Source organism: Chryseomicrobium aureum (assembly GCF_016909155.1).
Classification (GTDB): domain Bacteria; phylum Bacillota; class Bacilli; order Bacillales_A; family Planococcaceae; genus Chryseomicrobium; species Chryseomicrobium aureum.
The window spans coordinates 1-57,671 of record NZ_JAFBFG010000011.1 but is presented as its reverse complement, the minus strand read 5'-3'; the positions used below and the strand labels follow the sequence as shown (position 1 = coordinate 57,671).

Annotated in this window: 54 protein-coding genes and 2 other annotated features (1 of these 56 running past the window's edge); of the genes, 42 read left to right on the top strand and 12 right to left on the bottom strand. The window is 42.7% G+C overall.

Annotation, left to right across the window (positions count from 1 at the left end):
* The 7 genes from JOD03_RS08970 to leuS all read left to right on the top strand — a co-directional run.
* Positions 1-165: the final stretch of an MDR family MFS transporter gene (locus JOD03_RS08970; RefSeq protein ID WP_204590510.1), read on the top strand. It extends 1,008 nt beyond the left edge of the window; only the last 165 of its 1,173 coding nucleotides appear in the window; the start codon falls outside the window, past its left edge; its stop codon occupies positions 163-165.
* Entirely contained in the window at positions 162-1,457 is a 1,296-nt protein-coding gene (locus JOD03_RS08965) for a sigma-54 interaction domain-containing protein (RefSeq protein ID WP_204590509.1), read from the top strand. Before JOD03_RS08970 ends, JOD03_RS08965 begins: the two co-directional genes overlap by 4 nt.
* Before the next feature lie 225 nt (positions 1,458-1,682).
* Positions 1,683-2,372 (top strand): CoA transferase subunit A, encoded by a 690-nt coding sequence (locus tag JOD03_RS08960; RefSeq protein WP_204590508.1) that lies wholly within the window; start codon positions 1,683-1,685, stop codon positions 2,370-2,372.
* Between the two features lie 17 nt (positions 2,373-2,389).
* Entirely contained in the window at positions 2,390-3,049 is a 660-nt protein-coding gene (locus JOD03_RS08955; RefSeq protein ID WP_204590507.1) for a 3-oxoacid CoA-transferase subunit B, read from the top strand.
* A 40-nt stretch (positions 3,050-3,089) separates the two neighbouring features.
* Entirely contained in the window at positions 3,090-4,412 is a 1,323-nt protein-coding gene (locus JOD03_RS08950; RefSeq protein WP_204590530.1) for a GntP family permease, read from the top strand.
* Positions 4,413-4,477: 65 nt separating this feature from the next.
* Positions 4,478-5,245: a 3-hydroxybutyrate dehydrogenase gene (locus JOD03_RS08945; protein ID WP_204590506.1), complete on the top strand. Its 768-nt coding sequence runs from the start codon at positions 4,478-4,480 to the stop codon at positions 5,243-5,245.
* A 43-nt stretch (positions 5,246-5,288) separates the two neighbouring features.
* Positions 5,289-5,503: a binding site (T-box leader), on the top strand.
* A gap of 56 nt (positions 5,504-5,559) precedes the next feature.
* On the top strand, positions 5,560-7,974 hold the full coding sequence (gene leuS / locus JOD03_RS08940) for a leucine--tRNA ligase (RefSeq protein ID WP_204590505.1): 2,415 nt from the start codon (positions 5,560-5,562) through the stop codon (positions 7,972-7,974).
* Between the two features lie 1,088 nt (positions 7,975-9,062).
* Here the strand turns inward: leuS and JOD03_RS08935 are convergent.
* On the bottom strand, positions 9,063-10,316 hold the full coding sequence (locus JOD03_RS08935) for a BaiN/RdsA family NAD(P)/FAD-dependent oxidoreductase (protein WP_204590504.1): 1,254 nt from the start codon (positions 10,314-10,316) through the stop codon (positions 9,063-9,065).
* A gap of 103 nt (positions 10,317-10,419) precedes the next feature.
* Between JOD03_RS08935 and JOD03_RS08930 the strand changes: the two genes are divergently transcribed.
* A complete protein-coding gene (locus JOD03_RS08930; RefSeq protein WP_204590503.1) occupies positions 10,420-12,060 on the top strand; it encodes a putative polysaccharide biosynthesis protein in 1,641 nt (546 codons plus the stop codon).
* Complete coding sequence (locus JOD03_RS08925; protein WP_204590529.1) at positions 12,060-12,764, top strand: pseudouridine synthase; 705 nt, start codon at positions 12,060-12,062, stop codon at positions 12,762-12,764. The genes JOD03_RS08930 and JOD03_RS08925 overlap by 1 nt, the downstream gene beginning before the upstream one ends.
* A gap of 54 nt (positions 12,765-12,818) precedes the next feature.
* On the opposite strand, the gene JOD03_RS08920 is transcribed toward JOD03_RS08925, so the two are convergent.
* Complete coding sequence (locus JOD03_RS08920; protein ID WP_204590502.1) at positions 12,819-13,040, bottom strand: DeoR family transcriptional regulator; 222 nt, start codon at positions 13,038-13,040, stop codon at positions 12,819-12,821.
* 226 nt (positions 13,041-13,266) lie between these two features.
* On the opposite strand from JOD03_RS08920, the gene pepV reads away from it, so the two are divergent.
* The 6 genes from pepV to JOD03_RS08890 are packed head-to-tail and all read left to right on the top strand — an operon-like array spanning position 13,267 to position 18,483.
* Positions 13,267-14,661: a dipeptidase PepV gene (pepV, locus tag JOD03_RS08915; RefSeq protein WP_204590501.1), complete on the top strand. Its 1,395-nt coding sequence runs from the start codon at positions 13,267-13,269 to the stop codon at positions 14,659-14,661.
* A 3-nt stretch (positions 14,662-14,664) separates the two neighbouring features.
* Positions 14,665-15,516 (top strand): D-amino-acid transaminase, encoded by an 852-nt coding sequence (gene dat / locus JOD03_RS08910; protein ID WP_204590500.1) that lies wholly within the window; start codon positions 14,665-14,667, stop codon positions 15,514-15,516.
* The gene (thpR, locus tag JOD03_RS08905) at positions 15,509-16,054 is read left to right on the top strand and encodes an RNA 2',3'-cyclic phosphodiesterase (protein ID WP_204590499.1); all 546 of its coding nucleotides are present in this window, start codon (positions 15,509-15,511) and stop codon (positions 16,052-16,054) included. The genes dat and thpR overlap by 8 nt, the downstream gene beginning before the upstream one ends.
* Positions 16,051-16,968 carry a diacylglycerol/lipid kinase family protein gene (locus JOD03_RS08900; RefSeq protein WP_204590498.1) on the top strand — a complete coding sequence of 306 codons (918 nt, stop codon included), beginning with the start codon at positions 16,051-16,053 and terminating at the stop codon, positions 16,966-16,968. The genes thpR and JOD03_RS08900 overlap by 4 nt, the downstream gene beginning before the upstream one ends.
* 14 nt (positions 16,969-16,982) lie before the next feature.
* On the top strand, positions 16,983-17,624 hold the full coding sequence (gene trmB / locus JOD03_RS08895) for a tRNA (guanosine(46)-N7)-methyltransferase TrmB (RefSeq protein WP_204590497.1): 642 nt from the start codon (positions 16,983-16,985) through the stop codon (positions 17,622-17,624).
* A gap of 10 nt (positions 17,625-17,634) precedes the next feature.
* Positions 17,635-18,483, top strand: a complete 849-nt coding sequence (locus JOD03_RS08890) for a YtnP family quorum-quenching lactonase (RefSeq protein WP_204590496.1) — start codon at positions 17,635-17,637, stop codon at positions 18,481-18,483.
* 236 nt (positions 18,484-18,719) lie between these two features.
* On the opposite strand, the gene JOD03_RS08885 is transcribed toward JOD03_RS08890, so the two are convergent.
* Positions 18,720-19,037 (bottom strand): PepSY domain-containing protein, encoded by a 318-nt coding sequence (locus JOD03_RS08885; protein WP_204590495.1) that lies wholly within the window; start codon positions 19,035-19,037, stop codon positions 18,720-18,722.
* 166 nt (positions 19,038-19,203) lie between these two features.
* Here JOD03_RS08885 and JOD03_RS08880 point away from each other — a divergent pair, with 166 nt between their 5' ends.
* From JOD03_RS08880 to ccpA, 12 genes are all read left to right on the top strand, one after another.
* Positions 19,204-20,277 carry a M42 family metallopeptidase gene (locus JOD03_RS08880; protein WP_204590494.1) on the top strand — a complete coding sequence of 358 codons (1,074 nt, stop codon included), beginning with the start codon at positions 19,204-19,206 and terminating at the stop codon, positions 20,275-20,277.
* Positions 20,278-20,317: 40 nt separating this feature from the next.
* Positions 20,318-20,839: a DUF84 family protein gene (locus JOD03_RS08875; RefSeq protein WP_204590493.1), complete on the top strand. Its 522-nt coding sequence runs from the start codon at positions 20,318-20,320 to the stop codon at positions 20,837-20,839.
* Between the two features lie 57 nt (positions 20,840-20,896).
* The gene (locus JOD03_RS08870; RefSeq protein ID WP_204590492.1) at positions 20,897-21,424 is read left to right on the top strand and encodes a hypothetical protein; all 528 of its coding nucleotides are present in this window, start codon (positions 20,897-20,899) and stop codon (positions 21,422-21,424) included.
* Complete coding sequence (locus tag JOD03_RS08865; protein WP_204590491.1) at positions 21,421-21,735, top strand: thioredoxin family protein; 315 nt, start codon at positions 21,421-21,423, stop codon at positions 21,733-21,735. The genes JOD03_RS08870 and JOD03_RS08865 overlap by 4 nt, the downstream gene beginning before the upstream one ends.
* Before the next feature lie 37 nt (positions 21,736-21,772).
* A complete protein-coding gene (locus JOD03_RS08860) occupies positions 21,773-22,582 on the top strand; it encodes a DUF1444 family protein (protein ID WP_204590490.1) in 810 nt (269 codons plus the stop codon).
* A complete protein-coding gene (gene ytpR, locus JOD03_RS08855) occupies positions 22,583-23,200 on the top strand; it encodes a YtpR family tRNA-binding protein (RefSeq protein WP_204590489.1) in 618 nt (205 codons plus the stop codon).
* A 130-nt stretch (positions 23,201-23,330) separates the two neighbouring features.
* Entirely contained in the window at positions 23,331-25,601 is a 2,271-nt protein-coding gene (locus JOD03_RS08850) for a DNA translocase FtsK (protein ID WP_204590488.1), read from the top strand.
* 12 nt (positions 25,602-25,613) lie between these two features.
* The gene (murC, locus tag JOD03_RS08845; protein ID WP_204590487.1) at positions 25,614-26,909 is read left to right on the top strand and encodes a UDP-N-acetylmuramate--L-alanine ligase; all 1,296 of its coding nucleotides are present in this window, start codon (positions 25,614-25,616) and stop codon (positions 26,907-26,909) included.
* Between the two features lie 158 nt (positions 26,910-27,067).
* Positions 27,068-27,556 carry a DUF948 domain-containing protein gene (locus tag JOD03_RS08840; protein ID WP_204590486.1) on the top strand — a complete coding sequence of 163 codons (489 nt, stop codon included), beginning with the start codon at positions 27,068-27,070 and terminating at the stop codon, positions 27,554-27,556.
* Positions 27,557-27,567: 11 nt separating this feature from the next.
* On the top strand, positions 27,568-28,113 hold the full coding sequence (locus JOD03_RS08835; RefSeq protein WP_204590485.1) for a YtxH domain-containing protein: 546 nt from the start codon (positions 27,568-27,570) through the stop codon (positions 28,111-28,113).
* Between the two features lie 178 nt (positions 28,114-28,291).
* The gene (locus JOD03_RS08830; protein ID WP_204590484.1) at positions 28,292-29,377 is read left to right on the top strand and encodes a bifunctional 3-deoxy-7-phosphoheptulonate synthase/chorismate mutase; all 1,086 of its coding nucleotides are present in this window, start codon (positions 28,292-28,294) and stop codon (positions 29,375-29,377) included.
* A gap of 140 nt (positions 29,378-29,517) precedes the next feature.
* A complete protein-coding gene (ccpA, locus tag JOD03_RS08825; protein ID WP_204590483.1) occupies positions 29,518-30,516 on the top strand; it encodes a catabolite control protein A in 999 nt (332 codons plus the stop codon).
* Between the two features lie 678 nt (positions 30,517-31,194).
* On the opposite strand, the gene JOD03_RS08820 is transcribed toward ccpA, so the two are convergent.
* From JOD03_RS08820 to JOD03_RS08810, 3 genes are read right to left on the bottom strand one after another with little or no spacing between them, the layout of a single operon-like run.
* Positions 31,195-32,382, bottom strand: a complete 1,188-nt coding sequence (locus tag JOD03_RS08820; protein ID WP_204590482.1) for an acetoin utilization protein AcuC — start codon at positions 32,380-32,382, stop codon at positions 31,195-31,197.
* The gene (locus tag JOD03_RS08815) at positions 32,358-32,999 is read right to left on the bottom strand and encodes an acetoin utilization AcuB family protein (protein ID WP_204590481.1); all 642 of its coding nucleotides are present in this window, start codon (positions 32,997-32,999) and stop codon (positions 32,358-32,360) included. The genes JOD03_RS08820 and JOD03_RS08815 overlap by 25 nt, the downstream gene beginning before the upstream one ends.
* Positions 33,000-33,010: 11 nt before the next feature.
* Entirely contained in the window at positions 33,011-33,643 is a 633-nt protein-coding gene (locus tag JOD03_RS08810) for a GNAT family N-acetyltransferase (RefSeq protein ID WP_204590480.1), read from the bottom strand.
* A gap of 145 nt (positions 33,644-33,788) precedes the next feature.
* Here JOD03_RS08810 and acsA point away from each other — a divergent pair, with 145 nt between their 5' ends.
* Positions 33,789-35,507, top strand: coding sequence for an acetate--CoA ligase (acsA, locus tag JOD03_RS08805; RefSeq protein ID WP_204590479.1), 1,719 nt, complete (start codon positions 33,789-33,791; stop codon positions 35,505-35,507).
* A gap of 86 nt (positions 35,508-35,593) precedes the next feature.
* Here acsA and JOD03_RS08800 read toward each other — a convergent pair whose 3' ends face one another.
* Positions 35,594-38,551, bottom strand: a complete 2,958-nt coding sequence (locus tag JOD03_RS08800) for a transglycosylase domain-containing protein (protein WP_204590478.1) — start codon at positions 38,549-38,551, stop codon at positions 35,594-35,596.
* Positions 38,552-38,651: 100 nt separating this feature from the next.
* Positions 38,652-38,845, top strand: a binding site (T-box leader).
* A gap of 54 nt (positions 38,846-38,899) precedes the next feature.
* Here JOD03_RS08800 and tyrS point away from each other — a divergent pair.
* Positions 38,900-40,168 carry a tyrosine--tRNA ligase gene (gene tyrS, locus JOD03_RS08795; RefSeq protein ID WP_204590477.1) on the top strand — a complete coding sequence of 423 codons (1,269 nt, stop codon included), beginning with the start codon at positions 38,900-38,902 and terminating at the stop codon, positions 40,166-40,168.
* Between the two features lie 102 nt (positions 40,169-40,270).
* On the top strand, positions 40,271-40,459 hold the full coding sequence (locus JOD03_RS08790) for a hypothetical protein (protein WP_204590476.1): 189 nt from the start codon (positions 40,271-40,273) through the stop codon (positions 40,457-40,459).
* A 277-nt stretch (positions 40,460-40,736) separates the two neighbouring features.
* Here the strand turns inward: JOD03_RS08790 and rpsD are convergent, their stop codons facing one another.
* A complete protein-coding gene (rpsD, locus tag JOD03_RS08785) occupies positions 40,737-41,339 on the bottom strand; it encodes a 30S ribosomal protein S4 (RefSeq protein ID WP_204590475.1) in 603 nt (200 codons plus the stop codon).
* Positions 41,340-41,642: 303 nt separating this feature from the next.
* Here rpsD and megL point away from each other — a divergent pair, with 303 nt between their 5' ends.
* Entirely contained in the window at positions 41,643-42,875 is a 1,233-nt protein-coding gene (gene megL, locus JOD03_RS08780; protein WP_239584917.1) for a methionine gamma-lyase, read from the top strand.
* A gap of 254 nt (positions 42,876-43,129) precedes the next feature.
* Here megL and JOD03_RS08775 read toward each other — a convergent pair whose 3' ends face one another.
* A complete protein-coding gene (locus JOD03_RS08775) occupies positions 43,130-43,609 on the bottom strand; it encodes a GAF domain-containing protein (RefSeq protein WP_204590474.1) in 480 nt (159 codons plus the stop codon).
* 9 nt (positions 43,610-43,618) lie between these two features.
* A complete protein-coding gene (gene hisJ / locus JOD03_RS08770) occupies positions 43,619-44,422 on the bottom strand; it encodes a histidinol-phosphatase HisJ (protein WP_204590473.1) in 804 nt (267 codons plus the stop codon).
* A 109-nt stretch (positions 44,423-44,531) separates the two neighbouring features.
* On the opposite strand from hisJ, the gene ezrA reads away from it, so the two are divergent.
* From ezrA to rarD, 5 genes are all read left to right on the top strand, one after another.
* Complete coding sequence (gene ezrA, locus JOD03_RS08765) at positions 44,532-46,232, top strand: septation ring formation regulator EzrA (protein WP_204590472.1); 1,701 nt, start codon at positions 44,532-44,534, stop codon at positions 46,230-46,232.
* Positions 46,233-46,275: 43 nt separating this feature from the next.
* The gene (locus JOD03_RS08760; RefSeq protein WP_204590471.1) at positions 46,276-47,418 is read left to right on the top strand and encodes a cysteine desulfurase family protein; all 1,143 of its coding nucleotides are present in this window, start codon (positions 46,276-46,278) and stop codon (positions 47,416-47,418) included.
* Positions 47,415-48,620, top strand: a complete 1,206-nt coding sequence (gene thiI / locus JOD03_RS08755; RefSeq protein ID WP_204590470.1) for a tRNA uracil 4-sulfurtransferase ThiI — start codon at positions 47,415-47,417, stop codon at positions 48,618-48,620. The genes JOD03_RS08760 and thiI overlap by 4 nt, the downstream gene beginning before the upstream one ends.
* A 79-nt stretch (positions 48,621-48,699) precedes the next feature.
* Positions 48,700-48,903, top strand: coding sequence for an alpha/beta-type small acid-soluble spore protein (locus JOD03_RS08750; protein ID WP_204590469.1), 204 nt, complete (start codon positions 48,700-48,702; stop codon positions 48,901-48,903).
* A 613-nt stretch (positions 48,904-49,516) separates the two neighbouring features.
* Positions 49,517-50,410 carry an EamA family transporter RarD gene (rarD, locus tag JOD03_RS08745; protein ID WP_204590468.1) on the top strand — a complete coding sequence of 298 codons (894 nt, stop codon included), beginning with the start codon at positions 49,517-49,519 and terminating at the stop codon, positions 50,408-50,410.
* On the opposite strand, the gene JOD03_RS08740 is transcribed toward rarD, so the two are convergent.
* Positions 50,405-51,211, bottom strand: a complete 807-nt coding sequence (locus JOD03_RS08740; RefSeq protein WP_338032457.1) for an NAD kinase — start codon at positions 51,209-51,211, stop codon at positions 50,405-50,407. The genes rarD and JOD03_RS08740 overlap by 6 nt on opposite strands.
* 108 nt (positions 51,212-51,319) lie before the next feature.
* On the opposite strand from JOD03_RS08740, the gene sppA reads away from it, so the two are divergent.
* The 5 genes from sppA to JOD03_RS08715 are packed head-to-tail and all read left to right on the top strand — an operon-like array spanning position 51,320 to position 55,597.
* Entirely contained in the window at positions 51,320-52,333 is a 1,014-nt protein-coding gene (gene sppA / locus JOD03_RS08735) for a signal peptide peptidase SppA (protein WP_204590466.1), read from the top strand.
* Between the two features lie 11 nt (positions 52,334-52,344).
* Positions 52,345-52,854 carry an RDD family protein gene (locus JOD03_RS08730; protein WP_204590465.1) on the top strand — a complete coding sequence of 170 codons (510 nt, stop codon included), beginning with the start codon at positions 52,345-52,347 and terminating at the stop codon, positions 52,852-52,854.
* Positions 52,855-52,889: 35 nt separating this feature from the next.
* Positions 52,890-53,399: a thiol peroxidase gene (gene tpx, locus JOD03_RS08725; RefSeq protein WP_204590464.1), complete on the top strand. Its 510-nt coding sequence runs from the start codon at positions 52,890-52,892 to the stop codon at positions 53,397-53,399.
* Positions 53,400-53,456: 57 nt separating this feature from the next.
* Positions 53,457-54,371 (top strand): class I SAM-dependent methyltransferase, encoded by a 915-nt coding sequence (locus tag JOD03_RS08720; RefSeq protein WP_204590463.1) that lies wholly within the window; start codon positions 53,457-53,459, stop codon positions 54,369-54,371.
* Between the two features lie 32 nt (positions 54,372-54,403).
* Positions 54,404-55,597, top strand: coding sequence for an acetate kinase (locus tag JOD03_RS08715; RefSeq protein ID WP_204590462.1), 1,194 nt, complete (start codon positions 54,404-54,406; stop codon positions 55,595-55,597).
* A 219-nt stretch (positions 55,598-55,816) separates the two neighbouring features.
* Here JOD03_RS08715 and JOD03_RS08710 read toward each other — a convergent pair whose 3' ends face one another.
* On the bottom strand, positions 55,817-56,278 hold the full coding sequence (locus tag JOD03_RS08710; protein ID WP_204590461.1) for a universal stress protein: 462 nt from the start codon (positions 56,276-56,278) through the stop codon (positions 55,817-55,819).
* 168 nt (positions 56,279-56,446) lie between these two features.
* Between JOD03_RS08710 and ald the strand changes: the two genes are divergently transcribed.
* On the top strand, positions 56,447-57,568 hold the full coding sequence (gene ald / locus JOD03_RS08705; RefSeq protein WP_204590460.1) for an alanine dehydrogenase: 1,122 nt from the start codon (positions 56,447-56,449) through the stop codon (positions 57,566-57,568).
* Positions 57,569-57,671: the final 103 nt, after the last annotated feature.

Below are 57,671 nucleotides of genomic sequence, written 5' to 3'. Positions count from 1 at the left end.
AGTACGGCTACGGTAGGCCGCATGATTGGGCCTGTCATAGGAGGAGTCATTGCAGACCTCCAAGGAATGAGTGTGATGCTACTATTCATTACTGTTTTCATGGCAGCAGCGATCATACCCGCTGTTTTATATGACAGCCCCCTTCGAAAGGAGACGGAACAATGAAAGACTGGATCGGGTTATTATCAACAGAAGTATTGGATCAAATTCTCGAAAATGCATTTCAATGGTTCGTGGTAGTCGACCGGGAGGCAAAGATTTTATACATCAATGAAGAGTACTGTCATTTTCTTGAGGTCAAGCGTAAAGACGCCATTGGGCAACATGTCGCAGATGTCATTGAAAATACGGAGATGCACAAAGTAATGGAAAAGGGAGAGGCAGACATTGCCGCGCCTCATTACATTAAAGGGACCTATATGCTCGCAAACCGAGTACCTCTAGTTGTAGAGGGAGAAATCGTCGGCGCCTTCGGAAGTGTAATATTTCGAGATATGACGGACTGGAAACGACTGAGCGCCCATGTTAAGACGACAATGGAACGAATCGATCAACGGTTTAGTGGTACTGCAGATCACTTGACGGATCTTGAAGACATTATTGGTGAATCACCGGGCATTCGAAAAGTGAAAGAGGCAATCCGCATGATTGCGCCAACGAAACTTCCAGTGGTCATCGAAGGGGAAACCGGCACTGGAAAAGAAATGTTTGCAGAAAGCATTCACAAGCTATCCGACCGTTCCGATAAACCGTTGCTCAAATTAAATTGTGCGGTGATTCCTCAAGAGCTTGCAGAAAAGGAGCTGTTTGATCTACAGGAAGGTAAGGTGTATCAAGCTGCCAGTGGAACGCTTGTGCTAGAAGAAGTTCATGCGTTAGCAATACCGGTCCAAGCGAAACTGTTACGATTTTTGACTGAAAATGAACAGTCGACAACCGACGTGCGTCTTCTGTTCTCATCGAATCGAAATCTTGCAGAACTCGTATCTACAGGGAGCTTCCGTGAAGATTTGTATTACCGGATTCAATCAGTGTATCTAAAGATTCCACCATTACGAGAGCGTATGGAAGATTTTTCACTTCTAACGAGATATTTCATCCACCGAATCGAACAACAAGAGGGAAGAAGAGGTTTGAAAGTCGATCCGAAAACGTTGCGTCATTTAGTGGAGTATCAATGGCCAGGAAATGTACGTGAACTATACAACACTTTGCGTGCGATGGTCTATATGACAGAAGGGAATCGACTCACGACGGCTTCTATTCCCATGCATGTGTTCCAATCCTCAAAAACAAATCATGCAACATCGGGAAAGCTGGAAGATATTTTAGCGCAAACGGAAGTCCAAGTGCTCGAAAATGCTCTTGCCGCATTTCCAGACAAAACAGAGGCGGCCAAGGCACTTGGCATCAGTAGATCGACATTGTATGAAAAATTAAAAAAATATAACTTATGACCTAAAATCCGGATTTTAAGACAAAGTGTCTTATTTTCCGGATTTTTTAAATAGCTTTTATACAGTGCCCATACCTGTTTTTGAATGAATGTGTACGGAAAATCGGACAAGTTTCGAAGTTGAGATTGTCACAGTTTCGTCACAGTCTATTGCGATGTCTCGGTCCTTCTGTTTTAATACTTATGAAAGCGCTTTTTTACACACAACTCGAGGAGGAAGTTTCCTATGAAGCCAATCTATTCTTCTGCAGAAGAAGCAGTAAGCCAAATTCAGGACGGAGCAACACTTATGGTAGGTGGCTTTGGTCTTGTCGGTATACCGGAGCAACTGATCATCGCTCTTGTAAACAAAGGTGTTAAAGATTTAACAGTCATCTCCAATAACTGTGGAGTCGACGACTGGGGATTAGGTTTATTACTAAAAAATAAGCAAATCAAAAAAATGATCGGTTCGTATGTTGGAGAGAACAAAGAATTTGAACGCCAAGTTCTGTCTGGCGAAATCGAAGTTGAATTAACGCCACAAGGGACGCTCGCTGAAAAATGTCGTGCAGGTGGGGCAGGGATTCCTGCATTCTTCACACCAGCCGGAGTCGGCACTGTTGTTGCTGATGGCAAAGAAGTCCGTGAATTTGACGGCAAAGAATATGTCTTAGAAGAAGCACTTGTTGCGGATTTCGCACTCGTACGTGCATCAACAGCAGATAAATTCGGAAACCTCATCTACAATAAAACAGCTCAAAACTTCAATCCAATGATGGCGGCAGCTGGTAAAGTGACGATCGCTGAAGTGGAAGAAATCGTGGAGACAGGTACTCTAGATCCAGCGATGATCCATACACCGAGCGTATATGTGCAAGGTCTATTCCAAGCGAAGCAAGAAAAGCGGATTGAACGTTTAACGACACGAGACTAATTAGAGGAGGGATTTTCATGACTTTATCAACACGCGAATTTATTGCAAAACGTGCAGAGATGGAAATTGAAGATGGCAACTATGTGAATCTCGGTATTGGGATTCCGACACTTGTTGCAAACTTTATTGCACCGAACAAAACGGTTGTCTTACAATCTGAAAACGGTCTACTTGGAATAGGGCCCTACCCTACAAAAGACCAAGTTGATCCAGACTTAATCAACGCAGGGAAAGAAACTGTGACAACTATTCCAGGTTCTGCATTCTTCACAAGCGCAGAGTCTTTTGCCATGATCCGTGGAGGCCACATTGACGTTGCCATCCTTGGTGGTATGGAAGTATCTGAAAAGGGTGACCTTGCCAACTGGATGATTCCAGGAAAGATGATCAAAGGTATGGGTGGCGCGATGGACTTGGTGCACGGCGCAAAGAAAATTATTGTCATCATGGATCACGTGGCAAAGGACGGATCTCCGAAGATTAAAAAAGAATGTACGCTTCCTTTGACAGGTAAAGGTGTTGTGAATTTAATTATCACAGACCGTGCTGTCATTGAAGTGACAGAACATGGACTCGTCCTCAAAGAAGTATTTGAAGGACATACAATTCAGGGCGTCGTAGAAGCAACAGAAGCGGACCTGAATGTGGATAACGTGAAGGAGAACGTTTCGTTCTAATACGACCCCATGACTAGATGGGGGAAATAAAATGGAAACAATTTTTAGTATGATCGGTCTGCTAGGAGGACTCTTTCTATTAATCTTTTTGACGATGAAAGGTGTTAATATCATCGTCGTTGGGCCAATTTCCGCAATTTTTGTTGCTGTATTATCAGGGATGCCACTATTTCCGCAACTTGCGGCTGAAGGCGTACCAAACTTTGTAACGAGTTACATGACTGGGTTCACAGGTTTCATCATGTCTTGGTATTTGATGTTCTTACTTGGTGCGATTTTCGGGAAAGTGATGGAAGATAGCGGAGCAGCGGATGCTGTTGCAAAGTTTGTAACTGACAAACTAGGTTTGAAATATGCAGTATTAGCTATTGTTATCGCCTGTGCTATCTTGACGTACGGTGGAGTTTCTTTATTTGTAGTTGCATTTGCCGTCTATCCAATGGCAATTTCACTATTCAAACAAGCGAACTTACCAAGACGCTTTATTCCGGCAACATTAGGTCTTGGTTCTGTGACGTTCACGATGACATCAGCAGGTTCACCAGAAATTCAAAACTGGATTCCGATTCCTTTCCTTGGCACGAATGCCTATGCAGGGTGGGAAGTTAGTATCATTGTCGCCATCTTCATGGCTGTATTTGGTTATATGTGGTTAAAAAAGCTAATTGTGAAAGCAGTAAACAAAGGAGAAGTGTTTGAGGCACGTCCAAATGATCCAACGTTTGACACGACACGACCATTACCAAACCCATTCCTTTCTTTTGTACCTCTCGTTGTCGTATTGATCATTGCATTCATCTTCCATGATTCACTGCAGCAGTCGGCTTTAATCATTGCCTTGTTGTCTGGTATTTTGGCAACATTCATTGTTAGCTGGAGATACTTTAAAAATCCATGGGAAGCTGTCTCACAAGGGACTCTTGGAGCAATTATTGCAATCGGGAACACGGCAGCAGTAGTAGGTTTCGGTGGAGTGGCAAAAGAAACAGAAGCCTTTTCAATTGCAGTCAATGCAATGACGAGCATTCCAGGTTCTCCGCTTATAGGAGCAGCAGTTGCTGTCTCTGTTATTGCGGGTATGACGGGCTCTGCTTCGGGTGGTCAACAAATCGCTTTACCACTAATTGCACCGGGCTATTTAGATGCTGGTGTGAACGCGGAAGCACTTCACCGTGTAGTTGCGATTTCATCAGGTGCACTGGATTCACTTCCGCACAATGGGTATGTTGTTACGACAATTCAATCGATTTGTGGCGAGAAGCATAGTGCAGCCTACTGGCCAATGGCGGCAGTAACTGTAGCAATTCCAGTGATCGGTGTAATTATTGCGATTGCTCTATTCTCATTAGGCTTTGGTATTTAACAGTAAAGTGATTAAGCCGCCTCGTGCGGCTTTTTCTATTCAGAATAGCAACAGGAGGGACATCGATGGTACAAGATAAAGTTGTATTAATTACAGGAGCAGCTCAAGGGATCGGTTTTGAAATTGCAGAAGAGTTTTTCAAAAATGGAGCCAAAGTTGTGCTTACAGACATTAACGAAGAAAAAGTAAAAGAATCCGCTGCAGCGCTTGGTGGCGACAGCCTTGGTATTAAATGTGACGTGACAAACGAAGAGGAATTGAAAGCTTCGATTGATCAGACAGTTGCAACATTTGGTCGACTAGATATCTTAATTAACAATGCTGGGATGCAACACGTGGCAATGCTTGAAGATTTTCCGACAGAGCGTTTTGAACTTCTAATTAAAATCATGCTGACAGCACCGTTTGTCGCAACGAAACACGCACTTCCGCATATGCGTAAACAAGGTTTCGGCCGCATTATTAATATGGCGTCTATCAATGGTCTTGTCGGGTTTGCAGGGAAAGCTGCATACAACTCAGCGAAACACGGCGTGATTGGATTAACAAAAGTGGCTGCACTTGAAACGGCAGCAGACGGCATCACAGTCAATGCGATTTGCCCAGGTTATGTGGATACACCACTCGTGCGCAATCAGATGCAAGACTTAGCGACAACACGCAACGTGCCACTTGAAAGTGTACTTGAAGAAGTCATCTATCCATTAGTTCCTCAAAAGCGTCTACTAGACGTAAAAGAAATTGCAGACCTTGCGATGTTTATCTCGAGCGAGCAAGCAAAAGGGATGACAGGTCAGGCAGTCGTATTAGACGGCGGCTACACAGTTCAATAAAGCACTTGAACAACGGCGCGTCTTCCGGTACAATTACAATCAATAACAGACTGTGATAAGGATCAGTAGGAACTGTAGATTTCTTTAGAGAGCTGGTGGGTGGTGCAAACCAGTGAAATCCGATTCTGAACTCCCCTTTGAGTCAAACAGGCGAACATTTAGTAGTCTGTTTCGTATTCCGCGTTAAGGAATCAAGTTGAGCAGAATTCTGCTAATTTGGGTGGTACCGCGTGAGACTAAATTTCTCTCGTCCCTTTTTTAAGGGGCGAGTTTTTTTATTGTCTAAAATGCGCCACCAACAAGGAGGAACTACAATGAGTTTTCCGCATCAGGAAATCGAGAAGAAGTGGCAACAATTTTGGGATGACAACATAACATTCCGCACAGAGAACGACAACTCAAAGCAAAAGTTTTACGCACTAGACATGTTCCCATATCCATCAGGAGCTGGCCTACACGTAGGACACCCAGAAGGATACACGGCTACAGATATTTTGAGCCGTATGAAGCGTATGCAAGGGTACAACGTATTACATCCAATGGGGTGGGACGCGTTTGGTCTTCCTGCAGAGCAATACGCACTAGATACAGGAAACGACCCGGCTGAATTCACTGCGCAAAACGTAGCGACGTTCAAGCGTCAGATGAAAGATCTTGGCTTCTCCTATGATTGGGACCGTGAAGTTAATACGACGGATCCGAACTACTACAAGTGGACGCAGTGGATTTTTATTCAGCTGTATAACAAAGGCTTGGCGTATGTGGATGAAGTGGCTGTGAACTGGTGTCCAGCTCTTGGTACTGTTCTTGCTAACGAAGAAATTGTCGACGGCGTTTCAGAGCGCGGCGGCCACCCAGTCGAGCGACGTCCGATGCGTCAATGGGTGTTACGTATCACTGAATATGCAGAGCGTTTACTGGATGATTTAGAAGAACTGGACTGGCCGGAAAGCATTAAAGATATGCAGCGCAACTGGATTGGCAAATCTGAAGGTGCTGAAATCACGTTTGCAATCGATGGAACAGATAAGAGCTTCCGTGCGTTTACGACGCGTCCAGATACTTTGTTTGGTGCAACGTATGCCGTGCTTGCTCCTGAACATGCTTTAGTGTCGGACATCACAACAGCTTATCAAAAAGAAGCGGTGGAAGCTTACTTAGATAAAGTGAAGTTAAAGAGTGATTTAGAACGTACGGATCTTGCGAAAGAAAAGACAGGCGTATTCACAGGTGCTTATGCCGTTAATCCTGTATCTGGTGAAAAAATGCCGATTTGGATTGCAGACTATGTACTTGCTACTTACGGAACAGGTGCTATCATGGCGGTTCCGGCACACGACGAGCGTGATTATGAGTTCGCTACTGAATTCAACTTACCAATCAAGGAAGTCGTGGCTGGAGGAGACATTACAAAAGAAGCATACGTTGGGGACGGCGAGCATGTGAACTCGGAATTCCTTGATGGTTTAGGAAAAGAAGATGCTATCGCAAAAATGATTGACTGGTTAGCGGACAAAGGTGTCGGCGAAAAGAAAATCACGTACCGCTTGCGCGACTGGCTATTCAGCCGTCAACGTTACTGGGGTGAGCCGATTCCAATCATTCACTGGGAAGATGGCACAATGACGACAGTTCCGGAAGATGAGCTTCCTCTAGAACTTCCAAAAACGACAGACATCAAACCAAGCGGCACTGGCGAGTCACCACTTGCGAACATTGAAGAATGGGTGAACGTGGTACATCCTGAAACCGGAATGAAAGGTCGTCGTGAAACTAACACCATGCCACAATGGGCAGGTAGCTGCTGGTACTATATCCGCTACATCGATCCAGACAATTCGGATGCAATCGCAGATCCAGAGCTATTGAAACGTTGGCTGCCTGTAGATATTTATATCGGTGGAGTCGAGCACGCTGTTCTTCACTTGCTATACGCGCGTTTTTGGCACAAAGTGTTGTACGATGTAGGCGTCGTCCACACAAAAGAGCCATTCCAGAAGTTATTTAACCAAGGAATGATTCTTGGGGAAGGTAACGAGAAGATGTCAAAATCAAAAGGCAATGTTGTAAATCCGGACGATATCGTTCTTTCACATGGTGCCGACACATTACGTATGTATGAAATGTTCATGGGACCACTTGAAGCAGCTGTTACATGGTCAACAAACGGATTAGACGGCTCTCGTCGTTTCCTAGACCGCATCTGGCGTTTGATGATGACAGAAGAAGGGACGCTTGCTGCAAAAGTTCAAGAGTCATCGGACACAACACTTGAGAAGGTCTACCATCAAACAGTGAAAAAAGTGACAGAAGACTACGAAGGCATTCGTTTCAATACAGCCATTTCGCAATTGATGGTGTTCATTAACGAATGTTACAAAGCCGATGTTGTGCCAACGCATTATGCAGAAGGTTTTGTGAAGATGTTGTCCCCAATTGCACCGCACGTAGCGGAAGAGTTGTGGCAGCACTTAGGTCACACAGAGTCCATCACATATGCAGAATGGCCAACGTATGACGAGAGCAAATTGGTCGATAACGAAATCGAAATTCCGGTTCAAGTGAACGGAAAACTTCGTGCGAAAGTCGTTGTGGCGAAAGATGCTTCTCGTGAAGAGATGGAGAAAATTGCGTTTGAAAACGAAGTAGTAAAAGAGTGGACAGACGGCAAGGAAATCCGCAAAGTGATTGCAATCCCTGGCAAGATGGTCAATATTGTCGTTGGATAATAGATCAACCCCCTTCATCTATTTTGGTGGAGGGGGCTTTTGATTGAGTTCATTAAAAGTGGAAATCCCTACAGCCAGGTTGCCATTTCCTGGGTGAGTTTCCCTGAGCCTCCCCACGTAAGCTGAAAGAAGAGCACTTTCATCTTCGTTGCCGGGTCTCAGGAAAACTCAGATGGCCCGGGAAATGACAACCTGGCTTCCGGGATTTGATACCAACTTTAATCGCAAAAAAAGAACTTCCAAGTTAATGGAGTTCTTTATTTGAATTATTAACTGTTATTTATGTACCTTCTCATCTACGAACTTTTACACTATTTTTGTAAGACCCAGCAATTATTACGTAGCAAAATAGTAATGTGGCAACTATTAATATCGTAACCGAGATGAAACTAGGATCACCCAGAAGAGCCTGAAAGATATTTTCCAATGAAATTCCTTTATCTATCCATCTTAAAATACCTGATAAGATGAAACCAGTCAGTATACCAGAAAACATAAGTATCCAAAATTTAGATTTACTCATATCAGCCTCCAAAATTTTAAATATGTTGAATTAGTACTTCACTTAACATAATAATATCATAATATTCTATATTTGGAATTTTATTTCCTTTTTTTGATGGGTGACAGGCACCGATTTCTCTCTTTAATTGCGACGAATCCCTATATAACACCATTTTTATTTCCAACAGTTCCCATTTGGTGCCTGTCACTTATTTTCAAAACCTCAGCGACACAAGCCCTTGCTAGGAAAGATCTTAGGAAATTAGGGTCTGGTTATTGAATTAGTTTCCATAAAACGACTTCGGTAGAATAAATTCGATTTGGGTAGATTAAATCCCACTTTGGGTAGAATAAATTTCACTTTCGGTAGAAGAACGGTCGCTCAGTTTTCGAGTGACCGATTTTTCATGGATTCTCTTTATTAATTTTCCTTAACTCAACGCCTTGGAGTCTGCTACACATCTAGAGTAATCGAGTTGCGCCTCCTAGAAATCCCGCAAGATGCCAACGCATCCCATGAAGCAAAGAGCGCTTCACGCGCTCCGCTGTCATCTTGCACAATTTCTGAACAGTCGGCTCCACATCTAAAGTGACGCCGCACTCATCCCCGCAACTCTGCCTGTAACAAGGGCCGCTGTGATATTATAACCACCCGTGTAGCCGTGGATATCCAAAATTTCCCCGCAGAAATAAAGCCCGTGCTTTTTCTTCGACGCCATCGTCTTTGGCTCGATTTCTTTAATTGAAACACCGCCACCCGTCACATAAGCTTTTTCAAGTGGCTGCGTACCATCGACTAGCATCGAAAACGACTTCAACAATGTAGAGAAAGTACGTACGCGTTCAGCTGACAACTCTTCACCACGCAAGTCCTCACTGATTTCCGCACGCTTCAGCAAAAATAACAGCCATCTTTCCGGGACAAGGCCTTTCAATGAATTCTTCACTGCTTTTTTTGGTTCGTCTTTTAAAATGCCGTACACATGTTGGAACGTTTCTTCACCGTTCATTTCCGGCAATGAATCGATGCGCAGTTCGACGGGTTTTCCACCATTTTTCTTACGTTCTTTTACAACAAATTGACTGCAACGCAAGATAGCGGGACCGCTGACGCCAAAGTGCGTGAATAGCATATCCATCTGATGCGTTACTAGTGTTTTGCCTTTAGCGTTGTGCACGCTCACGGCAACATCGCGAAGAGCAAGGCCTTGCAATTCTTTTGTGCGAATAAATGCTTCAGAAGATAAAACGGGTACTTCTGTCGGGAAAAGTTCCGTTACCGTGTGGCCAGCTTTTTCTGCCCACGGGTAGCCATCTCCCGTTGAGCCTGTTTGCGGAACTGCTTTTCCACCAACGGCAACTACAACGGCATGCGCGCGAATTTCTGTACCGTCTTCGAGGCGAACGCCAAGTACTTTTTCATCGTCCATTAATAGCTTCGCAACTTTTGTTTGTAGACGGACGTCTACATGCCAGCGTTTCATTTCGTCAATCAAAGCATTGACAACATCCATGGCTTTGTTCGAAACCGGGAACATGCGCCCGTGATCTTCTTCTTTTAAAGGAACATCCAACGCTTCAAAAAACGCAATGATGTCTTCGTTATTAAATACGGAGAATGGACTGTACAAGAAACGACCATTTCCTGGGATGTGCTTTACGATTTCTTCTTGAGGCAGCCGATTTGTTACGTTACAACGTCCGCCACCAGAAATGGCTAATTTTTTTCCGAGCTTTGTACCTTTTTCGATGAGTAAAACTTTTTTCTTTTCGGCACCTGCAGCGCACGCCGCCATAAGTCCAGACGGCCCGCCGCCGATTACGATTACATCAAACATGAATTGGTCACAATCCTTTTTTTCTTTTTAGTATACAGCATTGAGCTTTTGTGTGAGGAGTTGTAAACTGAAAGATAGACATTTTGCAGATGGGAAGATGATGATGGCAGGAAATTTGCTGAAAGGTACTATGATATTAACGCTCGGGCTCGTTTTATCACGAATTCTTGGCGTACTTTATGTAATTCCGTTTTATCAACTGATCGGGGAAGAGTATGTGGTGCTTTATCAATACGCATATGTTCCTTATACGATTATGCTAGCCATTGCGGTTTCCGGTGTTCCGGTAGCAGTCAGTAAGTTTGTTTCGAAATATAATGCAATGGGCGATTACGCGACCGGACGAAAACTTGTAAAATCTAGTGGATTGATCATGCTTGGAACTGGGTTTGTCGGATTTCTCGTTTTGTTTTTTATGGCGCAACCACTCGCAGAAATAGTGATGAATCAACAAGCATCAGGAGATGTCGATGAAAATCTACCATTCAACGTCAATGATGTGGCGACTGTAATTAAATACGTCAGCTTCGCCGTGCTAGTCGTTCCGGCGATGAGTTTAATACGTGGCTTTTTCCAAGGTTATCAACATATGACACCAACTGCAGTATCGCAATTGATTGAACAAATTGTTCGTATTGCTGTACTACTTGTAGGAGCATTTGTCGTTGTAAAACTAATTGGTGGTACTGAGAAGACGGCAGTTTCATTTGCTGTATTCGCTGCATTTATCGGTGCACTTGCGAGTATGGGCGTTCTGTTTTGGTACTGGAAGAAGCTACGACCTGAGTTCGATGAAATGATGAATTACACGGGGACAACAGAATCAACAAGATCTTTAAAAACGATTTACAAAGAAATGCTGATTTACACGGTTCCGTTCGCCCTTGTTGGGGTCATTAATCCGCTTTTCCAATTTATCGATATGATTACGTTCGTGTCGTCAATGGAAGCGATCGGTGTCGCGAAAGGAACAGCCAATACGTTGCTAGGGATGCTCAACTTCTCGAGCCACAAGCTTGTGATGATTCCGGTCATGCTTGCGATGGGATTCGCGATGACACTGATTCCCTTGATTACGACATATTATGCTAAACAAGACATCGCAGGATTGACGCGTTCACTGAATCAAACATTCCAAATTCTTGTGTTCTTAACGCTTCCTGCGGCATTGGGTATTTCTCTATTGTCGTATGAATTTTATACGGTGTTTTACGAAGCAAGCGAAACAGGTGCGAGCATCTTAGCCGCTTATGCACCGGTTGCAATCTTGTTCGCTTTATACCCGGTAACTACTGCTATTCTCCAAGGAATCGATCAGCAAAAACTCATCATATTGAACTTGATGATTGGCATACTCGTGAAAATGCTGCTGAACGTACCGTTTATTAAACTCTTTGAGACAAATGGAGCAATACTCGCAACATCTGTTGGCTACTTGACAGCCATCACATTGAATTTCCTGGTGATCCGTTACTTCCTTGCATACGAGACTAAGATGCTTTTCAGACGCTTAGTACTGATTGTGGGACTTACTGCAGTCATGCTTGTACTAGCGTTCTTCACGAAGGAACTGTTAGAGCTTTTCTTAAATCCAGATTCCAAACTGCAATCTATTGTCATTATTGCAGGAGCTGCTGGGGTAGGAGCAGCATTTTACGGGTTTGTTAGCTTGAAACTCGGTCTTGCTCAAAAGCTCTTTGGAGAGCGTTTAACTCGTTTCACTAGAAAGTTGGGAATTTCATGATGCGACTCGATAAGTTTTTAGGGAACATGGGCATTGGAACGCGAAAAGAAGTCAAACAGCTTGTGAAAGCACGAGCTGTCACTGTGAACGGAGTTCTTGTAAAGGACAGTGGTTTATCCATTGATCCAGACAAAGCGGATATCCGTGTCTATGATGAACAAGTACTATTTAAGCCGTATATATATTTAATGATGAATAAACCACCGGGAGTCATTTCTGCAACAGAAGACCACCGAGTCAAAACGGTGCTCGATTTATTGGATGCGGCTGTTCGCCATTACGATCTTCACCCAGTCGGTCGTCTAGACAAAGATACTGTCGGACTCTTGCTGCTAACGAATGACGGCGATCTAACACATCGTTTGCTTTCTCCTAAAAAGAAAGTGCCGAAAAAGTACTATGCTCATGTGGAGGGTGTTGTGACGGAAGCAGATGTTGCAGCGTTTGCGCGTGGTGTGGAAATCGGAGAAGGATACATTACGAAGCCTGGAGAACTGATTATACTCGAAAGTGATTCGGTTTCGAAGATTGAACTCATCATCACAGAAGGAAAGTTTCATCAGGTCAAGCGGATGTTTGAAGCGGTAGAGAAAAAAGTCGTCTACTTAAAACGTCTTGAAATGGCTAATCTTCGTTTAGATGAGACACTTTCTGAAGGTGACTACCGGGAACTCACAGAAGAAGAATTCAAAAACTTACAGTAAACATAAAAGAGAGGCTCCGATTGGGGCCTCTCTTCGTTCTAAGTTGTGGGTTGTCTACGATGAGATTTTAACGCGTTTGTTCGTCGTTGTCCATTTCCCTCTAACAGGGCTGATGACTAGGTCATTAAATGCTAGCACGTTCAAATCTCGTTGAATCGTGCGAGGAGTGATGCCAAATTCTTCGACTAAATCTTGTGTTGTTACTGTTCCGTTCTCACGGATGAACATATACATATCTTTAATTCGATTGAGCATCCGATCAGTAGTTGGTTTCATTCGTAACCACTCCTTCTTATCGTATCCTTGACTCGACTAGCGGACGATTGGTAAAACGGTTAACTAGTTACTTTAGACATCCCCTTTATGTTCTATTCTAAAACTATCTGACAATTTCATTATAAGCGCTTTTGCAACAATTTTCTAGAAAATTTGCTGATTTTACAAAACCTTAATGCTATTTCGGTGTAAAATAGAAGCATTATTCATCTTGAGGAGGACTACCATGAATTGGTTTGAACTAGCCACAGCACGAAAAGACGAGCTATTGAAAGAACTCCAGCAGTTAATTTCTATAGAAAGTGTGTTGGATGAATCTGCTGCTACAGAAGACGCCCCGTTTGGACCCAAACCTCTCGAAGCACTCGAATACCTTCTGCATCTTGGAGCAGAGCAGGGAATGACGACGAAGAATGTTGCAAACGTCGCAGGACATATCGAGATGGGACAAGGGGATGAACTGATTGGTGTTCTCGGTCACGTAGATGTTGTTCCAGCGGGGGATGGGTGGAGTGTGCCACCATTTGAAGGACGAATCGTCGGCTCAAAAATGATTGGGCGCGGCACGATCGACGACAAAGGACCGACTATGGCTGCTTGGATGGCAATGAAACTTGTAAAAGATTCAGGTATTCCACTAGAGCGACGCGTTCGTCTAATCATCGGAACGGATGAAGAGAGTGGATTCCGCTGTGTGCGGCGTTATTTTGAAACTGAAGAGATGCCAACACTAGGATTTGCGCCTGACGCTGATTTTCCAATTATCAATGCGGAAAAAGGAATCGCAGGGATTGAATTGTCTCAGTCGTCAACAAACGAGGCTTCTTCACTAGTATTTTTCCAGTCAGGAGAACGTACGAACATGGTGCCAGATGAAGCGAATGCGCTTCTCGAGTTGCCACTTAGCGAACTCGAGGCCTCTTTCCAGAAATTTTTACTTGCAAATAACCTAAAGGGAAAAGCGCAAAACGTGAACGGGAAAACTTCACTTATAGTCAGCGGAAAATCCTCGCATGCGATGGAGCCGGATAACGGGATCAATGCTGCAGTCAAACTTGCAGAATTTCTTGTTACGTTAAATATAGGCGGGCAAGGTGCGAAATTCGTGAAGACTTTGGTGGATGCATTCGGAAGCGATTCCCGTGGAAAAACATTTGATGGGTATTTTTCTGACGAAATGTCAGGTGAAACAACCTACAATGCGGGTGTCCTTCACTTTGTGCGTGAAGAAGGGTTCACAATCAAAGTGAGCATGCGCTACTCCGTCAGCGCACCGTTTGAAGAACTCGTTGAGAAAATTACGGACTATTTCAAACAGAACAAAGTCGACGTGCGTGTCAGTTCAAACTCAGGTCCGCATTATGTAGATGCATCCGATGAGCTGATTCAGACGTTATCTACTGTATACGAAAGACAAACTGGTGAAAAAGCAGAACTTCTCGCAATTGGTGGCGGAACCTATGCGCGTGTGCTTAAAAAGGGAGTTGCATTTGGTATGGTGTTCCCAGGAGAAGCAGACGTTGCCCACCAAGCCGATGAATTTGTCGACATTAAAAATCTACTAAAAGCGACAGCAATCTATGCAGATGCACTTGCTGAACTCGCGGGAAAGAAGGACTAACTCATGGAAAAAGTACTTTGGAATGATCAACTTGTTGCACGAGACGCTGTACATATCAGCATCGAAGACCGCGGCTATCAGTTTGGAGACGGCATTTATGAAGTTGTAAAGGTATACAACGGAGACGTATTCACTGCAACAGAACATATCGACCGATTGTATGCGAGTGCCGATAAAATCGGTATGGCAATCCCGTACACAAAAGATGTGCTGCATCACTTGATTCATCAATTAATCGAAGAAAATGAATTAGGAACAGGGATTGTGTACTTACAAGTAACTCGCGGTCATTCGCCGCGGAACCATGCATTCCCGAATCCTGCAGTGGAAGCTGTTGTGACAGGCTACACACGCGAATCAGCACGACCTGTCAACGAACTTGAAACGGGAGTTACTGTTTGTTTAGTCGAAGATGTTCGCTGGTTACGTTGTGACATAAAATCTTTAAATCTGCTTGGAAATGTCATGGCAAAACAAGAAGCCGTACAAAAAGGCTGTTTCGAAGCGGTGCAGCATCGCGGAGAAGTCATTACAGAAGGTTCGTCGTCGAACGCATACGGCATTAAAAATGGAGTTCTTTATACACACCCTGTAAACAACTTGATTTTGAATGGAATCACGCGTCAAGTTATTTTGGATTGTTGCGCAGAAATCGGTCTTCCTGTCGTAGAAGAAGCCTTTACTAAGGAACAAGCACTTCATATGGATGAATTTATTGTATCGTCGACTGGAATCGAGGTCATGCCAGTCGTGAAAATCGATGAAACCGTAATTGGAGATGGCAAGCCAGGGGAATGGACTCGAAAGCTACAGCAAGCATTCGAAGCAAAACTGCCACAACAACTTCATGTCTAATGCGCATTATTTTGTCGGGATCCCGGTCCCTTCTAAATACCATGCCTATTTTATAAATCTGCAACAAACACTTGAACTCGAGCACTATTACCGCCGTGTTACGCATGCAACTGATTTACATTGCACTTTGTCTTTTATCGGAGAGCTGTCTTCAGATCAGCTCCAACAGCTTCAACAGCTACTCTCAGAATTGAAGAGTAAACCGTTTTCGATGAGTACCACGGAGATTGCTGGGTTTGGAGAGGGCAAAATTCCTCGTGTCGTCTATACAGCGGTTGAAGGAAATCAAGCACTAGATGAGCTTGAACAAAAACTGTGGGCCGTCACGTCACGATTCGGGGCAGATAGAAAATCACCTTATGTTCCCCATGTCACGCTTGCAAAACGTACACGACAAATAGAGGACATTCGGTTTACAGGCCAAGCACAAGTAAGCTGGGAGGTAGCCGAGTTCTGTCTGTTCCGTGTCAACAAAGGTATGCGCCCCAGTTATGAACAGATTGCAAGTTTTCCACTGCAACTGGAGTTGTTTCAATGAAGCGGCTCGTTGTAGTTGTAAATCCAGCGGCTGGCAATGGTCAAGCATTAAAGAAATGGTATCAAGTAGAAAAGCAACTGGCGAAACCGTATGAAGTTTTCTTTTCCGAATACCATCGACATGCAGTCGAATTTGCGCAGAAAATCAGTCAAGATGCTCAGCCAACCCTACTTGTTGCGATTGGAGGAGACGGAACGGTTCACGAAGTGATTGAGGGATGTGCGGGAAGCACCCATGTAGAAGTCGTGGCTCTCTCTGCAGGCAGTGGCAATGATTTTGGTCGGACATTCACAACCATTAAGTCCGCTGAAGAGATTGACTTACTAATGCAATCCACAACTTCCGTTCAGATGCGTATCGGTCAATTATCAACGCCACTCAATCGTGCAATTTTTGTGAACAATGCGGGATATGGATTTGACGCAAAGGTCGTCTATGCAGCCAATCGTTCGATCTGGAAAAAAAGATTCAACCGCTATGGTGTTGGGAAAGTAGCGTATTACGGAGTCGTCGTGAAGGAGCTTCTCACGTATAAGCCGTCCTCTTTACACCTTGAAATTGACGGGCGGCCGCATCAAATACCGGATGTTTGGTTTGTTGTCGTATGCAATCAATCGTATTTTGGAGGTGGAATGAAAATTTCTCCTCAATCGAATCCGGTGGATGAAATTCTGGAAGCAACCGTCGTATCAAACATTTCAAGGTGGAAATTACTTGTTTTATTTGGTACGGTCTTTATAGGCTGGCACACAAAGTTGAAAGCAGTCCAAAGTTTTTCCGGCACTAGCTTTCGCTTTCGCTTCGCACATGCAACAATTGGGCATACCGACGGAGAATTCTGCGGTGAATTGCTGCCTCATGAATGGGCAGAGGTTTCATTGAAGCCACAAACTTGGGCAATGCCCGTGAAATAGAAAGGTGAACAACTATGCGTTTACGTCATAAACCATGGGCTGAAGACTATATTAAAGCCCATCCGGAAGTCGTTATTGCGGACCCGGAATCACGAAAAGGAAAATGGCATGAAGAGTTCGGGAACACAAACCCCGTTCATGTCGAAGTTGGAACAGGCAAAGGTGCCTTTGTCATTGGCATGGCACGTCAAAACCCGCACATCAATTACATCGGAATCGAATTGTATGATTCTGTTATCGTGGTTGCTCTTGAAAAAGTACTGGAGCAGGAATCTCTTCCAAACTTACGTCTATTGAATGTAAATGGAAAAGACCTCACGGAGTATTTTGATAAAGGCGACATTGGTCAAGTGTATTTGAACTTCTCGGATCCATGGCCAAAAACCCGTCATGCGAAACGTCGTCTAACGCATGCCAACTTCCTTACACTTTATAAAGAGTTGCTACCTGAAGGTGGAGAAGTACACTTTAAAACCGACAATCGTGGCTTATTTGAGTATTCTTTGATGAGCATGACCGATTTTGGCATGAAACTAGTATTTGTCTCGCTCGATTTGCATGCCAACGAGCCAGAAGACAATGTACGAACAGAGTATGAGGAAAAGTTTGCTGCAAAGGGGCAGCCGATTTATCGACTTGAAGCAAAATTCAACTAGGGGTGAAGAAATGGACACGTATCAATTTGGGGAATTTACGTTTACATGGTTAAAAGGTGGTACAACCAATATGGATGGAGGAGCGATGTTTGGCGTCGTTCCGAAACCGCTTTGGTCAAAAAGATATCCGGTCAATGAACAAAATCAAATCGAACTTCCGTGTGATCCACTACTCATTCAAACAGGTGACTACAAAATCTTGTTGGAATCCGGACTAAATGCGGGGAAGTTTGATGACAAGAAAAAGCGCAACTACGGCATTACGGACGAATCTCGTGTCAACGAACAATTAGCGGAACTCGGCTTAACACCCGCTGACATCACGCACATTATGATGACTCACATGCACTTTGATCACGCGTCTGGATTGACAAGTTTAGAGCAAGATGGTTCATACAGCTCCACATTCCCAAATGCCACAATCTTTGTGTCGGAAGTAGAATGGAACGAGATGCGCAATCCGAATGTTCGTTCACGCAATACATACTGGAAAGAGAACTGGCAGCCAATTGAGCAGCAGGTGCAAACTTTCTCAGAAACACACGAAGTCATTCCAGGTCTTACAATGATTCATACAGGTGGTCATAGTGATGGCCATAGTATCATCAAAATGGAACAAAACGGCGAGACAATTATTCACTTTGCAGATTTGATGCCGACACATGCGCACCAAAGTCCGTTATGGGTTTTAGCGTATGATGATTATCCGATGACGTCTGTTTTTACAAAAGAGAAGTTAGTGAAAGAAGTGCTCGACAACGGGTACTGGGTAAGTTTCTACCATGACTCGTTTTATCGTTTGTTGAAATGGTCACCGGACGGTAAAGAAATTGTCGACGCTGTGAAACGTACACCTTAATTTGGATCCGGCCTCTGGAGTGGGGGCCGGTTTTTTTGTTGGCGAATAGTTTCCATAACATGACTTCGGTAGAACAAATCTGATTTCGGTAGAATAAAAATCGATTTGGGTAGAACAAATCCCATTTAGTGTCGAACAAATCGCCGCTTCGTCCGATGAACGGCCGCTCAACCAAACTACACACCAAATTAAAAAACGAACCGCTGCTCCAGCGATTCGTTTCACTCACCATTCATTTATGAAATCTTTTTAATCTCTAACACAGAGCCTGTACGCGCATCCGCTGCAAACTCGTAGTTTTCAGTCTGCCCGTTTTTCATACGCGTAATGCCACCTTTAAAAACTTCTGTCTCGATAAAGCCAACATGAAACGGTTCAGTTTTCATATAGACCCAAGACCCGTCAATTGGCCCCTCTTGCTTAAAGGCTTCCTTCACCTGCTCTAAAACTTGATCCGCTGTCACACTTGGAATATAGCGACTAGCTGCTTGTGAAGCGACGACCCCAATCACGACACCTGTTCCTAGACCCATCATATAATCACGTAATCTCATTTACGAATTCCTCCTCTATACAAAAAATACCTTACACACAGTATATACGTTTTTAAACAGAAAACGAAACATTAGCTATTTCGAAAATCGAAAGAAAAGATGGAATTTTGCACTAGATTCTACTACACTAGAAAGTAGAGTGATTTTGTTAAGGGGGACATTACAAGTGAATCAAGAAACTTTGCAGTTGTTTAAAACATTAACAGAACTACCTGGAACGCCAGGAAATGAGCACCAAGTTCGTAACTTCGTACGATCAGAACTAGAAAAATATTCGGATGACATCATTCAAGATAATTTGGGTGGCATCTTCGGTGTCAAGAAGGGACCTGAAAATAGCCCTCGCATTCTTGTTGCCGGACACATGGATGAAGTAGGATTTATGGTTTCTAGCATCACAGAAAACGGAATGATTCGTTTCCAGCCGCTTGGTGGATGGTGGAATCAAGTCATGCTCGCGCAACGTGTAGATATCGTGACACGTGAAAAAACAATTCCTGGTGTGATTGGATCAATCCCGCCGCACTTGTTGAGCGAAGAAGTACGCAATCGTCCTATGGATATCAAGAACATGTTGATTGATGTCGGGGCAGACGATAAAGCAGACGTTCAAGCGATGGGCATCCGTCCAGGTGATCAAATCGTTCCAGTGTGTCCATTTACGCCAATGGCAAATCCGAAAAAAATCATGGCAAAAGCGTGGGACAACCGCTATGGTGTGGGTCTTGCGATTGAACTGTTAAAAGAACTAAAAGGTGAAACGTTGCCGAATCAATTGTTCTCTGGAGCAAACGTAATGGAAGAAGTTGGTCTTCGTGGAGCACAAGCATCTGCAACGATGATTCAACCTGATCTGTTCTTCGCACTAGATGCAAGTCCAGCGAATGATGCGTCTGGCGACAAAAATGAATTTGGTCAACTTGGAAAAGGAACATTATTGCGTATTTTAGACCGTTCGATGGTGACTCACCGTGGAATGCGTGAATTCATTTTGGATACGGCTGAAACAAACAAGATTCCGTACCAGTATTTCATTTCACAAGGTGGGACCGATGCAGGACGTGTCCACACGGCAAACGAAGGGGTTCCAAGTGCAGTAATCGGAATCTGCTCGCGCTATATTCATACGGCAGCTTCGATCATTCACACAGACGATTACGCGGCAGCGAAAGAACTGCTCATCAAACTTGTGAAATCAGCAGATGCTACTACATTGAAAACAATCAAAGACAACGTCTAAAGTGTCCTTCGGGGCACTTTCTTTAATAGGAGGAACTGATATGATTTGCACTATTGGAACACAAAACAAAGCGAAAATTCAAGCTGTGAAAAATGCATGTGAAAAAGCTGGAGTAATCTTTGATTTTCAACCATTCCCTGCAGAATCAGATGTGGCAGCACAGCCCATCTCAGATGAGGAAACACGACAAGGCGCGATAAACCGAGCACGTCACGCATTGCGTGAAACGGAATCAGAAATTGCCATCGGCCTAGAAGGTGGAGTCAAGTGGATCGAAGGGACTTTGTATTTGTGTAATTGGGGAGCACTTGTTACGAGAGATGGAGAGACGTTCACTGCAATGGGCGCTGGATTACCTCTTCCGGAAGAAATCGCAGAGGGGATTCGTGCGGGACAGGAACTTGGACCTTTAATGGACCTCTATACGAACAAACAAAATATTCGCCATAATGAAGGGGCTATCGGCGTGTTCACAAATGGGCTCATTGATAGAAGTGCGATGTTTGAACATATCGTGCTGCAGCTGATCGGACAATGGATGCGTCAAAAATCAGTTGTTTGATTGTTTTGGCCTAGACAGGTACAATAGAGGGCGGGGAAAAAGAAGGGAGGCCATCAAATGATAAAACGTAAATGGCGATTTTTACTTGTCCCACTGGCTCTCGTCCTTGTACTCGCAGCTTGTGCATCACCTGAAGAACAAGCAGCTGAAGGTGTGCGAAGCGCAACTAAATTACTTGAAGAGACACCTGAGCAACCAAATGAAAAAGTTGGCGAACACGGCCTATTCATTCCATCAGGCTATCAAGTAGAAACAGGGTCAGAGGCACCAAATATATTATTGAATCACTCAAACGACACGTATGTGTTATTTATAAATGAGAATGAACCGGCTACTAGCAGACTGTATTATGATTTACTCGTATCGGATCCTTCAAAAGAAATTGTGGAAGAAGAGACGAATGAATTGAGTGACCAATTTGGATTCGCAGCTGTGGTCGCGCATTCAGATGATCAATTTGAATTGATTGTTAGCCGCGGCGGCGTAAAGCTTTCTACCGTCACAAATGACAAAGCGATTGATACAAAATTACAAGATATGATGCGGATTGTGCATTCATACCAAACTGAGGAGGCGTCACAATGATTGATTTACAGTCAAAAGAACAGTTTGAAGAACTAAAACAAGGCAACACAGTATTCTTATTCACAGCTGGCTGGTGTCCGGATTGTCACTTTATCGATCCTTTCATGCCAGAAGTGGAAGAGAAGTATGCACACTATACATTTGTCTCAGTTGATCGAGATCAATTCATCGAAATCTGCCAAGAGATGGACGTCTATGGCATTCCAAGTTTCATCGTTTTTGAACAAGGGTTAGAAACGAAACGTTTTGTTAGCAAAGACCGCAAGACACAACAACAAATTGAAGAGTTTTTAGACGGTTCACTCGCGTGAACCGTTTCATTTTGAAGCTGAGAAGGGAGTGCTCTCAATGAAGCCTTTGCAGCTGATTGCACAGTTAAAAACATCATTACTCGAAGAGGATTATACGTATTCCTACAATCGTGAAACCAATATTCTTAAACTCACACATAAACGTGTGAACCGAACAATTGAATTGTCACTCGGTCCAGTGATTGCGAAGTATGGACAAAAGAAGGAAAAGGCGATCGAAGAAGTCGTCTATATGATTCACGAAACATTTGACGCGATGGAAAAAGAGCAGCAAACAGAACGCTACTTGAATCCAACAATTTATCCTGTTATTCGCGCGACTTCATTCCCAACAAAGTCGAAGCAAGGTGTACCGTTCATCACTAGACCTCACACTGCAGAGACACGTATTTTCTATGCACTGGATTTAGGGTCTACGTACCGCTTAGTCGATCAAGACCTGCTAGGGAAATTGCAAATGACTGAACAAGAAGTAACAGAGTCTGCACTATTCCAATTGCGCAATTTACCAACTGCGTATAAAGTAGATGAAGTTGCAGGAAACAAGTACTACTTTTTCAACGCGAATGATGGCTACGATGCGAGTCGCATTTTAAACGATCGGTTGATGAAGGAGATGCAAGACAAAGTCGAAGGTGAGATGACACTCGCTGTTCCTCATCAGGATGTTTTGATTATTGGAGACATTCGAAATGATGCTGGCTACGATATTTTAGCCCAAATGACGATGCATTTCTTTACAGTAGGAATTGTTCCGATCACATCATTATCATTTTTATACGAAGAAAGCGAGCTTGAACCGATTTTTATTCTCGGAAAGCATGCTAATCAAAAGGAGAACAACTAAATGCGCGTGTATTACAATACAAAAGGAATCGGTGACGTTTTATTAATTGAATTAGGTTCTACTACTAATGAACTTTCAACTGAACGCTTTGGCGACGTTACCCTCGTTACAGATGCAGTGACAAATGAAGCAGTAGCGTGTAATCTATTCTGTTTTTCAACATATGAAAAGTTACCTGGAGACGGAGTTGTTGAACTATCTCCTGAATTGGTGTCAAAACTACAACAAATTCTAGATCAGAATGACGTGCCACTTGAATTAAAAGCTGACTTCACTCCAAAATTCGTTGTCGGGCATGTGAAAGAACTAACAGCTCATCCGGATGCAGACAAACTTCGCGTTGCAACAGTGGACGTTGGAGATGAAGAATTGCAAATTGTATGTGGAGCTCCGAATATCGAACAAGGACAACACGTCGTCGTTGCAAAAGTTGGCGCCACAATGCCATCAGGTCTTGAAATCAAAGATGCTGTTCTTCGAGGCGTTCCCTCTTCTGGGATGATTTGTTCTGCAAAAGAGCTAGCAATTCCCAATGCACCACAAGAAAAAGGCATTCTCGTCATAGACTCTTCAGTCGTTCCGGGTACCCCTTTTGAATCGTTATCTATTACTTTCTAAGCATGCCATCTGGCGTGCTTTTTTTATTCCTACTAAAACATCACTTCTACCTAGACGTGTGTACGAAATTCCTACAGACGTCAGGCCTTTTTCTTGGTAAAATGGAGAGATAGAAAGGATGAAGAACACCATGGAATGGGTAAAACGATTATTCCGACAAAACCAGCAAGAAGAAATACCAGAACAATCATCCTTTGAAGAAGTGCCGGCGAAGAAGCAGCCACCATTCCGCTTCCCGCTCATTTCGGACGATGAAAAAAACTATCTAGTAAATAAACCTACGGCAGCTCCATTTGAGCCAACGCCTTCAAGTTATTCATATGAAAACCACTATACGTCTTCTGAGCCACAGGCACCGAAAAAGCCGTACGCTCCTTCAGAGCCGCGTACTCCGAAACGCCAGCAAGATCCGGTTTCAAATAAGCCTGTGCAAAAAGAAATTGTACGGTCAAAAAAGCGCTACGTGCCATCTGTCGTTCCTTCGCCAGTCTTTGGGCTGAAGACAGAGCAAGAATCAGCAGCTAGCATCACACGAACAATGCGCACATCTCACTATGATTGGACAGCTGAACAACAGGAAGAGTTACCAGTGCAAGCTGTTGAACTCGATATTCCAACTAAAGGTGAAGCCTTAAGGACAGAACCAGTTGTAGTAGATAAGATGAAGGATGAAATTCCTGCGCCTCAAGAGCAAGTGGTGGAACAGTCAGTAAATCTAAACAATGAAGAAGCAACAGCAACAATTGAGCAAGTAGCCCTTGAACAAGCGGAGAATGTAGTTGAAGAAACTGTACCCGAGCCAGAGCGCCCGAAAGAAAAAATCAAACCTTTCAATGTATTGATGCTTTCTTCGGATAAACGTAAGCTTGAACAAAAAGTATCTGTACCTACTCAGCTCAAACAAGAGCCGATTCAAGTGCCAGCGCAACCAGCTGTACCTCTTGATGAGACACGCGATATGAAGTCTGAAGTAAAAGAAGAACCTATTGTACCCAACTATGCAATGCCAGCGTCCAACTTCCTACATGCACCTGTACATAAATCGGATGATAATGAGTGGATGGATCAACAAGCCGAGCATCTTGTCGAGGCACTCGCACATTTCCAGATTCAGTCTGAAGTGATCTCTATTGTCCAAGGTCCAGCTGTCACTCAGTTTGAGTTAACGGTAGGGCAGGGGACAAAAGTAAGTAAAATCCGTAATTTAACAGATGACTTGAAATTAGCACTTGCTGCTAAAGACATTCGTATCCAAGCACCGATTCCTGGGCGCCGCTCAATCGGAATAGAAATTCCAAACCGTGTGTCACGTGCTGTGCAATTATCGGAAGTAATTGAAGCACCTGCCTTTAAAAATGCAGATTCTCCACTTGAAGTGGCAATGGGGCTCGACTTGCATGGTCAACCTGTGACAATGGACTTGCGCAAAATGCCACATGGCTTGATTGCTGGTGCCACTGGTTCTGGAAAGTCTGTCTTTATTAACTCACTGCTCATTAGCTTGTTATATAAAGCTTCACCGAGCGATGTCAAACTGTTACTGATTGATCCAAAAGTAGTGGAATTAGCGCCATTTAACCATATCCCTCATTTAATCAGCCCTGTCATAACAGATGTGAAAGCTGCTGCTGCTGCACTAAAATGGGCAGTTGAGGAAATGGAAAGACGCTACCAGTTGTTCGCACATGCAGCAGTACGTGACATTTCTCGCTTTAATCAGAATGCAATTGAAGCTCGCAAATTTTCGAAAAAACTTCCATACATCGTAATTGTCATTGATGAGCTTGCGGATATGATGATGGCCGCGCCACAGGACGTGGAGGATTCGATTTGCCGAATCGCTCAAAAAGCGCGTGCATGTGGTATCCATCTCGTTCTAGCTACGCAACGACCAAGTGTTGATGTCATCACGGGTCTCATCAAATCTAATGTTCCAACGCGTATTGCGTTCTCTGTTTCATCTCAGATCGACTCCCGGACGATTCTTGACCAACAAGGAGCTGAGCGTCTGTTAGGAAAAGGGGACATGTTATACCTCGGAAGTGGGATGGCAAGCCCAATCCGGATTCAGGGGACTTATGTTTCGGATGATGAAATCGACAGAATCATTGCGCATGCTCGTTCGCAAGGAGAACCAGACTACATTTTCAAACAAGAAGATTTAATTGTGCGCGCAGTCGAAGTGGAAGAACAGGATGAGCTATTTGAAGAAGCAAGCCGTTTTATTATTGAACATGGCGCTGCTTCGACTTCTCTATTGCAGAGAAAGTTCCACTTAGGCTATAATCGAGCAGCACGGCTAATGGATGCTATGGAAACAGCAGGCATCATCACAGGCCAAAATGGAAGTAAACCACGTGAAGTACTCGTATCCGAAGAGTTTTTACAGGAAATTTTGTAAGGAGGAACCCAAGTGACAACCTATCATTTTACAGGAATTAAAGGATCGGGGATGAGCTCGCTCGCTCAAATCCTCCATGACGTGGGCCATCACGTTCAAGGCTCAGATAAATCAGAGTTCTTTTTCACTGAAAAACCTCTTCATGAACGAGGAATCAATGTTTATGAATTCGAACAAGCAGATATTACCGCAGAGATGATTGTGATTGCAGGAAATGCGTATCCAGATTCTCATCCGGAGCTTGAAAAAGCACGAACTGCCGGTGCAGAAATTATTCGCTATCATACTTTCTTAGGGAATTATATGAGTCAGTTCACATCTGTTGCTGTAACAGGAGCACATGGGAAGACTTCAACTACTGGTTTGTTATCACACGTTTTGAACGTGTATTCACCAACCTCTTATTTAATTGGGGACGGAACGGGGAACGGCTTAGCAGATGCTGAGAACTTTGTGTTTGAAGCGTGTGAGTACCGTCGACATTTCCTAGCGTATCATCCAGATTATGCTGTGATGACAAATATTGATTTTGATCACCCAGATTATTTCACTAGTAAAGAAGACGTATTCTCTGCGTTCCAAGAGATGGCGTCTCAAGTCAAAAAAGCAATCTTTGCTTGTGGAGATGACGATGACTTACTGAAAATCACGGCTTCGGTTCCGGTTATCTATTACGGGATTAAGAGTGGCAACGATTTCCAAGCGACATCCATCGAGAAGACCCCGGATGGTACTACGTTTGATGTGATGATCCGTGATGAGTTTTATCACCGATTCCATATCCCGATGTACGGCGATCACACGATTCAAAATGCACTAGCAGTCATCGCACTTTGTCATTTTGAAGAGATTCCAGCAGAAGCGATTGCCAAAGGTCTATCAACATTCGGAGGGGTTAAACGTCGTTTCACAGAAACGTTTAAAGACGCACGTGTACTAATCGATGATTATGCACACCATCCAACTGAAATTACAGCTACAATTCAGTCTGCTCGTCAGAAGTATCCAGACAAAGAAGTGATTGCTGTCTTCCAACCGCATACGTTCTCACGTACTGCAAAATTCTTAGATGAGTTTGCAGACGCATTGAGTAAAGCAGATAAGATCTATCTCTGTGAGATTTTTGCATCTGCTCGTGAAGCACAAGGGGAGTTAACGATTCATGATCTTCAGAAATTGACGCCAAACAGTGCAATTTTATCGGAAAGTGATGTGTCACCACTTTTGGTCCACGAAGACGCAGTGTTCCTGTTCATGGGAGCAGGAGACGTCCAGAAATTCCAGCAGGCTTTTGAGAAGTTGATTTAAAACCGTGCCTCGGGGCGGTTTTTTATTTTCACTTGAAATCTAAGGAGCACTATTGCCATAATAGGAACATGGGAAAAAAGAAGCAGTGGAGTTTATCTTGGATGTCACAGGGTATACTAAAACTAGCAATTGAAAGTTAGCTAAAGGAGGAACAGTAGATGGAGAACTTATTGTACATAGCTGCCGTTATTGCAGCAGTCGGATTCCTTGTTCTCTGTGTCAGCATGGCGATTACCTTGTTTTCAGTAAAGAAAACATTGGCCAACGTTGCTGTTACAGTCGAGCACTTAGATTCCAACCTGCAAGACATGACAAAAGAAACGGCACTATTACTACACAAAACAAACGCTCTAACAGAAGATATTCAATACAAATCTTCTCAATTAAACGGTCTTGTCACATCTGTTAAAGGATTTGGGGATACTGTTAACCAGTTCAATTCATCTATGCAGCGTATTACAAGCTCTGTAACGAATGAAGTTGAAAAAAATGAAGACAAAATTGCACAAGTTGTGCAGTGGAGCAATGTAGTATTAGGGATTCGCGATCAATGGAAAGAGCGTAAATCATTAGAAGAAGCGGGTTACTATACGTATAAAGCAAAACAAACGAAGCAAGAAGATTCATCATATCAATCTACTTTATAGGAGGAATTACGATGACAAACTACTCAAATAAACCAAGTTATGGCGATAGCCGCAAAAATACAGAGTATTACGATCACGAAGCTTCTTATGCGTCACAAGGTGAGACGTTCTATGCACCACAAAATTATGTGGGTCATGATGAAATCTACCGTGAAGAATCTGCAAGCAAAGACTTTTTGTTAGGCGCATTAGTAGGAGGAATCATCGGAGCAGCTACTGCTTTGTTACTAGCACCAAAAAGTGGAACTGAACTACGTGGTACTATCTCTGAACAAGCTTTAACTATTAAAGAAAAGTCAGCTGATCTTTCTCAAAACGCTAAAACAAAAACGACAGAAATCTCTAAAAAAGTTTCGGATTCTTCTAACCAGTTATTAAGTAAAGTGAAGAAGAACCAAACTCCTCCGATGGATGATGGCACTGCTTCATCTGAAGGTGAAGAAGAAATGGACGTACTGGAAACTGTATCAAATACAGTAGAAGATGTAGATACAGAAACTTCTCCAGTGGGCGAAGCTTTCTCAGACGCATTAAAAGATTCAGAAGAAAAAAAATAGTAATAGGCACCAACACCTCGCAATGCGGGGTGTATTTTTTGCTAAATAACTTTAACGAGTTGAAGCGTTAAATTATTTTACGTGACTTTTCAACTCTACTTCCTTATAATAGACAGTATCTCGAAAATGAAGTACAATTTTCAGAAATTCAACCGCATCATAGGAGAGGAGCAACACAATGAGTCAATCAGAATTAGAAACACTACGCAGCCGTGTCGACGAGCTGAACACCGAAATTCTCAAACTTATTAATGAACGCGCAACAGTTGTTCAAGAAATCGGTAAAGTCAAAGAGAAATCAGGTGTGAATCGCTATGATCCTCTGCGTGAGCGCAATATGCTGGACCTTTTAAAAGAATCCAATCAGGGGCCTCTCCCACAATCTACAGTCGAACATATTTTCAAAGAAATCTTTAAGACTGCTTTAGAACTACAAGTGGACGACCAAAAGAAAGCCTTATTGGTATCCCGTAAAAAGAAAGCAGAAGATACAATTGTTACTGTGAACGGAGAGCCAATTGGACAAGGAAAACCATCATTCGTATTTGGACCTTGTGCAGTTGAATCCTACACACAAGTGGCAGAGGTTGCCGCATCAATTCAATCCAAAGGGTTAAAACTTATCCGTGGGGGAGCATACAAGCCACGTACGTCTCCATACGATTTCCAAGGACTTGGTCTAGATGGATTAAAAATCCTGAAACAAATTTCAGATGAGTTCGGTTTGGGCGTGGTATCTGAAATTGTTACACCTGGACATTTAGAAGAAGCACTTGATTACATCGATGTGATTCAAGTGGGTGCTCGCAACATGCAGAACTTCGAACTATTAAAAGCAGTTGGTTCAATAGATAAACCGGTTCTTCTAAAACGTGGAATCTCAGCGACACTGGACGAATTTGTTCATGCTGCAGAATACATCATGTCGCAAGGAAATGATCAAATCATTCTTTGTGAGCGTGGTATCCGTACGTATGAAAAAGCAACACGCAACACATTAGATATTTCTGCGGTGCCAATTTTGAAACAAGAAACGCACTTGCCAGTATTTGTAGATGTTACGCACTCAACAGGGCGTCGTGATATCTTGTTACCAGCAGCAAAAGCTGCTCTTGCCATTGGAGCAGATGGAGTGATGGCAGAGGTTCATCCAGATCCAGCTGTTGCTTTATCAGATCAAGCTCAACAAATGAACTTGAAGCAATTTGATGATTTCTACAGTTCATTACAAAATTTCATGAAATCTCATGAAATTCACGCATAAAACTGAGCATCCTTCGGGGTGCTTTTTTTCGTTGTTAAAAGTAAATGATTTCCTTTCATGAAATGCCATGATTTTATACGTTTTTCATACAAAAGTATTGTATACTAAGTTAAATAGTACCTGACAAAGGGGAGAAAACCATGACAGTCACGATTTATGATGTAGCACGTGAAGCAAATGTCTCAATGGCTACAGTCTCACGTGTAGTAAATGGCAACCAAAATGTAAAGCCGGCAACTCGCCAGAAAGTTCTTGCCGTCATTGAACGTCTTGATTATCGTCCAAATGCAGTAGCACGTGGATTAGCAAGTAAAAAAACAAAAACTGTTGGCGTTATTATTCCCGACATCTCGAATGTCTTTTATGCAGAACTTGTGCGTGGAATTGAAGATATCGCAACAATGTATCGCTATAACATTATTCTGACCAACTCAGACCAACAGCCTCAAAAAGAAGCGCAACTGCTCTCGACTTTATTGAGTAAACAAGTGGATGGCGTAGTGTTGATGAGTGATCAATTATCAAATGAGCTCCGTGATGAAATGAAACGTTCATCTATCCCGATGGTTCTTGCAGGGACTTTAGATCAAGCGACGGATACGCCTTCTGTGAATATCGAATATCATGAAGCGGCAGTTCAAGCTGTTGAACGACTAATTCAAAACGGTCATCAACGAATTGCTTATGTGACCGGTTCGTTGAAGTCCTCCATTAATCGTTTGCACAAGCTCACAGGATACGAGAAAGCTTTGGATGCTGCAGACCTTGAAGTAGACTCGGACTTGATTGTAGAGGTCGAGAATACATATGAGGAAGGGATTCGTGCGTTTGAACAACTCCAAAGCCTAAAGCAACCTCCAACTGCTTATTTTGCAGGAAATGATGAGATTGCAATCGGCATTTTGCAAGGCGCAAAAGATGCAAATCTAAATGTCCCAGGTGATATTGAAATCATCAGTTTTGAAGATTCAAAATTAACCCGTATGGTGCGCCCGCAATTAACAAGTATTGCAATGCCTCTATATGATATTGGTGCGGTTTCGATGCGTCTACTTACGAAGTACATGAACAATGAAAAAGTCGAAGAGGGTACAGTTATTTTGCCGTACCGTCTCGAAGAACGTCAGTCAGTGAAATAATACTTGAATTTAAGTCGCCCTCCATCCAGAACGCCATTTCCAGGGGGCTCAGTTAGTATACAAAAGTCATTTCAATTTATCTCAACATTTCTTCAAGAAGAATATCATAGAACTTTTCTTACTAGTTAATTAGCAAACAATCGCTGTCCTAAACTATATTTAATTAGACGCTAAAAAAGGCCTCCAACCAGAAATTTCTTTTCTGGTGGGGGCCTTTTTTGTAGTATTTGTTTGAAATACATTTGCAGCTGTACAATTAGTTTCCATAATATGAGCAATGTAACAATGAGCTTCGCTAACGTCATAATGGAAGCTGCTAACGTCACGATCAGCCGAATTAATGTAGTAATCACCGTAGTAGTGCACTAAAGTCAAAGAGCTTCTAAAAGATTCTGTGATAAAAACTAAAGTTGAGTGGAATGGAGGGGTTGACTCCAGTGGGATTCCAGTCTGCCGTGAGATCCCGCAGGCGCTTGCGACGAGGAAGCTCACGCAGCGCCCACGGAAAGCAGCCCCGCAGTGGAACTCAACGTTTTAGAGTGGCGTTCTCCACATCTAAATGGAATCGAGTTTCGCCTCCTAGAAATCCCGCAAGAAGCCATCGCAGCCTATGAAGCAAAAAGCGCTTCACAGTCCACGCTGTCTTCTCGCACAATTTCTAACCAGTCGGCTCCACATCTAAAGACTCATTTTTTTCTCATTCCGAATAATGTACAAAGACTTCTCTAACATCTGCTGATTCTTCTCTGTGATTTCTGCTTTACGAGGAATAGCTTCGTAAAGAGGGGACGGATCTTCCCATGTCGGTATGAGGGGGACTGGGCTTTCTTGCTCCCATCGCTCTAACCACGTTTTTGGTAACTCCCCAGTAGGTGCCGGTTGATCCGACATTTCCAACCAGATCAGCGACCATGCACGAGGGACTACGCGCCAAATATCATAACCGCCGCCGCCAACCGCAATCCATTTCCCCCCACAATATTCATGCGCAAGTTCATGCGCTAGTTTAGGAATCTCTTTGTAGGTTTCGATTGTTCCATATAAATGTGTAAGAGGATCAAAGTAATGAGCATCTGCACCATTTTGCGTCAAAATCACATCTGGCTTAAAATGCTCTACGATTTCCCGGAATGCAGCACGGTAAATCTCTAAAAACGATTCGTCTTCTGTGAAGGCATCGATTGGGAAATTGAACGAAGTCCCATAGCCTTCACCTGAACCACGCTCTGTGATATTCCCCGTTCCAGGGAAAAGGTAGCGACCTGTCTCATGAATCGAGATTGTGCATACATTTGGGTCATCGTAAAAACACCATTGTACACCGTCCCCATGATGCGCATCCGTATCGATATACAGAACGCGAGCATTGTATTTTTGCTGCATATACCGAATTGCTACAGAGCTATCGTTATAAACACAAAATCCTGAAGCTTTCCCTCGGAATCCATGATGCAGGCCACCACCCAAGTTAACCGCATGTTTCGCTTTACCTTCCATTACATAGTCGACTGCAGTCAACGTACTTCCGACAAGACGGGCACTTGCTTCGTGCATGCCAACAAATAGTGGCGTATCTTCCGTGCCAATGCCGTACGCTTCAAATTCCTCTGCATTGCAATCTGGCTCGCTCGCTTTTTTTACAGCGTCGATATAGCGCATGTCGTGTGCCAACGCGAGTTCTTCGTCAGTGGCCATACGAGGTTCGACAATATGTTGTTTTGAAAGCGCATTCATTTTTGTTAATAAATCAACCGTCAGTGTCAAACGTTTCTGGTTGAATGGATGTGTATCTGAAAACCGGTACCCCAATTGGTCTTCTGAATAGACAAATACAGCTTCGTTTACAGTGTCGGGTGACTTGGCCATATGACGTCAAACCCTTCTTTTTCAAGAGCAGAAACGAGCTTTAGGGGATTGATCGTTTTTACTCGAATTACAAGAATCTTGTAGAGCTCGTCTTTTTTATCAGGATAGACCAGTACAGACAAGACGTTTACACGGTGTTCGTAAAATACTTTAGAGACTTCAAACAATACACCTGATTTATTTGGAACACGGATTTCAATTTGAGAACCGGGTTGCGTAACGCCTGTTAACTCAATGAATTTATAAAGCATGTCGGACTCTGTAATCATTCCCACAAGTTTTCCTTTACTGACAATTGGTAAGCACCCGATACGATTGTCGTAAAAAATGGTAGCGGTTTCTTCCACAAAGTCAAGAGGATGACCAGTAATAGGGTTTGGAGTCATGATTTTTTCAATCGGTGTATCAAGCACGCTATAGTCATCTGAATCCAATAGATTTGAAGGTGTTGCTTGTTTGATATCACGATCAGTAATGACACCGAGTACTTCGCGTTCGTCATTCACAACTGCAATGTGGCGTATTTTTTTTTCTCGAAGTGTGGCAGCCGCTTCTCTCAATGTTTGCGCGGGAAGGAGCGTAGCCACATCCGTATTCATAATTTCTTCGATAATCATGAGCGAGCCTCCTAGTACATGAAACGATTCATAAATCGTAGCTGATCAAATTGTTGAATAGAATCATTATCGACGCGTGAGCCGATGCGAGCCATTAAACAGTTTGCCGGGTGCGAACTAATTTCTGGGTCATCTGTAGCGAAATATTCAAGTCCACCCGCATTCATCATTTTTTCCATTACTTTTCGGTATTCCCATACGTTTAAACCTGTTCCTTTTAAATCCCAGTGCCAATAATATTCCGTTGTGATGACAATGTAATCGTTCATCGCATCGTCCATCATCGAAACCTTTAATAGACTTTTTCCTACTCCGCTTCCTCGGTATTTCGGAATCACTTCGATTGCACCGAGTTCAATCAAATTTTCCATGTTTCCTTTCGACCAGCGTTCAAGAGGGTCTGGGTGCAAGAATGTCGCATACCCGACAATAGTTGTTTGCTCTCGAACAATAATCAAACGGCCTTCCGGTAACTTTGCAATATCGATAATTGCTTTATGTTGTTGATCGGGGACACGGAAAGAGGTCAAATCCTCGTGAAACTGCAAAGAAGCAATTTCCTCACTTGGCACAGGACCTTCTACGATCACAGTTCCGTGTTTTGTTTTCACTTCAATGGCATTGTAGGTTTTTTTATGAATCACATGCACACCACCTTCATTTTACTCTTATCCATTATACCGTATACCCTAGAAAATGTGTGCGCTTTCAAGAAACATTCAGAATAGTTGTACAAACGAAATAACTTTAGGTAAAATAAGGGGGTACTTACATAGAAGGGGTGACAGTATGAAACTTGAAACATTAGCAGCAGTTCAAGGAAACTATAATCTTACGGAGTATGAATCGTTCTCAAAAGATTTCTCATGGGATAGTGCATCTGAGGTATTTGACTGGCACAAGACGGGGAAAATGAACATTGTACATGAGGCGATTGACCGTCATGCATATTCTTCAAACAAGAATAAAGTGGCGCTCTTTTATCAAGACAATGATCGTAAGGAAAGCTATACGTTTTACGAAATGATGCGCAATGTAAACCGAGCGGCAAATACGCTTTCTAAATATTCATCTCTTGAAAAAGGGGACCGCATGTTCATCTTCATGCCACGTTCACCGGAGTTGTATTTTGCACTTTTAGGTGCATTAAAGATGGGAGTAATTGTAGGGCCTTTGTTTGAAGCATTCATGGAAGGCGCGGTGTATGACCGTTTAGATGACAGCGATGCGAAAGTATTAGTGACTACTCCAGAACTTCTCAGTCGCGTACCTGTCGACAAGCTTCCAAAACTTGAAACAATCTTCCTCGTTGGGGAGTATGATTCATTTGATGAGAAGTATGTTGATTTTACAGCAGGCCTTCAAGAAGCAAGTGACAAGTTTGAAACGGTGTGGGTTGATCAAGAAGATGGTTTAGTGCTTCATTACACATCGGGTTCTACTGGTAAGCCAAAAGGAATCTTACATGTACATGGTGCGATGGTTCAACACTACCACACGATGAAGTGGGTCATGGATGTTAAAGAGAATGATATTTACTGGTGTACTGCGGATCCAGGCTGGGTTACGGGTACTGTATACGGAATCTTTGGTCCTTGGCTGACAGGAACAACATCTCTTATTTTAGGTGGACGTTTCTCACCAGATGCGTGGTATAAAGCAATTCAAGACTATGGTGTGACAGTTTGGTATAGTGCACCGACAGCTTTCCGCATGTTGATGGGAGCAGGGGACAACCTTGTAAAAGAGTATGACTTATCAACTCTTCGCCACTTGTTATCGGTTGGGGAGCCGTTAAATCCAGAAGTTGTGAAATGGGGCATGCAAGTATTTGGGCTTCGTATCCACGACACATGGTGGATGACTGAAACAGGAGGTCAGATGATTTGTAATTACCCGACGATGGCAATCAAGCCAGGCTCGATGGGGAAACCAATTCCAGGCGTGTATGCAGCTATCATCGACAACGAAGGAAATGAAGTACCACCGCTAACAATGGGGAATCTAGCCATTAAAAAAGGTTGGCCATCGATGATGCGAGAAGTATGGAACAATAAAGAGAAGTATGACTCGTATTTCATGAACGATGAATGGTATTTCTCAGGAGATTCGGCGTATATGGATGAAGACGGGTATTTCTGGTTCCAGGGGCGCGTGGATGATGTCATCATGACGTCAGGTGAGCGAGTAGGGCCGTTCGAAGTAGAAAGTAAATTAATTGAACATCCGGCTGTTATGGAAGCTGGCGTCATCGGAAAACCAGATCCGGTCCGCGGTGAAATCATAAAGGCGTTCATCGCTTTAAACGAAGGCTATGAGCAATCGGATGAGCTGGTCGCTGAGATTCAGCAGTTCGTGAAAAAAGGATTGGCTGCACATGCTGCTCCTCGTGAAATTGAATTCAAAGACAAACTTCCAAAAACACGAAGTGGAAAGATCATGCGTCGCGTTTTAAAAGCGTGGGAATTGAATCTACCGACGGGTGACTTATCGACAATGGAAGATTAAAAAGGTAAAGCAAAAAGGGAGTTTCTCAAATTTTGAGAAACTCCCTTTCGTATATTCTATGATGCACTTATGCTCTAACTTTTATTCTATTCAGTACCTTCTTCGGGTTCTTCTGGCTCTTCAGGTTCTACCGGGTCGACTGGATCCGTGTCATCTCCACCGCCAGTGCCTCCGCCATTCCCGCCGCCAGAGTTGCCACCGCCAGAGTTACCACCACCAGAATTTCCGCCGCCATCCCCGCCACCAGTTGCAGGTGGAGTTGTTGGGGTAGGAGTTGGAGCAGGCTCTGGCTCAGGACGCTCACGCGTAATAACATTTGATGGTGCAGATTGTTTACCTGTAATATCGACTGCACGAACAGAGTAATCTCCAAATCCACCAAGTGTGTATCGGTTTGCGCTAGCTTGTGGAACAGCTGCGATTCGTGTAGAGCCTTGATAAATATAGTATCCGACAACATCAGCAGAACCAGAATCTGTCCATGTCATAACATCTCCTGAAACAGAAGCAGTTACACCAGATGGAGCTGCATCATCTGCTTGGAATACATCTTCTGAAACTACATTTGACGCAAAACCTGAGTTCTCAGGGAATAATTTACTCGCGTTACCACCAAAACGACCAAGCATACGTTTAATGAAGGACTCGCTAACACCAAATCCGCCTCTCACAACGAACTCTTGTGGTGTGCTGTCAAGAGCACGGTAGCGATTGCCATTGATTGTTACATACGATGAGCTCACTAAACTATCATCAGGTTTAGTTGGTAAGAATGCAGCTGCGTTAAATAAGTCGGAACGTACAAGTCCTGCATTAGAACAAGCAGATGAAGGTGCAAGACCAGAAATACTACAGAATGATCGTTCTACCACACCTTCAGGACGTTGGAACGTTTTATTTGGTGCAGCAATCAATTCTGGATTTACATCATACAGTCCGTTCATAATATTCGCCCATAAAGTATTCGAGCGAACAGAAGGGTGACCATACGTGTTGTTCATATAGAACAGTGTGTTATCTCCTGCTTTTAAGTTGTAATTGTCATATCCGAGCCATACGCTCAATGTCACGTTCGGATTGTAGCCGATCAACCAAGAATCTTTATGGTCTTGTGTTGTACCAGTTTTTCCAGCAAAGTCTGAGTTAAACTTTAGACGAGAATTGGCAACAGTTGCTGTTCCCTCATCAAATACATCGCGCATCATATCGTTCATGATGTAAGAAGTCGCTGGACTAAATACTTGAACAGGCTCAGCTTTGTGCTCAAATACGACGTTGCCGTCAACATCTTCGATTTTTTCAATTAAGTAAGCATCGACAAATGATCCATTGTTCGCAAACATCGAAAATGCATTTGTATTGTCTTCAATAGTGACGCCTGTCGTTGTTCCTCCAATAGAGATAGAAGGGTGGTCATTCTCTTTCTTTTCTACACTGCTAAAGCCCATTTTGTGTAGCAAATCAATCGGTTGGCGTTGTTTGACTTCATCATACAAGCGAACCGCAGTTAAGTTTTGAGAAGTTGTCAAAGCACTACGTACAGAAATAATTCCTTTTTCTTGGTTCGGATTGTAGTTCGACGGTTCCCAACCAGGATTAGATGCATCTGTTAAAGAGAACTTTACGTCGACCACCGGTGAACCTGCACCTACAAGTCCGTACTCAATGGCTGGAGCATAGACCATTAAAGGTTTGAATGTTGAACCAGGAGAACGGACGGCAGTCGTAGAGTGATTCAAGGCTTCAAGGTCATGGTCACGACCACCCATGAAAGCAAGAATTCGACCCGTTTGGTTTTCTAAAAGCATCCCACCAACTTGAACCGGTTCTTCAACTGTTTCAATTTCACCAGTTTCTTCGTTCTTTACTTCTTTCACACGTGTATACCCATACATATCGTAAGAGTCTTTTATTTCTTCCATTTTTCGCATTAAGCCTTCGTCAATCGTTGTGTGGATGCGGTATCCACCAGTAGCAATTTCTTGACGTGCTAGTTGCCGATATTCTGTTCGAAGAGAGGAGTCGCCATCTACGCGGTCTGGATCAAGACCGTCACGCTCGGCTAAGATTTTTGCCATGATTGTCGTGACTCGTTCTTCAACTTCAATCGTTAACCAAGGTAAGTCTTCATACGTAGAAGCTTCACGTGGTTTAAAGTCTTTTGTAATGTCATAAGCTAGAGCCTCTTGATACTCAGCATCCGTAATATACTCTGTCTCATTCATACGGAAGAGAACCGTCTTCATCCGGTCGATTCCAGGTTGTAATCCTTCAGCATCTTTTAACTCACCTTTATTAGTGAAAGGTGTGTAGCGATAAGGAGCTTGTGGAATTCCTGCGATGTAAGCAGCTTGGGCGAGGTTCAAATCTTTTGCTTCTACACCAAAAATCCCTTGCGCAGCCGTCTCGATCCCAGCAATATTGCGTCCACTTGAATTTCGACCATACGGAATGATGTTCAAGTATGCTTCTAAAATTTCATCTTTCCCCATATATTCTTCTAAGCGCATAGCCAATAGTAGCTCTTTTGCTTTACGAGAGTAAGAAACTTCATTAGTGAGGATTTGGTTTTTAATAATTTGTTGCGTCAGTGTGGATCCACCTGTCTGTGTGTCCGCATTTGTAATATCTTGTACTAATCCGCGAAGAACAGCTTTCGGCACGATTCCATCGTGTACTTCAAAATATTCATCTTCTGTTGCAAATACTGCATTTAAGACATTCTCGGAGACGGCATCGAGCTTTGTTTCTGTTCGCTCGAGATCCGTTCGCATCTTTCCAAAATAATTATTATCTTTGAAATAGATTTCAGATGTCTCTTCATACGTAAATACGGCGTTTTTCATCTGTTCAGGTGATCGCAACGGCTCGTCTTTGACAAGAGCTGCAAAATAACCTGCACCAACAGATGCACCAAACGCACCAAGTACTAGAAACAGAATGAGAACAATCAATGCCAGATTCCAAAAAACACTTCCAGTGATACGTAATGCTTTGGCCCATTTCGAACGGGTCCAGTTATCTAATCGTTCCTTCAAACTCAAGGTCGTGCACCCCCTAAAAAATCACTTCATTATACCATATTTAGCAAGTAAATTTCGATAGTTATTGACAACTCTATGGAAATCGGTAAAATAGGGGTATATTTAAGCGATGAATAAATGCGAGTAGCTTTTGGATGATGCCATTAGAAATCTGGTGGGTGCTGCAAACCAGACATTCCCATAAGTGAAGTACAGTTTAGGAGCTTGACGTATGACGGCGTTAACGTCATTCGAGTGAGAAGGAGATAGCTCCTTTCTAAACTGGGTGGTACCGCGCAAACAAGCGTCCCTGCATCTTTTTGATGCAGGGACTTTTTTTGTTGAGAATCGCAAAAAGGAGGAAAAACAATGTCAAAACAATTACTAGACGATTTAAGCTGGAGAGGCTTGTTATATCAACAAACTGATGAAGAGGGAATGGCCGCTCTTCTTGAGAAAGAGAAAGTAGCCCTTTACTGTGGAGTTGATCCTACAGCTGACAGTATGCATATCGGCCACATTGTGCCACTACTTACGTTGCGTCGCTTTCAAATGCATGGGCATCAACCTATCCTGTTAGTGGGTGGAGCAACAGGAACAATCGGAGATCCATCTGGACGCTCTGAGGAACGCCAACTGCAGACGATGGAACAAGTCGATCAAAATGTCGCAGCGATTGCTGAACAAATGAAACGAATTTTTGATTTTGACACAGATAACGGTGCCAAGATGGTCAACAACAAAGACTGGATCAGCTCGATGACGATCATCGACTTCTTACGCGATTACGGTAAACTTGTGAATATCAATTACTTGCTTGCAAAAGATTCGATTTTATCTCGTTTAGATTCTGGTCTTTCTTTCACTGAATTTGCATACACACTTATTCAAGGGATTGACTTTAATCATTTGTACAATCACCACAACTGTCGTGTGCAGATTGGTGGGTCCGATCAGTGGGGGAATATTACGACAGGACTTGAAATGATTCGTAAAACACATGATGAAGAAGCAAAAGCATTCGGTATCACGATTCCACTAGTAACAAAAGCAGATGGGACAAAATTTGGAAAAACGGCAGGAGGAGCAGTTTGGTTAGATGCTTCTAAAACGTCTCCATATGAATTCTTCCAATTCTGGATCAACACTGCAGACGCAGATGTGATTAAATACTTGAAAATCTTTACGTTTATCGAGCGTACTGAAATTGAGCAACTTGAGAAAGCAGTAGAAGAGCAGCCACATCTTCGAGAAGCACAAAAGCGCCTTGCAAAAGAGATGACAGAATTGATTCATGGGGTGGATGCACACGAGCAGGCTGTTCGTATTTCACAAGCATTGTTTAGTGGAAACCTGAAAGAACTATCTGTCGCGGAAATGAAAGATGCATTCAAAGATGTACCGTCCGCAGAAGTTACAAAAGAAGAGAAAAACATTGTGGATTTGCTGATTGAAGCAGGGGTCTCCCCATCGAAACGTCAAGCACGTGAAGATGTATCAAATGGGGCTATCTCACTAAATGGGGAAAAAGTAACGGATGTTGCATATATGGTGAGTGGTTCAGATCGTCTAGACGATCAATTCCTAATTGTAAGAAGAGGAAAGAAAAACTATAAGATGATACATTTCTTACAGTAGATGGTAGTAATAATTAGTGAAAAAAATCAAAATTGACTAATTTTTTGTGATGTATATGTGGTACACTTACAGTATATATGAACCTATGCAAGGAGTACCGGTATGTCTCAAACAAAAATTTGTGTAGTTAATCTAATTGATGATTTCTTTGTCATTTTAAATGAGAAAGAAACAAATGAACGAATTTTTATTCCTAAGGATAAATTTACGATCAAAGCAAAGCCTGGAGACGAGCTCGAAGTAACACGTGATGAGCGTTTGAATGGCTATATCTTTAAAGAAATTATGTAATTGAAAACCCTGTCGCTCAATTTTGAGCGGCAGGGTTTTTGTATTTCATTCTGGTGCTTTTAGTTACGAAATCCCTCCACCCAGGTCGCCATTTCCTGGGAGGGTTTCTTTAGCCTTTGGTGCCTGTCACCATTTACCAGCAGCTCCCATTTGGTGCCTGTCACCATTGATCAAAATGAATTTTTCATGTGCTTGTTACTGTTCGGTCGGTTTCGATAGGTGGACGACTTACAACTAAAATAAAAAAGCCCCCCATAAAGGGAGGCAGTTACTCAGATTAACGTGAGTAGAACTCAACGATAAGAGCTTCGTTGATTTCAGCAGATAATTCGCTACGCTCTGGAAGACGAGTGAATTTACCAACTTTTTTGTCAGCGTCAAACTCTAAGTATTCAGGTACGAAGTTATTTACTTCAATCGCTTCATTTACAGCAGTAAGGTTTTGAGATTTTTCACGAAGTGAGATCTCTTGACCTGGTTTTACTAAATATGAAGGAATATCAACGCGTGCGCCATCGACCATAACGTGACCGTGGTTTACTAGTTGACGAGCTCCACGACGAGTGCGAGCAAGACCTAAACGGTAAACTAAGTTGTCTAAGCGAGTTTCAAGAAGAATCATGAAGTTCTCACCTTGCTTACCTTGTAACTTAGCAGCTTTGTTGAATAAAGTTTTGAACTGACGCTCGTTTAATCCGTAAGAGTGACGAAGTTTTTGCTTCTCTTGAAGCTGTAAGCCGTACTCAGAGATTTTTTTGCGTTGGTTCGGGCCGTGTTGACCTGGTGCGTAAGGACGCTTTTCTAATTCTTTACCTGTGCCGCTTAGAGAAATTCCAAGGCGACGAGACAGTTTCCATGATGGACCTGTATAACGAGACATAGTAGTCTCCTCCTCTGTTGGTTTTATTTTGTTGTAAAATAAAAACCAATTGTATTCAGTCAAAAGGCTATTTTGTCATCTGGTGATTTCGCCCATGCAGCCGAAGGGTTACGTATCACATCCACATAGAGTGGGACAAACTAGCGGCTCATGGCCATACAACTGCTGCGTTTATTTTACACAAAGACCATTGTATAACTTCCACTGTTGACTGTCAAGAGGATTCGCTAGACAAGCAAGTTTTACTGGTCTGACTTCTTGGAAAACCATTGCCAGAACTTCCTCTATCGGAGTAAACTAATAATGAAAGCGTTTACATTAAAAGGGGTGCTTGAACATATGAGAAAAGATACACGCTTGATCCATGAGGGGATGGATCCTGCCAACCACCAAGACAGTTTGACAGTGCCGCTCTACCAAACGTCAACATTTACTTTTCACAGTGCTGAACAAGGACAACGAAGATTTGCAGGGGAAGAAGCAGGGGGGATATACTCACGCCTTGGTAACCCGACAGTCGATGTGTTGGAAAAACGGATGATGGCACTTGAGCAAGGTGGAGGCGCACTAGCATTCGGTTCAGGAATGGCAGCAGTTAGTACCATTCTTGTTCATCTCACAAAGACGGGAGATCATATACTTTGTTCAAAAGGTCTTTATGGATGCACATTTGGACTGCTCGGTATTTTTGAAACGAAATACGCTATTACACATTCACTATCAGCACTAGCTTCACGTGAGCAAATCGAAGCGGCGATCCAAGAGAATACGACAGTAATTTATGTAGAGTCACCAATCAATCCAACGATGGAAATCGTGGACTTAGCGCTGGTGTGTGAAGTGGCAAATGAACGTGGAATACGGGTGGTTGTGGATAATACATTCTGCTCACCGTACTTACAACAGCCGCTTGAACTTGGCGCAGACTTCGTATTGCACAGTGCAACGAAATACTTGAATGGTCATGGGGATGTCATTGCAGGTATTTTAGTTGGAAAAGATGCAGACGAGATGCAGCAAATTCGAATGTCCGTTCAAAAAGATTACGGCGGAATTATTTCACCATTTGATGCTTGGCTCATTTTGCGTGGTTTGAAAACTCTTCACGTACGTATGGATCGCCATGTGAAAAATGCTGAGAAATTGCTCGCGTATTTGAAAACTGAGCCGAGTGTCACCAAGATATTCTATCCATTTGATGATGCCCATCCACAAGTGGAAATTGCGAGAAAACAAATGACTGCTGGGGGAGGTTTGATTTCTTTTGTAGTAGAAGGAGGAACCGAGTCGGCCCAGCGATTTTTAAATCAGTTGCAGCTAATCCACGTAGCAGTAAGTTTAGGCGACGCGGAGACTTTGATTCAACACCCTGCTACGATGACACATTCTGTAGTACCAGAAAACGATCGAATTGCGATGGGAATCGACAATGGCATGCTGCGCTTATCAGTCGGTCTTGAAGACATGGATGATATCATCGAAGATTTACAAAAAGCTTTTCAAGCTATTACGAAAGAAGGCACCAGTCAATTCTAATTTAAAAAAAACACGCACAAAGGGAGTCTCTCAATTATCATGAGAAACTCCCTTTTCAATAGTTTATATGAGTAAGGCTTTTTGTTTTGATTAAACACGGAGGCCAGAACGGCATTTCCCGGGCCATCTGAGTTTTCTCGAGACCCGGCAACGAAGATGAAAGTGCTCTTCTTTCAGCTTACGTGGGGAGGCTCGGGGAAACTCACCCAGGAAATGCCGTTCTGGCTGTAGGGTTTTCCGAATTATACTTAAAATTAGATATGTTTCATCAAATGATCTACAAACGTTTCAAGACCAGCTTGATCCACTTCAGTAAAACGTGCTTTTGAAGGACTATCGATATCTAATACACCAATGACTTCTCCGTCTTTCACAAGCGGAATAACGATTTCAGAGTTCGAAGCCGCGTCACATGCAATATGTCCAGGGAAGGCATGAACGTCCTCAATACGAAGTGTTTCGTTTTTCTCTACAGCCGTTCCACAAACTCCGCGTCCAACTGCGATTCGTACACAAGCCGGAAGTCCTTGGAAAGGCCCGAGGACCAGTTCACCGTCTTGCATCAAATAAAAGCCAACCCAATTCGTATCATCCAAAAATTGATTTAACAAAGCAGAAGCATTGCTCAAGTTTGCGATTTGATTCGTTTCACCGTCTAGTAGCGCATCCAATTGTTTAGCAAGAAGTGCGTAATTTTCTTCTAATGAAGCCGAATAAGCTTGTTGTGTGAACATCATCATTCCTCATTTCTCTAATTCAGTAAAGTGCTCCGAAAACTGGTGAAGATCACGTGCAATGTGAGCGTCGGACCCAAAGATAAGTGGGATTCCTTTAGATTTCGCAATGCGTGCTATATGTAAAGGAGGATAAGGCTCTTTACAAAATGATTTTGCATAGCCTGCACTATTCAGATCTATCTCTAAATTCGCGTCCTTAATTGCTTCGACAATGCGCAACAACTGCTCAGTGTCATCAGGGAAGGATGGCAGAGCGTGTTGGAATTTATGGATGAGTGAAAAGTGTCCGATTCTTTTGGGTTTCCAGTTTCCGAGAGAAGTTGTAATAGATTTTAGCACAGTAGCGTAATAAAGTGAATAGAACTGATCGGCAGAACCCAGTTGCGCGACTGTCTCTAAATAAAGCTCCTTTGAGTAGTCAATGCAAACATACTCATTCATAGGAAGCTTTAAGAAATGTACAGATAGAATACTATCGTCAAGCTCAGGACCGTACGTGTTTAAAAAGCTGGTTGTCTCACGTTCAAATCCTTCGATATAATCTACCTCTAAGCCCACATTCACGACCAAGTCAGTAGAGTAGGCTTTTTGCACATAACGTACAGCTGTAACATAGGATTCTAAATTTCGTAAGTCCATTCCACTATCACGAGTTGGCGTTGTGTCGACGAAGCCTTCTGGAAGGGGGGCATGCTCGGTAAAACTGATTTCTTTGATGCCAAGCTCTATGGCTCGTTCACAATATAAGGCAAAACTATCCTTAGAGCCATGTGGGCAAAACGGTGTATGAATATGTCCGTCACGTCTCATCTTGAAAATCCTCTCAAAAAATAGTTACAATAGATTGAAACAATCTTAACATAACATGGTAAACTAGAAGAACAACAAGCGTTTGGAACAAAGGAACAGGGGGCTTCTAATGGAATATCTTATCCCACTACTCATTGTCATCCTTGTGGCCATTGTCGTTATTCTTGTATTTCGAAGAAAACATAACGCCACAATCAATGAGTTGGACAATAAAAAACAACAGATTCAACACAAACCGATACTTGAAGAGATGACAAAAGTGAAGCAACTCAATATGAACGGGCAGACAGAAGAGATGTTTGAGCGTTGGCGCAACCTTTGGAATGAAGTAATGGACCACGACATTCCTGAAGTCGACTCCCTACTTTTTGATACAGAAGAGTTTGTCGACAAAATGCGTTTCGGAAAAGCATCGAAAACCGAACAAGATATTCGAGACCGTTTACATAAAGCGGAACAGAAGATGAATTCCATCTTGGAAGAATTACATAACCTGATTGGCAGTGAAGAAAAGAACCGAATTGAGATGGAACAAATCCAAGAACAATATCGAAGTGCTCGTAAAAATGTACTTGCCCATCAATATTCATTTGGAGAGGCTCTTCCAGCGCTTGAAAAAGAACTTGAAAGCTTCCAACCTGAGATGGCTGAATACAACGAGCTGACATCGAAAGGGAATTACATGAGTGCACGTGAAGTCGTGATGCGTTTACGTGAAAAAGGCGATCAATTATTCCCGAAACTTCATGACATTCCAACATTGTTTTCGGAAGTGTCTACAAAGATTCCTGCAACTTTGCATGAACTACGCTCAGGTAAAAATGAAATGGAGTCACAAGGGTACTTCTTAGATCATCTAGAAATCTCACATAAACTTGATGCGATGGAATCAGAATTAGTTCAGCTAAAGCAACAAATTGCAGAGCTGACGGTTGGTCCAGTTAAACGCCGGGTCGAAGAAATGAAAGATGAATTGGAATCATTTTATGATTTGCTTGAAAAAGAAGTGAAAGCAAAAGCTTATGTCGATCACCATCACCTTGCAATTGCAGAGCGTTTAGATCATACAAAACAACAAACACTCACAGCACAAGAAGAAGCGAATTATGTCCGTCAGAGCTATCATTTAACAGACGAGCAACTAGCGATTCCTGTGAAGTGTTTAGAAAAATTAGCGACAGCTGAATCAAAAATGACACTTATTCAAACACGCTTGAGTGAAGAGCGTTCGGCTTACTCTTCTTTAGAAGAAGAATTGCGTGAACTCGACCAATTAACAGGTGAACAAGATGAAATTCAAAGTGAATTCCACAACCGTTTAAAGAACTTACGAATTGATGAGAATACCGCTCGTGCAAAAATTGTCGAACTTAAGCGAACGTTGCACGTAAAAGAACGCAGCCTACAAAAGGCGAACTTACCAGGCGTTCCAGAAGAAATCGATGCACGCTTTGAAGAAGCGGATGAAAACATCTTTGTCGTTGAGCAGAACTTGCAAGAGGTACCTCTTAATATGACCACTGTTGACACGAATATGAAAAAGGCAGAAGGCGCTGTTCAAGAAGCAGTTGCGAAAGCAGATGAAATGCTTGAAAATGCCTTACTAGTTGAGCGCATCATTCAATACGGAAATCGATACCGGACTACAAATACGGCTGTCAATGTGAAGCTACTTGAAGCGGAACATGCCTTCCGTCAAAAACGCTACTCAAAGGCTCTTGAAGAAGCTGGAATTGCGGTGGAACAAGCAGAACCTGGGGCACTAAAAAAGATTCAAAAGATGATGAAAGAACAACAATGGAATCACTAAAAGCTGCCGCTTTGGCAGCTTTTTGTTATGGAGGTGGAACACGATGATTTATTTAGATAATAGTGCTACAACAAAACCGGACCCAAAAGTTTTAGCTGCATTTTTAAAGGTCAATGAAGAATTTTGGTTTAATCCATCTTCTATTCATGAAGGTGGAGAAAAGGCAAACAAATTACTGGAATCAGCCCGAGCGCAAATTGCCGGTCTTTTAAAAACAGACTCCAAATCTGTTCTATTTACTTCGGGAGGAACAGAAGGCGCGAACTTTGTGTTGAAACAAGCGGCTGTGGACCGTGAATCTATTGGAAAGCACATCCTCATTTCCGCAGTAGAGCATCCGTCTGTTTTAGAAGTGGGGAAGTATTTATCTACTAGAGGATTTGAAGTGGAATGGTTAGAAGTGAACACTGACGGTATGGTGCTTGTAGAAGAGCTCGAGCGCAAGATTCGAAAGGATACGTCCGTCATCTCTATTCAACATATAAACAATGAATTGGGCACATTACAGCCTATTCGTGATTTAGTGAAAGTGGCACGAGCACGTTCTCGAGCAGTGTTTCATGTAGATGCCGTACAAAGCGTTGGAAAGATAGTTGTAGATTTTGATAGTCTTCCGGTAGATTGGATCACATTATCCGCGCATAAATTTCACGGGATAAAAGGTACTGGCATAGTGGCATGTCATTCGAAAATCCATTTAGAACCACTCATTCATGGAGGTGGACAAGAGTTCGGCTTAAGAAGCGGCACTACTGCTGTCGCACAAGCTGTCTCGACTGCTAAAGCTTTTCGTATAGCTGTGGAATCTTTAGAACAAACTTCCACCCATTTAGCAAGATTAAAAGCGTCTCTTGTATCTTTCTTTTATGAACACCCATTTGTCACTGTTTTGACACCTGCCAGTTCTGCCCCACATATTGTAACGATTGCAGTGAAAGGCGTGACGGGAGAAGTACTTGTCAACGCACTAGAAAAGAAGGGGATTTATGTTTCAACAAGCAGTGCATGTTCATCGAAAAAAACGACAAGAAGTCATGTGCTCGAAGCCATTGGACTTTCAAAAGAGTTGATTGATGGTGTGATTCGGATTAGTATGGGGAAGGACACGACCGAGCAGGATGTTCAGACGCTTCAAGATGTGATGAACGAAATCCTCCGGCAATTAGAAAGGAATTTAAAAGTATGAATTGGGATCGAATTTTAGTTCGCTACGGTGAACTTTCAACAAAAGGGCGTAATCGTCGTCAATTTACGAATCGTCTACGAGACAATATACGTTTTTCGTTTGAGGATATTCCAACGCTTCGCTTGCAAGCAGAGCGCGACAGAATGTTTTTAATGACAGATACAGATGCAGACATGCAAAAGCTATTAACTCGTCTTCCAGCAGTATTTGGAATTCAATCATTCAGTCCCGTCGCGAAAACTGAGAAAACAATTGATGCAATGGCAGCAACTGCAATTGCAATTTTAGAGGAATTAGAAACAGCAGGGAAGACATGCAAAGTAACAGTTAAGCGTTCGGATAAGAGCTTCCCGCATGAAACGAATGAGATTCAGCATCTAGTTGCGAGTCAAGTACTGCGTCATTTTGATGGATTGACGGCAAAGATGAAAAATCCAGATTACACGATTAAAATTGAAATTTTGCAAGATGCAGCGTATATCTCTGCACAAACTATTGCAGGTGCTGGTGGAATGCCAGTTGGCTCAAATGGTCGCTCGTTACTTATGTTGTCTGGTGGAATCGACAGTCCAGTAGCAGGATATATGATGTTAAAACGTGGCGTGCGTTTGGATGCCATCCATTTTCATAGTCCGCCATACACGAGTGAGCGATCATTAGATAAAGTGAAAGACTTAGCCGAAAAGTTAAGTCACTTCGGTGCGACTGTGCGTCTCCATGTCATTCCATTTACTGAAATTCAAGAAGCGATTCAACAGCAAATTCCAAAAAATGTATCAATGACCACTACCCGACGCATGATGTTAAAAATTGCGGATCAAGTGCGTGCAGACATTGGAGCTCTTGCAATTGTTACTGGGGAAAGCCTTGGTCAAGTAGCGAGTCAGACATTGGAATCATTAACAGCTATCAATGAAGTTACGGCGACTCCTGTTTTACGTCCATTGATTGCAGAAGATAAATCGACGATTATTCAACTTGCTGAACAGATTGGCACATATGAAACGTCGATTTTACCATACGAAGATTGCTGTACCATTTTTGTGCCAAGTGCACCGAAAACAAAACCAAAACTTGAAAAAGTGACGTTCTACGAAAGCTTTGAAACATTCGATGCGCGTATCGAAAAAGCAGTGGCGAATCGTGAAGTGTTCCGCTTCCCACAAAAAGAACAAAAGCCAGAGTTTGACGAGTTATTATAAATGAAAAAATTTCCTTGTAGCAAAATGTATGAATTCGCGAATTCGGTTCATTCTATTTGCACAAGGAGGTGACACACACATGGCAAACAACAACTCAAATAAGCTTGCGGTACCTGGTGTAAAACAAGCGCTTGATCAAATGAAGTATGAGACCGCTCAAGAGTTTGGCGTACAGTTAGGTCCAGATGCCACTTCACGTGCGAATGGTTCAGTTGGTGGCGAAATTACGAAACGTTTGGTTCAGATGGCTGAGCAACAATTAAACAACGGTCGTCAAAGCTAACGGAGAATCCGAATGACTCACACTGTGAGTTGTTCGGATTTTTTTATTTTTTAGATGTGGAGAACGCCACTCAAGAAACTCCCTCCACCCAGGACGCAATTTCAGCAGTAAATCCGATAAGTGCATCACTAAAATTCAAAAGTTGCACACAAAACGCGGAAAGTTGCACACAAAAAACAAATTCCAGCAGCAAATCACAAAAGTGCATCACTAAAATTCAAAAGTTGCACACAAAACGCAAAAAATTGCACACAAAAAACAAATTCCAGCAGCAAATCCGAAAAGTGCATCACTAAAATTCAAAAGTTGCACACAAAGCGCGGAAAGTTGCACACAAAAAACAAATTCCAGCAGCAAATCACAAAAGTGCATCACTAAAACTCAAAAGTTGCACGTCAAATCTAAACTCGGTGACAGGTACCATTTTGCCTCGATATTTATTGAAAATCCCCATTTAACAACATTGTGGTTTACCAGCAGTTTCCAAAACGTACCTGTCACCACAAAAGAGCTACTATAAATAATCCTGAAATTCTGTCGTTTACTTCAACAAACTGAAGTGATACACTGAAACCATTATTTCGAAACTAAAAATAAATACGAGGTACTCATCATGACAACTGAACAAAAAGGCATCGCACAGGTTTTTCTAGCCTACCTTCTTTGGGGACTCATGCCGATCTACTGGAAGACTGTACAGCACATTTCTAGTGATGAAATTTTAGCAAGCCGCATCGTCTGGTCATTCATATTTACAGTCCTCTTAATCACTGTACTTCGTGATATTCCGAAACTAAAGACGGACTTGACGAATCTGTGGGCAGACAAAAAAGCATTTTTTAGCTTGATGATTGCATCTTATTTAGTAACGGCGAACTGGTTCACATTTATCTTCGCTGTGAACAGTGGGGAACTTGTGCAGACCAGTCTAGGTTACTACATCAATCCATTGATTTCTGTGTTACTAGGAATCGTTTTTCTTGGAGAAAAATTAAGTGACGCACAAAAAGCAGCCGTAGGAATTGCAGCTGCTGGAGTTATGATTTTAACTTATACATATGGAGAGTTGCCTTGGATTTCCCTAGTGCTTGCAGGGAGTTTTGCATTTTACGGATTGATTAAAAAACAAGCAAAAGTAGGAGCGATTACAGGCCTTGCCATTGAAACATTTTTTGTTTTACCGTTTGCCTTCATTTATTTAGCCTACTTATTCACGCAAGACTCTCTTCAATTCGTTGAAAGCGAGCCGATTACAATGCTTTTGTTAATGTTCTCTGGCGTAGCTACTGCATTACCGCTGCTACTCTATGCAAGCGGAACAAAGCGAATTCCCCTGTATTTATCAGGCTTTATTCAATACATTGCTCCGACCATCATGTTGGTGCTCGGTGTTGTTCTTTACAATGAACCGTTCTCAAACATGGAATGGACGGGCTTTAGTTTTATCTGGGTAGCGCTTGTTTTGTTTTCGGTATCCAAATTTATACAAATAAAACCCTCATTATAAAAATGAGCGTTTTACTTTTTCCCAGTAGCTATTGTCTTTCAATTTCACCGTTTTCACAACGCGCTCACTCAATCGAATGTCAATCGTGTTCACGTGCTGAATACTGAGTGCTTCATTGTCTGTAGACATCGTCGGATAATCGTTCCAATCGTCGTGAAGTTCTAAACGCAGTGTGCGATTGCCACTTAAAATAAATGGCGAACCTAATGAACGGTATTCATTGTTGTTCATAGAAGCTACTTCAGTCACCTGGAAGCATGGAAGCTGAGGATCCATAACAGCACCGCCTAATGATTTATTATAAGCAGAGCTTCCCGTAGGTGTTGAAACTACAATTCCGTCACCACGGTACGTTTCTAAAAGTATGTCGTCAATCTTAACATCCATCGCAATAGTCTTCATGATGTTTGAACGAATCGCAAATTCATTTAAACAATAAAAATGCGGTTCTCCGTTAACGGATATTTCGATGACTGGATATTTACGCACTTCGACGCGGTCTTGGATAATCGCATCTGCCATATTCGGGAAGTGCAGTTCTTCTAATAAAAAATCACAGTACATCGCAAGTGTTCCAGAAGTGGAGATACCTGCATATAATACGTCTTGGCGAAACCCTGTTTTCCGCACAGCTTGAAGGAAGCTTCCGTCTGAACCGACGCTTACAATGATCGACGCTTCCTCAGGAGATAGCACTACTTGTAACCCTTGAGCATCAATCGCAGTTCCTAATTCTTGTCGAAGTTGTTGTGAAGCTTTGTCGTTTTTGGCATAAATATAAAGAGCGTTACGTTTTTTCACTCTATTCGCCCCTTTCATGAGGTTTCTATATTTAATTTACCACGGAATGAAACATTTCTGCATGTTTTACGTAAACAGTAAGGAATAGACAACAAGGAGGAATCAACTATGAATGTAAAACGTTGGGTCGCACTAGGAATTGCGACACTACTCGTCGCTGTATCCATCATCGTCAACTCAGTATCCGCAGCTTTTTCTACAGATTTTTCATCTTGGTTAGATGATTATGAGGCGACACTCATGAATTCAATGACAACATCGGTCATTGAACCTGGAGACGTGACAGACCGGATCGCAGTGTTACGTGTGGAAGGAGTCATTCAAGACACGGGATCTGCATCAAGCCTATTAGGAACAACTGGCTATAACCACGGATTTTTCTTAGCACAACTGGAAGAGGCGAAAAATGATCCGTCTGTAAAAGGAATTGTACTATCTGTAGACTCTCCAGGCGGTGGCGTGGTGGAATCAGCTGAAATCTATAAAGAACTTATGAAAATTAAAGATGAAACTGAAAAGCCGATTTATGTGTCAATGGGTGGTATGGCAGCTTCAGGCGGCTATTACATTTCAGCACCTGCTGATAAGATTTTCGTGATGCGCGAAACGATGACAGGTTCACTCGGTGTTATTTTACAAAGCATCAATTATGGAGAACTTGCAGAACGTTATGGCGTGGACTTCGTGACAATTAAAACAGGTCCTTACAAAGATATTTTAAGTCCAACACGTGAAATGCTTCCGGAAGAAGAAGAAATGCTTCAAGAAATGATCAATGATTCGTACGAAGAGTTTGTCCGTATCATTGCAGAAGGACGTAATATGACAGAAGAAGAGGTCCGTGCAGTCGCAGATGGGCGAATTCTAAATGGTCGTCAAGCAATTGAAGCGAACCTTGCAGATGATTATGGATTCGAAGAAGATGTCATCGCAGCACTCAAAGAAGACTTAGATATTCCAAATGCAGAAGTGTTCGAATTTACACAAGATCAAAGCTTGAGCGCATTATTTGGTGTCAAAGCCCGTTCATTCCTAGGTCTAGATATTGAAACACAATTAATCTCAAAGTTGATCACAGACAATCAAGCTCCTCGCATGATGTACTTATACGGTGAGCAGTAAGGAGGCCGCTGATGGAAACAATCACAGATTTTCGACCAAAATATGCAGGATTCTGGACGCGTTTTTGGGCGTATCTTTTTGACTTATTGATCGTTGCAAGTATTGGCTGGCTTGTTGTGCGTCCGATATTTCGTTTAACAGGACTCGATTTAAACGAATCGCTCTGGTATGCGCCGATTACGATTGTCTCGGTAATCATCTTTTATACCTACTTCACATTGATGACATTCTTCCTGCAACAAACGCTTGGAAAAATGATTATGGGAATTCGGGTATCTACCGTAACATATGAAAAACCAAACTTTGTGACCGTGCTATTCCGTGAGACTGTTGGGCGAATTTTGTCGGTCATTCCGTTCAATTTGCCGTACATTATTGTCGGATTTACACCGAAAAAGCAGGCAATCCACGACTTCATTGCAGATACCATTGTCCTACATGAAGAAGATTACGCGAAACTTCAGCTTCCAAAACCGGTGGAACAACCGAATCAGTTGCACCAACCGAACCCTGTACAGTAAGATGATAGCAGAGTGAAAAAGGAGGCGGTTCATAGATGGCATCAGTAACATTTAAAGGAAATCCTATGACATTACCAGCAAACGAGGTAAAAGTAGGAGACAAAGCACCAGACTTTAAAGTACTTGCAAACGATTTATCTGAAGTGACACTAGCTGATTCAGCAGGAAAAGTACGCTTGATTAGTGTAGTACCTTCTTTAGATACAGGCGTCTGCTCAACACAAACGAATAAGTTCAACAGTGAAGCAGCAAGCATGGGAGACAATGTAGAAATCTTAACGATTTCAAACGACCTTCCATTTGCACAAAAGCGCTGGTGTGGAGCAAACGAAGTCGATGCAGTGCGTACATTGTCTGATCACCGCGATTTATCGTTCGGTGAAGCATACGGTGTTACGATGAAGGAACTTCGCTTACTAGCACGTTCAATCTTCGTTGTGGATGCAAACGACACAGTCACATATGTCGAGTATGTGCCTGAAGGAACAGACCACCCGGATTATGAAAAAGCAATTGAAGCTGTGAAAGAAGCAGCAGGGAAATAATAGACGTGCCCACTTCCTCGAAGTGGGCATCTTTTACGTTACGAAAAGGAGTAGACTATGAACGCAGTAGAACAGTATTTTACAAAACTCAATACAGCAGCTGAACAAATTGAGAACTCAGGACAAGGCACGTATTTAGAAGGTGTTGTCTTTGGTCTTGAACGCTGGTTACTTGGAAGTGAAGAATTTACCGGCATCGAGGCATCTCGTGAGGAAAAACGCCGTGCCATCCAGTTAGCTATATTAAAGGGTATGCGTAAATCATCACAACCGAATCACCAGATGACACCTGATGCTCTTGGGATGCTCGTTGCATTTCTAGTACAAGAACTAACCGAACAACAATCTTCAGTCCGCATTTTTGATCCCGCCATTGGAACAGGCAATCTGTTATTTACAGTCGCGAATCATCTAGAAGGAAAAGAAGTTGGCCTTTATGGCAGTGAGATTGACGAACTACTCATTCAACTGGCTTCCCAGACAGCCGAGCTTCTCTATCAGCCTGTTGAGCTGTTTTTACAGGATTCACTGCGTCCATTGTTACTTGATCCTGTTGATGTTGTTGTCAGTGATTTACCTGTTGGCTATTATCCAGACGATGAGCACGCAGAAACTTTCGAGCTGCGTGGGTCTGAACAACATGCCTACGCCCATCACCTCTTTCTTGAACAATCTATGAACTACACAAAAGACGGGGGAACATTGATATTTTTTGTACCAACCAATTTGTTCTCGTCTAAAGAAGCACAAAATCTGCATACGTTCATTTCAAAAGTAGGCCAGTTAGAGGCTGTCTTCCAACTACCAAAAGAGCTTTTCAAATCAGAGGCTTCTGCTAAAGCACTGATCGTGCTACGAAAAGACATGGAGAAAACGCGACCGAAACGTGATGTTTTACTTGCGCAAGTTCCAACCCTGTCCAATAAAAAAGGCATGGAGTTGTTCTTTGAAAAAGTGCGTCAGTGGAAGTAAACTAAAAGAAATGGTGTGGAGAGGAAGATCTTATGAAAAATATTTTAGCCATTAATGCAGGAAGCTCTAGTTTAAAATTTCAGCTTGTTCGCACTCCAGACGAAGAAATTGTAGCGAAAGGTTTGATTGAGCGAATCGGACTCGCTGATTCCTACATTACAGTCTCTGTTGGCAGTAACAAAGTGAAAAAAGAAGAGCTGATCCCTAATCATGAAGTAGCTGTAGATTTATTGATGGCCGCTTTGATTGAAACAGGCGCTATTTCTTCCTTACATGATATTCATGGAATCGGCCACCGCGTCGTCCATGGCGGGGAAGTGTATAGTGATTCGGTCATGATTACAGATGAGATTATTGACAAGCTCGTGGAACTTTCAGAACTTGCACCTCTTCATAATCCTGCGAATATTACAGGCATTCAAAGCTTTAAAAAAGCGTTGCCAGATGTGCCGGCTGTTGCTGTATTTGATACAGCTTTCCATCAAACAATGCCAGAAAGCTCATTTTTGTATTCAATCCCGTATTCGTATTATGAAAACTACGGCATTCGGAAATATGGCTTCCACGGCACGTCGCATAAATATGTTTCAGAGCGAGCGGCTGAACTATTAAACCGCCCGATTGAGACGACACGATTTATTTCATGTCACCTCGGGAATGGAGCAAGTATTGCGGCGATTCAATATGGAAAATCTATTGATACATCAATGGGGTTCACACCACTTGCTGGTGTAACAATGGGAACGCGTTCAGGGAATATCGATCCGTCACTCATTCCATTTTTGATGGAGAAGACAGGAAAAAGTGCGGAGCAAGTACTGGATGTATTAAATAAAAAGTCTGGGATGCTTGGCGTCTCAGGGTTCTCTAGTGATTTGCGCGATATCGTCGAACAAGCTGAAAAAGGCAATGACCGTGCGCAGCTTGCACTAGATGTTTTCGCGGATCGTATTCATAAGTACATTGGCTCGTATGCTGCCCGCTTGAATGGTGTAGACGCAATTATTTTCACGGCAGGTATTGGAGAAAACAGTTCAATCATTCGTGCCAAAGTACTCGAAGGTCTTCAGTTCATGGGTGTCTACATGGACCCAGAGTTGAACGAGCAGATTGGTAAAGAAACACCAATCAATTATCCGCACTCACCGGTTAAAGTGCTTGTCATCCCTACAAACGAAGAAATCATGATTGTCCGTGACACCGTGCGTGTTGCAGATTTAGATTAAACTAGTTTTATTAAAATGAAGTTGAGTGGAGTGGAGGGGCTGACTCCGGAGGGATCAAAAAGCGGAACGTGAGACCCCACAGGCGCGTTCTTCCGCCGAGGAGACTCACGCGCGCCCTCGGAAAGCAGACCCGCAATGGAACTCAAGTTTATTTATCCAACCAAAAACAGCACCATCTCTAGAAATTACTCCAGAGATGGCGCTGTTTTTTAACTTTACTTATTCTACATCATCAAACTGAGAATCTGTTCGTACTACCAATACGTCACACTTCGCAGAGCGAACAATATTTTCAGAAACACTACCGATCAAGAAACGTTCTACTGTATTCAAACCAGTAGCACCCACAATGATTAAGTCTGCGTTCACTTTCTTCGCAAGATCTTTCGAAATCATCGTTTTCGGTGAACCGTACTCAACCATAACGTGAACATTCGCCACACCATGTTTTTCTGCTTCTTTCTTGTATCCATCTAGTAGCTCTTCTGCAAAATTTTGTGCACGTTCTGCAATCGAACGGTCATACGCTTCAATTGCCGCAAATGAACGTGTATCAATAATGTTCACGAGGTGAAGTGTTGCATTGTTTCGGGAAGCAATCGCTACTGATTTCTTAAAGGCAAGCTCCGCTTCTTTTGAACCATCCACTGCTACTAAAATTTCGTTGTACGTTAGTGTCATTTGAAAATCCTCCTTATAATTGAATTCACTTATACCTTTCGACAAGACTTTCCAAATCTCCTTTTTTAATTTGTGAACAATTTAAGAAACTACTAAAAAAATAACTAGAGCTTTTTTTTATACAATTTGCTAAAATGGATTTGATTTGAAGAAAGGGAGGCAGTTCGAATGAAAATTGGCGTTCCAACAGAAGTAAAAAATAATGAAAACCGTGTCGCGATGACACCAGCTGGAGTCGTAACTCTAGTTTCAAGCGGTCACGAAGTATATATTCAAACAGGTGCTGGACTTGGTTCTAGCTTTACAGATGAAGATTACACAAAAGCAGGTGCACATATCGTAGCGACTGCGCAAGAAGCATGGCAGCAAGAAATGGTGATGAAAGTAAAAGAACCGGTTGCGTCTGAATATGAATTGATTCAAAAGGATCAAGTTCTGTTTACATACCTTCACCTTGCTCCAGAACCAGAATTAACAAAAGTGTTACTTGAGAAAAATGTTACAGCTATTGCTTATGAGACGGTTCAATTACCAAACAACTCACTTCCACTCCTAACTCCGATGAGTGAAGTAGCTGGTCGTATGGCAACACAATTAGGTGCCCAATACCTTGAAAAAATTAACGGCGGAAAAGGGATTCTTTTAGGTGGGGTTCCAGGCGTTGAACGTGCAAATGTAACAATCATCGGTGGCGGAATTGCAGGAACGAACGCTGCGAAGATGGCAGTCGGCCTTGGAGCAAACGTAACAATTATCGACCTTAGCCCAGAGCGTCTTCGTCAATTAGATGAAATGTTCGGAGCGACTGTTCATACATTGATTTCAAATCCTTACAATATCGCGGAGTCTGTAAAAAATGCAGATTTAGTGATCGGAGCTGTTCTAATTCCGGGGGCGAAAGCACCGAAATTAGTATCAGAAGAAATGATTAAGTCAATGACACCAGGTTCTGTTGTGATTGATATCGCAATCGACCAAGGTGGTATTTTTGAAACATCTGACCGCATTACTACACATGATGAGCCTACGTATAGTAAACACGGAGTCGTTCATTATGCAGTAGCAAATATGCCTGGAGCTGTACCACGTACGTCAACAATTGCTTTGACGAATACAACAGTTCCTTATGCACTACAAATCGCAAACAAAGGCTACAAGCAAGCATGTTTAGACAATCCTTCTCTATTAAAAGGATTAAATACATTAAACGGAGTATGTGTCTATAAAGCAGTAGCAGATGCACAAGGCATTGAGTACCGCGATGTAAATGATGTACTTGCAGTTATCTAATGATGTAGGAGGCTGGGACAAAACTCGGCCGATAATATAAAAAATGGTCATCGCGATTGAGTGATGACCATTTTTTATGGGTAATTTCAAATATGCGGCCAGA

Coding starts and splice junctions, on each gene's coding strand:
- JOD03_RS08965 (WP_204590509.1), top strand. CDS start 162: ATGAAAGACTGGATCGGGTTATTATCAACAGAAGTATTGGATCAAATT.
- JOD03_RS08960 (WP_204590508.1), top strand. CDS start 1,683: ATGAAGCCAATCTATTCTTCTGCAGAAGAAGCAGTAAGCCAAATTCAG.
- JOD03_RS08955 (WP_204590507.1), top strand. CDS start 2,390: ATGACTTTATCAACACGCGAATTTATTGCAAAACGTGCAGAGATGGAA.
- JOD03_RS08945 (WP_204590506.1), top strand. CDS start 4,478: ATGGTACAAGATAAAGTTGTATTAATTACAGGAGCAGCTCAAGGGATC.
- leuS (WP_204590505.1), top strand. CDS start 5,560: ATGAGTTTTCCGCATCAGGAAATCGAGAAGAAGTGGCAACAATTTTGG.
- JOD03_RS08935 (WP_204590504.1), bottom strand. CDS start 10,316: ATGTTTGATGTAATCGTAATCGGCGGCGGGCCGTCTGGACTTATGGCG.
- JOD03_RS08930 (WP_204590503.1), top strand. CDS start 10,420: ATGGCAGGAAATTTGCTGAAAGGTACTATGATATTAACGCTCGGGCTC.
- JOD03_RS08925 (WP_204590529.1), top strand. CDS start 12,060: ATGCGACTCGATAAGTTTTTAGGGAACATGGGCATTGGAACGCGAAAA.
- JOD03_RS08920 (WP_204590502.1), bottom strand. CDS start 13,040: ATGAAACCAACTACTGATCGGATGCTCAATCGAATTAAAGATATGTAT.
- pepV (WP_204590501.1), top strand. CDS start 13,267: ATGAATTGGTTTGAACTAGCCACAGCACGAAAAGACGAGCTATTGAAA.
- dat (WP_204590500.1), top strand. CDS start 14,665: ATGGAAAAAGTACTTTGGAATGATCAACTTGTTGCACGAGACGCTGTA.
- thpR (WP_204590499.1), top strand. CDS start 15,509: ATGTCTAATGCGCATTATTTTGTCGGGATCCCGGTCCCTTCTAAATAC.
- JOD03_RS08900 (WP_204590498.1), top strand. CDS start 16,051: ATGAAGCGGCTCGTTGTAGTTGTAAATCCAGCGGCTGGCAATGGTCAA.
- trmB (WP_204590497.1), top strand. CDS start 16,983: ATGCGTTTACGTCATAAACCATGGGCTGAAGACTATATTAAAGCCCAT.
- JOD03_RS08890 (WP_204590496.1), top strand. CDS start 17,635: ATGGACACGTATCAATTTGGGGAATTTACGTTTACATGGTTAAAAGGT.
- JOD03_RS08885 (WP_204590495.1), bottom strand. CDS start 19,037: ATGAGATTACGTGATTATATGATGGGTCTAGGAACAGGTGTCGTGATT.
- JOD03_RS08875 (WP_204590493.1), top strand. CDS start 20,318: ATGATTTGCACTATTGGAACACAAAACAAAGCGAAAATTCAAGCTGTG.
- JOD03_RS08870 (WP_204590492.1), top strand. CDS start 20,897: ATGATAAAACGTAAATGGCGATTTTTACTTGTCCCACTGGCTCTCGTC.
- JOD03_RS08865 (WP_204590491.1), top strand. CDS start 21,421: ATGATTGATTTACAGTCAAAAGAACAGTTTGAAGAACTAAAACAAGGC.
- JOD03_RS08860 (WP_204590490.1), top strand. CDS start 21,773: ATGAAGCCTTTGCAGCTGATTGCACAGTTAAAAACATCATTACTCGAA.
- ytpR (WP_204590489.1), top strand. CDS start 22,583: ATGCGCGTGTATTACAATACAAAAGGAATCGGTGACGTTTTATTAATT.
- JOD03_RS08850 (WP_204590488.1), top strand. CDS start 23,331: ATGGAATGGGTAAAACGATTATTCCGACAAAACCAGCAAGAAGAAATA.
- JOD03_RS08840 (WP_204590486.1), top strand. CDS start 27,068: ATGGAGAACTTATTGTACATAGCTGCCGTTATTGCAGCAGTCGGATTC.
- JOD03_RS08835 (WP_204590485.1), top strand. CDS start 27,568: ATGACAAACTACTCAAATAAACCAAGTTATGGCGATAGCCGCAAAAAT.
- JOD03_RS08830 (WP_204590484.1), top strand. CDS start 28,292: ATGAGTCAATCAGAATTAGAAACACTACGCAGCCGTGTCGACGAGCTG.
- ccpA (WP_204590483.1), top strand. CDS start 29,518: ATGACAGTCACGATTTATGATGTAGCACGTGAAGCAAATGTCTCAATG.
- JOD03_RS08820 (WP_204590482.1), bottom strand. CDS start 32,382: ATGGCCAAGTCACCCGACACTGTAAACGAAGCTGTATTTGTCTATTCA.
- JOD03_RS08815 (WP_204590481.1), bottom strand. CDS start 32,999: ATGATTATCGAAGAAATTATGAATACGGATGTGGCTACGCTCCTTCCC.
- acsA (WP_204590479.1), top strand. CDS start 33,789: ATGAAACTTGAAACATTAGCAGCAGTTCAAGGAAACTATAATCTTACG.
- tyrS (WP_204590477.1), top strand. CDS start 38,900: ATGTCAAAACAATTACTAGACGATTTAAGCTGGAGAGGCTTGTTATAT.
- JOD03_RS08790 (WP_204590476.1), top strand. CDS start 40,271: ATGTCTCAAACAAAAATTTGTGTAGTTAATCTAATTGATGATTTCTTT.
- rpsD (WP_204590475.1), bottom strand. CDS start 41,339: ATGTCTCGTTATACAGGTCCATCATGGAAACTGTCTCGTCGCCTTGGA.
- megL (WP_239584917.1), top strand. CDS start 41,643: ATGAAAGCGTTTACATTAAAAGGGGTGCTTGAACATATGAGAAAAGAT.
- JOD03_RS08775 (WP_204590474.1), bottom strand. CDS start 43,609: ATGTTCACACAACAAGCTTATTCGGCTTCATTAGAAGAAAATTACGCA.
- hisJ (WP_204590473.1), bottom strand. CDS start 44,422: ATGAGACGTGACGGACATATTCATACACCGTTTTGCCCACATGGCTCT.
- ezrA (WP_204590472.1), top strand. CDS start 44,532: ATGGAATATCTTATCCCACTACTCATTGTCATCCTTGTGGCCATTGTC.
- JOD03_RS08760 (WP_204590471.1), top strand. CDS start 46,276: ATGATTTATTTAGATAATAGTGCTACAACAAAACCGGACCCAAAAGTT.
- thiI (WP_204590470.1), top strand. CDS start 47,415: ATGAATTGGGATCGAATTTTAGTTCGCTACGGTGAACTTTCAACAAAA.
- JOD03_RS08750 (WP_204590469.1), top strand. CDS start 48,700: ATGGCAAACAACAACTCAAATAAGCTTGCGGTACCTGGTGTAAAACAA.
- rarD (WP_204590468.1), top strand. CDS start 49,517: ATGACAACTGAACAAAAAGGCATCGCACAGGTTTTTCTAGCCTACCTT.
- sppA (WP_204590466.1), top strand. CDS start 51,320: ATGAATGTAAAACGTTGGGTCGCACTAGGAATTGCGACACTACTCGTC.
- JOD03_RS08730 (WP_204590465.1), top strand. CDS start 52,345: ATGGAAACAATCACAGATTTTCGACCAAAATATGCAGGATTCTGGACG.
- tpx (WP_204590464.1), top strand. CDS start 52,890: ATGGCATCAGTAACATTTAAAGGAAATCCTATGACATTACCAGCAAAC.
- JOD03_RS08720 (WP_204590463.1), top strand. CDS start 53,457: ATGAACGCAGTAGAACAGTATTTTACAAAACTCAATACAGCAGCTGAA.
- JOD03_RS08715 (WP_204590462.1), top strand. CDS start 54,404: ATGAAAAATATTTTAGCCATTAATGCAGGAAGCTCTAGTTTAAAATTT.
- JOD03_RS08710 (WP_204590461.1), bottom strand. CDS start 56,278: ATGACACTAACGTACAACGAAATTTTAGTAGCAGTGGATGGTTCAAAA.
- ald (WP_204590460.1), top strand. CDS start 56,447: ATGAAAATTGGCGTTCCAACAGAAGTAAAAAATAATGAAAACCGTGTC.